The sequence below is a fragment of the Leptospira sanjuanensis genome (assembly GCF_022267375.1).
Classification (GTDB): Bacteria; Spirochaetota; Leptospiria; order Leptospirales; family Leptospiraceae; genus Leptospira; species Leptospira sanjuanensis.
In genome coordinates, this window is record NZ_JAIZBH010000001.1 from 3068187 (window position 1) to 3117500 (window position 49314).

Genomic DNA, 49314 nt, shown 5'->3' on the forward strand with positions numbered 1-49314 from the left:
AACCGGATTATTATAGGCTTTTGGATGTTTCTCGGAATTCCGACCTGAGAAAAATCGAGACCGCATACCGGGATTATTTGGAAAAACTGGAATCCGATCCATGGAATCCTTCCCGAGAATTGGACCGGGAAGAAGGAACACGGGCTTATCTCATACTCAGTTCCCCAAAATCCAGAGAAGAATACGATAAGACCCTGGACTATGAGTTCCTACTTTTGGACACGACCAAGATTCCGGAAGAATTCGAATCGTTTTATAACGTGCAAAAGTTATCCGAAGGGGAAGAAACCAGAGAATTCTACTCACGATTTTTAGAATTCAAAAAGGATTTGGAAAATACGTTGAAGAATCTTCGGATCACTGTGTTATTCTTTTTAAGCGCATTTTCGCTCTTAACGATTTTCGCCCTTTTAATGGCCTTGGCTCAGAAAAATGGTTTTCTCTCGCCCGGCGTCGAGTTGTTCTACAGAAAGTGGGGAATTCTTTGTTCTGCGGGAATTCTCTTTTCGGGATACGCGGTCTTTCGTAAGATCCTGTCGCCGAAGAAGAACAGAATCGAAAAACGTCGGGAACCTATCCATTGAAAACATCACCGAAAAAGAACGATCCGAAACATCTCGCCGAAGAGGAAATCTCCTACTACTATTCCCTTCTTCAAGAAGAATTAACGAACTTTGATTGCGGAGAATTGTGTAAGCCCGACAACGACGGAGTTCCGTTCTGCTGCATTGCTGATAACGCAGTTCCGACCTTGTATCGATCCGAATTCTCCATGTTGAAAAAAAGAACCGATCTCTGGAAAGTGTGGAAACCCGAAACGGAAGTCGACAAAAAAATGCTCGCGGAATACGATTCCAAAGAAACGCTCTTTTGCGAATGCAAAGGAATTCAATTTTGTGAAAGAGACAATCGTTCCATCAGCTGCAGAACCTTTCCGCTGGAACCTTACTTGGATACGAGAGGGGTTTTGATCGGTTTAGTTTTCATGAAAGAATTCACCGGCAAATGTCCGTTGACGTTGCGAGCGAAAGACATTCGTCAGGAATTCGTGGACTCCCATTTTATTTTTTGGGAAAAACTTCTGTTTCGCTTGGATTCCGAATACGAAACCTTTTGGAACTCATCCAAATCGTATCGCAGATCCCGTGCGAAAACCGGAAAAAAATTCCCGATCTTCTTTCCGAGTCATTTAAAAGGAAAGAACTATCTGCTGGAATACGTTTGAGTTTTCGAAAGAATCAATCCGACATTAGAATAAAAGAATATTCTTTATTATCCGAAGTAAACGGACGACTTTATCACAAAATTCGTTTCTACCTTTGTGCGGCCCGTTGACGGGGGATCGACAAAGTTCTGCTTTCTTTCAAGCAATTTTTAACAAGAAGTCGTTTGTCGGACCAAATACGAAGGACTGAAAAAGAATCGACCGAGAAGAATGTTTTTTACGGTGCGCGGATCACTTAGAAAAAACTTTCATAAGTGATCCATTGTATTCGAACTATTTAAACTTCGTCCGAAACCGACTTTTTGCCCTTAGAAGCGGGTGAAGGTGCCGCGGGCTTTATCTTTTTTGCAAGTTCCCAAGTTTGAACTTGATGGGTGTTGAACGAAAGACGTCCCGGTGTGGAAGTATTACCAGCCTGAGTTCCGGCATGATAATTGACCGAAGTTACGCTCCCGGATTCCGCGAGAATAATCACATCCGCTCCACTTTCTCTCGCCTTTCCCTTAACATATTCGATACAGTGATTCAACTGACCGCAACGAACTTCTACGATTCCGATTTGTTCTACTCTATAATCGGGAACCGCCCTCATTATTACGTCGATAGGATCCGTTTCGGCAAGAGGCGGGTAATTCTTTCCTGTAATCGTCACATTACCCAATGCAGTAACACAGTTTGTTACGTTAAACAGTGCGATCAAAATGAAAGCAAAAATCATTCCGTATTTACGAACGTTAGTCGTCATTAAAAACTAAATTCTCCTTTTGAAAAAATCGTTTTTTAAGGGAAGGCGCAGCGTCAATTCAAAAACTGGAAAGTTTGATTGTTTAACGAAAAGAAAGGCGGACTAGTTTCATACAGAACCTTAGAACCGCAAGGCTCGGCAATCTTAACCATAAAACAGTAATATATCTAAAGTCTCATTCAACCGTAAGATCCACTCTCTATTTCAAAAAGGCAATAAAGTAGACCGCCGATCCAACCTTACTCAAAAATAAACGCATGGATGGCAATAAGCTCACTCGAAATTCATCACTTGAGAATCCTTCCGATTTATAATTTCCAAGTTTCTTTTATTTATTGCGTCTTAGTTGTTTTTTTCATTCATTAAAATCATTTGCGATTTATAAATAAATTCTCGTTGCGCCCTTTCGAACGATGTTAGTTCAAAAATATAGAATATAATGACTGTTTAAACTAATTTTAAATAACACCCTTGATTCGATGAAAAATCAATTGAATCCGAATACAATTTCGTTTAACAAACCATCTTTAAACCAAAAAAATATTTTTTTTAAGTTTTTCTAGCGCCACAATAGCGTTCATTTTTTTCATAGTCGAACTGAACTTTTGTATTTTGAACGAATTGCGTCTATTTTGTTAAACGAAGATGTATAACGTGATAAGTTTGCATCCATTTAGATAACATGCGGATTTCATGATTTTAAAAACAAAAGCTAAAATGAAGAGGTGGGTCATGTTTCAGAGTAGTTGGATATTCAGTAAGATTCGGTTTTATGGAATTATATTTTTAGTTTTTCCATTATTATTTACTTGCGGCTGGTTCGGTAAAGATCAAGGAACCATGGATAACGTTGATCTCGCTGCCGCGACTTGGTTAGTAGCGGAACAAATGAAAACACAAGTGAACCAAGAAGGAGTTCCGGTAAAACCAGGTTCTTCCTCCTCTGCCCCAATCACGCCCGTGAGCGGACTCTTCAATCTTCCTCCGGGTAAACCTGTAGCGGCTACGGCGTTGATGGGAACGATCGATCCAACCGGAACAACGATCGTAAACGACTTTGATGGAGACGGGATTCTAAATCAGAATGAAACGTTGTCCAACGTTTGGGTCGCCGATTATCCGCAGATTGAAACGACGATCGCTCCGCCTGTTACGTTAAAGATCCAAATTCTTAAGAATTCCAGCAATCAAAGTGATCAGATCGTAAGTGAGATCAATTCGAATGATTTCGAGGCTTCTAAAAACGAAGGCTCGGAAAAAATTCATCAGAATGAGCTTAATGAAAGAACCGTTCAGTTCCAAGATTCTTTTAGTAATGAGACCGAATTGGGTCAATCAAATGAGACGAGCCAAAGTTTCGGAACAGACACAAGTGTTATGGGTATTGCTTCCGTTGGAATGAATTATAGTAGCTCCAATAAAAATAGCTGGAATATAAAAAACGCAGTTTCAGCGACCACTACAAAATGGGCAGATCGTCCTTTTAAAAATAATTTGGACCGGGATGCTTGGAATTTAAAATCGGATTCTTCCAGCAATAAAGCAAGGAAATATCGTTCCGATAAATCGGCAAAGATCAATGAAACTTCTACCGTAGAACCGAACGCGGGCGTGGTAAGAGCGGCGCTTTATATCAAAAATCTTTCCGTAAACATGCCTGTTAAAATTTCAAACATCCTTTGTTCTTTGATGTTTGAAACACCGGCAGGAGAACTCGTACCCATGTCTTCCTTTCGGTTGAGAAACGACGACTATAGTCTTTTTGAAGTGGAAGTTTATGGTGGCTCCGAATTCGGTCCCTATGTAGTAGAATTAACAAATCTGAATACCGTCGAAGTTGAGAAAGCCATCGCTGCAGGTTACACTCCAAAGATCATGATCGTAGATTATGCAATGACTCATGTTCCCGATTCTAATTATAAATCTAACTTACTTAATTTTTCTGGAAACAATCTAAAGATCATCGAAGAAAACGCAAAGGGTAGAACAGCATTAGTAAAAGTTTATGGTCCCGGTGTTCGGGAAATGTATAGGGTGACAGCATTCGACACCCCTAATGTAACCAATCCATGCAATACAACTAGTACGGATGTTTTTTCTCCGGGCATTAGTTTAAAAAAGGCATTAGAACGAATTTCCTGTTCTGGGAACAATATCACATTCAAAGATTACGTGATCGATCTTTCGGAAGCCGCTCCCACATTAGGTGAATCGAAAATCCATTTAAAAGGAATTCAATCTTTCGGAGGAATATCGACTAAGGTTCCATGTGTAGACGAAACCAGTACGGGGAGCGATGGTGTAACACGAACAGCGTGCGTACAAAAACCATACAGTCAATGGACAACCGAAGAAAAAAATAATTCCGGAGTTTGGGCGATTTATTCTCGGGGTAAATTTTACTCTCCAACGGAATATTGGACGGATGCGGGATCTGTAAGAAAATTTGACCCATGGAGAGGAGCCGTTGCCGCACCGATGCTAAAAGGTACCGATTCGATTATTTGGGCGGGTGATAATTACGATTTGGTCTATTTAAATTTCAAAGATTTCATCAAGGCTGAACAAAAATTCGGAACAAATCCATTAGAAACCGGAAATTCATATCAATTTAATACGAAGTGGGATCTGCAAACAGTCGGAACTCATACTTACTATCCTGATACAAATTCTCTTTTCTTAGGGGAAGTAGGTTTCGGAGAAAAAATTGATCTAAAGATTAAATTGGACAAAACAAAATTTCTCAACCCTAATTTTGGTCTCCCAACGGATACAGGATTGTTCCAATATTACTCGAATTTTAGTTACAATCTTCAAACTTCCACAGATCGATTTGGAATTTCTGACGCAGCCGACTTCGAATTGAGTATGGGATTCGGAGGAAACCGCACTGATTGGTTTCACATCATAAAGGATTTAAATAATAGTGATCCTTATAAGTTAAAAAATTGCGGCATTAGTTTAGACTTTATTAATCAAGTCTATAACCTTTGTGTACAATTACCCACATTACATCCGGTTGTCGATCCAGCGGTTAGTTTGGTTAAATTGTTTATCCGACCATCTCTTAACAACGCGTATCGCAGAACAATCTGGCCACTTCCTTATACGCAAGTTCGTAAAGTCCGAGGGGCGTTAGCTCTTCCGATTTCCGTTGGAAATTCCACGATTCGAATTTCCGATACAATTGGTCAAATCGAAGTCAACGACCTTTTGTATGTCGAAGGAGATTCCACATCCTATAAAGTATTACAAGTTTTTAATCCTTTGGCCGATGGATCCTTTGACGTTCTTTTAGAAACAGCGATCCAAACCGACGCTAAAAAGACGACTCCTATCTTTGTCCCAAGTAAATTGACAAGCCCGGATGTTCGTTTATCCATCGATTCCGGTTTTATTTCCGAATGGAACACATTAGTTCAATCCAGCTTCAATCCAACCGGTTTTAACCAATCACAATTCCGCCCGATGTTAACCGGCGGTTCCGTTAGTTGTTCGGCAAACCCATTTCATCCGGCCTCTTGTTTAGGGTTCAATCCGGACATCAATGCAATCAATTGGATGGGTGTATATAATGAAGGGGTTGCTCTTTGGAATTCTTGGACAGACGGGGGTAACTTCAAAAACTTTCTTGCCGGCGGCTTACTCAGATTAGGTGTAACATCCGGTAAATCCTATCGACTGGAAAGTTTTAATTCCGACTTTATCGCGAGCAGTCATAGCGGCACGAATGCGCTTTCCGCGACGGAGATGGTCAATTACGGAGATACTTCCTTCGTAGTCTGGAGACGTGATACCGTTTTATACGGAAGATTCTTTAGAATCAGTACCGGGTTACCTTTAGGAAATCAATTCACGATCAATACGGCTCCAGTCAATCGATACAACCGATTCGTCCTGAAAGCATATCAAAATAAAGCGGTTCTTGTTTGGGAAAATAATCTGGATCTATACATGACAATTCGAGATCTTAATTCGTTGGGAACAGTAGGTCCTGCAGAAGCAAAAGTAGTCAGCGTCGATAAGATTAGCGGTCATGCAAACTATTGGGATATTGCAGTCGGATTGGATAGAGCCGTAGTATTATACGACGCTTCCACTTTATCTACACAAACGGTTATGACGTCTCCGAATGGTTGTGGTTTCTGGGGCTGGGAAGCTTGTTATGGAACTCAATTTACCAACACGTACGGTCTTTGGGGAAGAATCTATCGCTTGGACACGGCCGCTTACGTCAGCACAACACAAATATATGGCAATCAGGAATATACGATGGAAGGTTACAATGCTACTTGGAATACCGTCCACGCTTCGGCTTCGAGCGATCGAGTCGCCATTACGATGGGTTATATAGCTTTTAGAATGGATGGTAGCACAGTTAACATTCCACATTTAGCGGTTATGAATTTAACGACCGGCGGACTTGTATCTTCTCTGAACGGGGCTACAATGACTGCAGACGTTTACAAGATGTGTGCAACAGAAGGACACGGCGCTACAGTTTATCGAGCTCCAGGTAGCGGTTCATACACGTTTCATATGACGGGTGTCAATCTCACTACGGGCGTTATCAGCAACGTCAATCGCGTAATCGATACGAATGTACTCGCAATGACGGTGACATGCTCTGGTGATAAACTCTTAGCGACTTATACCAAGAACAACGGAGTTTTCTTAAAAATTATCGACTTAAACGCGGAGACTACTGCCCATGCGAATCCGATTCCATTGAGTACCATGACCGCCGGAACACGGACTCCAGGCAGATCCCAATCAGTCGGTAACAAAATTTTAACGACATGGGACACACTTGATAACGGAAAACAAAGTATCCGCGGAAGAATTGTGAACGGTGACACATTTAAACCGATAGGGAGTGACGAATTCTTCATTAGCACGACAAACGAAGGACCACAAACGGCTCCAGTATCCAATCTTAACGGAGGAGAAGCGTTAGTGACTTGGCTTTCTCAAGATTTAGTTCAACCGAGAATTCGCGGATTCAAACTTAACCTCAACAATCCAGGATCTCTCCAATACGGGCTCAACAACTTCTTTGTGGCTCCTTTGATCGAAAGGGACTACTCGGTCCGAGCAAGAATCAAATACTGATTTTACAAAGCGAAACGAACTCGGATTTGAGAAAAGATAATATGAAAGGTAGAACCATCGCGGTCATACTCATGACCGCATTCTTTCTTACAACCTCATCCTCCTGTAAACTTTTCGGAGGAAAGGGTAGCAAACCGCCTTGGTGGTTGTTACTTTTAGGTTTACCAAGCGGAGCAGGATTACCCTCTTCCGGTTCCGGCATCGGGCCCGGTTCAGCTCCAGCGCCCGAAGGAAGCGACCTTTTTTCTATCTCTACGAATTACAGCAAAGCGATCGACGACCCCGATACGAAGGCAGATCCCTTATCAGGCGCGGCATTCGTCGCACCGCCGGAACCGAACCACTTCGGCGGTGTATCACTTTCATATCCGATCGAAACTCCGTCAGGACGAGCGGGCGTCGAACCTAAATTAGCAATTTCTTATTCTTCCACGGGAGGAGACGGATGGCTTGGGGTTGGCTGGAACCTCGGACTTGGTTCCATCACTCGAACGCCGGAATACGGAGCACTCTACTATGACAATCGGGATTCGTTCACTTGGAACGGAACGAGACTCGTAAAAGTTTCGGGAAGCACCACAAACGAAAATGGAACCTACAGACCCGAAATCACAGGCGAAGACTTAGTAGTATTAAGACTTACGAATATAGAAAGCGGCGGGGTTTGGGAAGTATTAGATTCTTCCGGAACGAAAAACACTTTCGGCGAAAGCAATGCGAGTAGAATTTACAATCCTGCAAATCCAAGCCAGACGTATAGCTGGTATCTTTCAAAAACGGAGGATAGAAACGGTAACTATCTCCAAGTTCAATACGACAATTCCGAATATTATAATAAACGAAATTTATATCTAAAAGAGATCCGTTATACGGGAAATTCCAGAACCGGAGCATCCGCACGTCAATATGTCCGTTTTTATACGAAACAGAGAGACGATTTTTACGTTTCCAACACTCCTGGATTTCTTATGAAAATGGATAAGATTCTCGAGCGCATCGAAGTCGGCTGGGACGGAAGCGGTAAACTCTGGGACTATGTTCCGATCTATGAAAATTCTCCCGATTCGGGAAGACCGATCCTCAAATCGATCCAATCCAGCAGACATACGACTGCGCCCGAATTTCAATATCAGACTTCGAGTAGACTTCTGACTTGGCAGAACGTCGTCAATCAAGCCTCCTCCGAATCGGAAGACAATCCCGAATCAACACAATACTTCGAAGGCGACTTCAACGGTGACGGGATTTCGGATCTTCTATTTTTTAATCCGAAGTCCGGGAACTGGAAAGCCGCGGAAGGAAGAAAAGAAGGCGGATACAATTTTAAAATCTATGCGAACCGTTATCAAGGGTACGATAACGCGGAAAAAATCCGATTTTTTAAGGGAAACGTCAGCGGCGATTACAACGGAGACGGACGTTCTGACATCGCATTTTATCTTCCCGAAACAAGAGACTTCGTCGTCGCAGAACACGACGGGAGAGTTTTTCAATTCAAGTCTTACGGAAGATTGATGGCCGGTATTCCCGACATCTTTCGTATGGAATGGTTTCCCGGCGACTATGACGGCAACGGTCTTTCCGATTCGGTTTTATTCGACGAGCCTACAGGCCAATGGACTCTCATGCTCAACAAGGGAGGAAGTTTCGAATTTCTCCGCTTTGCCAAAAAATTTCAAAACGTTTTCAGAGGAGATTATTCTCCCGATGGAAACTTAGACAGCGCGTCTACGAACGATTCTTCCAAACAAGGAAAGGACCGCGATAAGATCAACTTTTTAGTCGGCGATTACAACGGAGACGGAAGAACCGATATTTCCCTTTACGATTCGCGTTCGGGGAAATGGCTCGTTGGAGAGAATTATCGCAACGACAACAAAACCGACCCGATCTACTTCAAGATGCAATGGAAATTGTATAAGGTTTTTACCGCGCCCGAACAGGGAATTTTCTCACACGATCGTTTTTCGGGAGACTTCAACGGGGATGGATTTTCGGATTTTCTAATATTCGATCGCTCTTCGGGAGAATGGACGTTAGGCGAAACCGGTGACGGAACGATCAACTTTAGAATCTGGTCCAAAACGCCTCAGTTCAAACCGATCACTCGCTGGCTTCAAGGCGATTTTAACGGAGACGGAAGAAGCGACATCGGATTCTTTTCGGCGAACGACGGTAAGTTTTGGATCGGAGAAGCGACGCAGAGCGGATTCCGTTATAAAATTTACAGCGACATGAGCTACGGTCCCGATCAGGACAGAATCATGAAAACCCCTCTTCCCAAGGACGAGGTGAAACTCGAACAAGCGGTTGCCAACTTTCCGGCCGCATCGAACTCTAAGTCTCTCTTACTCAAATACAAATATGACGGAAATCTAAATTACGGAAAAGGAGAACTCGTCTTTGCGGGTTGTTTTACGGCGGACGATTGTTCGTCTTCTCCTGAACTCTTGATCTACGATCGTAAGGACAACGCGTTCGATCTCAAACAGGGAAATTCTTTTACCGCAAGGGTGAACACAAACCTGAATCCCGAGGCTTCCGGAATCGGTATTCTCTTCGGCGGAAAACCGGATCGATATACGAACGCGATTAAGGACGAGGTTCTTTTTCACAAAAAACAGGGAAACATAAATCAATTTTTCGTTCTCAAAAACACGAGCGGAACTACATTCGATCTTTCTAATTTAGCGACATTCACGGACACGGACGTTACGAAATTTGATCCGCAAAACAGCGGTTATGTGGTCGATCATTTCGAAACCAACAGTTCTCAATCAGCGTTGATCTTAGACGATCAAACTTCGTCCGGAAACGCGCGTTTTATTTTGAGCGGCTTGGGCGGAGTCAAGGTTTTAACCCCGAGCGGTGATCTTTCTGCAACGGATCTCAACGATCTTTTTCAAGCGGGCACGGGAGAAAATCGTCAACGCAGAAAAGAATTCAGCTTATTCTCCGGTAAGTTTACAACGACCCAAGCCCAGCTCGCTCTCGTAGACAGAAGAACCACGACTCACAAATGGTATTTGGGAACGATCAGCGGAACTCAGATCCAATTTAAACGATTAACGGGAGACATTCCCCTTCCGTTCACGACTTCCGAATATAACTCAGCAAGCAGCGCGGGAATTCAATACGCATTGACAAGCGACGGTTCGATCGTTTTCGGAAAAATTCTCGATAACGGAACTTCATTTTACAAAATTAAAATTAATGCGACTTCGGTTTCGAGAACGATTTACAACGCGGGAACGATCGGCTTTAGCGATCGTTTTGATTCGGGCGGGAACCCTCTTATCATTTCCGGCGGAGAAGACAAACTCTACGATCTTTCTCAAAGCAAAATCGTTTCTCTTCCTTCCAACGTCGTTGTAAGGATTTTGGACAGACCCGACCTGATTTCCAAAGTTTACGTTTTTCAATGGATTCAAGGCGATTACAACGGAGACGGACTCACCGACATCGGAATCTTTCATCTCAAAGAACCCACTTGGTATTTTGCTCTTTCCACAGGTTCGTTTCCCGATGTAATGGAAAGAATCAAGAACGGGATCGGCGGTTTTTACGAACTCACATACGAACATTCGACTAAGTTCGATAACACGGGAGGAGACGGTGTTCCCGATCTTCCCACGAGTTACAGAGTTTGCACATCGGTTACGCTCGATGACGGCTTTTCCAATCGAATCAGAAAAGATTACGAATATAAAAACGGATTCGCATTCTCCGCTTTTGTGAACGGCAAAAAAGAAACGGACTTTTTCGGATTTTCCGAATTTACGGTCAAGGACGCATACGGTGCGAGAACGGTTCACACATATCATACAACTCCTTACTCCGACTTTCTGCGCAACCGCGCGTTAGGCGGAGCCGAAAAAGAAACCCGCATCGTCGGAAACGATAACAACGAATACGGTGTGATTCAAAATTCGTATGAGATCCTACAAATTCAGTACGCTTCGGGCCCGGTCGGATATATGGCCCAAACCGCAAAGATTGAAAAATTCCTGAGCGGTTCCAGAACTACGACACAAAATCTGAATACGATTTTGGACGGGGCCAAAATCAGTCGGAAGACTTCTTCTACGATCGATCACTTCAGCGATGGCGCGCACGGAGTTACGACCACGACCGAAATCACGGATTTCGAAACGGACGATTCCACGAATCAGAGAAGGGTCACGAGAAATACGACTTTGGCGGGGAGTTCCCACGAAGTTACTTCCGTGTTGAGCTACGACTCCCTCGGAAATCTTACGAAGCGTGTGAGTTCCTACACCGGAACCGGACTTCCCAGCGCGACGGCCCAAACAATCGAATACGAATATGACACGTACGGGAATCAAACCGCCGAAAAGAACACAAGTGGAAATCCGACACGAGGGAGTTCCTACACTTTCGACGATGAACTGCATCAATTCGTCACTCAGAAGATTTCATTCGGAGGTTCAATTCAGCTTCCGACTCGATACAAGATCGATTATTCTACCGCGTTCGGTTCTCCGACCGAAGAAACCGATCCGAACGGAAACAAACACTATTTTGAATACGATTCGTACGGGAGAATCACCCGTGCAAGCGCAGACACCGATGACGGAACTCGGACGATTTCCACACATTCATATCATTCTTCTTTTCCTCTGAGCGCAAAGACGACTTTTCCTTCCGGAACGGGCGACCCGGATTTTGCTTCCAAGACATACTCGGACGGAACGGGACGGAACATCTACACGGTAAAAACCGGATCGAACGGCAATCCTGTTCTTACAGGAAGAATCGTTTACGATGGAAACGGAAAAGTAATCCGAAAAAGCCAATCGAATTGGGCGACGTCGGGAGAAATGGACACGTTCGTTCTCCATCTCGAAGAAAGAAATCCGACAACGTTCGAATACGATCCGATCGGAAGAATCAAAAAGACGATTCTTCCTTTAGCGCAGGGAGAAACTTCGCCGACAACGATTACAACGACCTACAACGATCCGTTTGAAAGCACGGAGAATCACTCAAGCGGCCAGAGCAAACGAATCGTTCGCGACGCGAGAGGACAGATTTTGTATGTGGAAGACTTCGCGTCCGACGGAATCGCAGCGAAGATCGGATTTTGTTACGATATTGCGGGTCAGAGAACGAAGAAGTCTGACTTAAATGACGGAACTCCGTTGTCTTGTCCGGGCGTTCTTGCCGGAGTTCCCGCAAAGGACGTTTCTGGAAGGAACCAAACGTATTGGAGTTATGACGCGTTTGGGAAACTTCGTGGAGAAAGCGATCCGGATTTGGGTGTGAGTTCCTACACCTACAATTCATTCGGCGATCTGACCTCGAACACGAACGCGAAAGGAGTTACGACTTCTCTTGATTACGATTCTTTAGGAAGAATTCTCACAAAACACATCCCCGAAAGAGACATCCAATACACTTACGATTCCGTTTCCGGAAGCGAAAATTCCCTCGGCAAACTCGTTCGCGTGGAAGACGGGATTCAAAACAAAACCTTCAGTTACGACAAACTCGGTCGTGTCAAAAAAGAAACTCGAATAATTCTCGCGACTTCGGCAGGGAACTCGCTCCCAAGCGAAACACAAGGACCGTATATTACGGAAACTAAATACGATTTGCTCGGCCGCGTCAGCCGTATCGATTACCCGGAACATCCGATTTCTCACGGAAGGATGAGAGCTTGCTACGAATACGGAAGCGCAGGATATATCGAAGGGATATCTGTTCAAGTGAATACGAACGGAATTCTACCGGGCTATTGTAACAAGGACATCGTAGAAAACATTTCCTACAACGAGTTTGGACAAACGGCAAATCTCACACTTGGGAACGGGATCGAAACGACATATACGTATGACGTAAAAGGGAGACTGGTGAGAATTCATTCTTCCGGGGATGTGGGCGGCACGGCGAAAGTTCTCCAAGACGCTGTCTATTCGTTCAATCCGAACAACAACATTACGAATGTTGCAAACAACACGACTGACTTCCATACACAATCTGACTACGGTTATGACGGCCTGGGTCGCCTAACGAGTGCTAACGGAAGCTATTTAGGGATTGCGGATGGGAATCTTTCGAGAAGGTTTCAGCAGTCTTTTGAATACGCAAAGAATGGGAATTTAACTTCTAAGAGAATCCACGATCCGACGAACGGCAACATCACGGACGAGTGGAGTTACCAATACACAAACCACCAAGTTACGAACATTGATTCGAGTAGGACGGGTTCGGATGCTCTTACAATGTCGTATGACGCAAACGGGAACCTAACTCGCCAGCGCGACAACACAAAAGATCTTACGAAACGGATTCAAGTAGATTCTCAAGACAGAATCGTTCAAATCCAAGACGCAAACAACGCGATCCTCGGTTCGTATTGGTATGACGAAGGCGGATTTCGTGTTCGAAGATCGGCTCTCGAACCAAAGAACAATCAGTTCACAAACGTAGAGATTCTTTATCCAAGCAAGTTTTACGGACTCGAGTTTATTGAATCTGAGAACGTAGTCACATCCGTAAACAACGTCTATCTCAACGGAGTTCGGATCGCGGCGTTGAACGAAGCCGGTGCGCTCGCCTACTTCCTCACGGACCAAGTCGATTCCGTTTCGCACGTATTAGACGACGAAGGAAACACTCTTTCCAGAATGCAGTATCTTCCTTACGGGGATACCTTTGTTCACAAGGGAGACACAAACTTCGCTCCGAAATACAATTCTCAGGAGTTGGATCGGGAGTCTGGGTTTTACTTTTACAATGCGAGGTATTACGATCCGGGGATTGCGAGATTTACCAGTGCGGATACGATCATCGACGGTGAATTTGATACGCAGGGTTGGAACCGATTCTCGTATGTGAAGGGGAATCCGATTGGGGCGAAGGATCCGACGGGGCATTGCACAAGTCCTATGTCAACTGTGCCTTGCAAAAGGCCGCTGGAAACTGGACCACCAGGCGGAGCGACAGGAGCCGGAAAATCTTCTTCCAATGGAGGATATTCAGGTGGGCTTGGAGCCGCTGCAACGGGCCTCTTGGCAAATTTATTAGGTTCAAATAAAGATAACCCGAGTCTTCCTGACAAACCGCGAAGCACATCTGTAACCCCTGATGATGCGAAACAGATGGAGAAGGCCGGTCTTGATCCGTTAAATGCAAAAAAAGGATCTCAAAAAAGTATTGGCGATGGCGGCAATGCGGGCGTTAGTAATAAAGGGAATAATACCGGGAATAAAAAGGCTGATTTTATTGTTTCTCCGGATGGTGCAGTAATGCATAATTCTCCAGGTAAGGTTAAAGATTCTTTAAGTAAGGCTGGATTTACTACAAAAGAAAGGGATCCAAACAAAAAAGAAAGTGGAACTATTTTTAATATTCCTGAGAAAAAAATGGATGTTCGAATTATGGATGGTGGACCAAATCATCCTCCAAGAGTCGTGACAACAAGATCGGGGCAAGAAAACATGTCTGTAAATCCTAATACTGGCAAAAACTTTGGAAATATGAAAGGCGATGAACAAAAATCAAGAAGCCACATGTATTTTCAATAATGAGTCAAAGCATGGGAATAGATAATCTTCAAATACTACTTTCTCAAATGTTATGTGGGGCACAACTTGAAGCTTTGCATATATATAGTCTCACACTTGAAATAGAGTTTAATCAAATTGGAAGACCACATTTACCATTAACCATATACTTAAATACAAATAATCCCATTTTAAAAATAACTGATTTAGATCAAAATTCTGAAAAAGATTTTTTCGAACAAAGGAAAATTATTATTTCTGAACTATATTCTTTAATCGGCAACGAAATTAATTCTGTTCAAGTATCGAAAAAAGGAGAATTAACAATTAGTATATCAGAAAAATCGTTTTTGTTATGTAGATCACCTGAAGAATTTGAAGAAATTTGGATAATAAAAAACCAAAAAGAGGGCGATTTAAATTCTGAGCCCCTTTGGTATATTTCCTGGTCAGATTGTGATGAAATCTACGTAAACGTTCCTGAGCCTCGCAAAAACTAAATAAAAACTGAAAATACCGCTCAAATAACGTCAAAACTTTTCTCTATGAGCGGCAGGGATGGAGGCGGAGTCAATAAATTGGGACTGAAGTTGATATTTTGGTTAACGTTTCTTTCTTTCAATTTATTGACTGGAGCCGAGAGCCCGGTTTCGGAGAAACAAAACGACACAAACAATGTACAATACAACGAAACCCTAAACTACGAAACGAGATTTCTCCGAAAGCCGCCCGGAAAAGAAACCAGAACGATCCTGGCAACGTCGGTCGGCAATCCTCTTCCAAGTGAAACTGGGGGACCGTATATTACGGAAACCAAATACGATCTACTGGGTCGTGTGACCCGAATCGATTATCCGGAACATCCGATTTCACACGGAAGGATGAGAGCTTGCTACGAATACGGAAGCGCAGGATATATCGAAGGGATATCTGTTCAAGTGAATACGAACGGAATTCTACCGGGCTATTGTAACAAGGACATCGTAGAAAACATTTCCTACAACGAGTTTGGACAAACGGCAAATCTCACACTTGGGAACGGGATCGAAACGACATATACGTATGACGTAAAAGGGAGACTGGTGAGAATTCATTCTTCCGGGGATGTGGGCGGAAACACAAAAGTTCTCCAAGACGCTGTCTATTCGTTCAATCCGAACAACAACATTACGAATGTTGCAAACAACACGACTGACTTCCATACACAATCTGACTACGGTTATGACGGCCTGGGTCGCCTAACGAGTGCTAACGGAAGCTACTTAGGGATTGCGGATGGGAATCTTTCGAGAAGGTTTCAGCAGTCTTTTGAATACGCAAAGAATGGGAATTTAACTTCTAAGAGAATCCACGATCCGACGAACGGCAACATCACGGACGAGTGGAGTTACCAATACACAAACCACCAAGTTACGAACATTGATTCGAGTAGGACGGGTTCGGATGCTCTTACGATGTCGTATGACGCAAACGGAAACCTAACTCGCCAGCGCGACAACACAAAAGATTTAACAAAAAGAATCAGCGTAGACTCTCAAGATCGTATTACGCAGATTCAAGACGGAAACAACGCGATCCTTGGCAGCTACTGGTATGACGAAGGTGGATTTCGAGTTCGCAGATCGGCACTCGAACAAAAGAACAATCAGTTCACAAACGTAGAGATCTTGTATCCGAGCAAGTTTTACGGACTCGAATACATCGAAAGCGAGAACGTACTCACAAGCGTGAACAACGTCTACTTGAACGGAGTTCGGATTGCTGCGTTGAACGAAGCGGGAGCACTCGCCTACTTCCTCACCGATCAAGTGGATTCCGTTTCCCACGTGTTAGACGACGAGGGGAATACGTTGTCTCTGATGCACTACCTTCCATATGGCGAGACGTTTGTGCACAAAGGCGACACGAACTTTTCTCCGAAATACAATTCGCAAGAGTTGGATCGGGAGTCCGGGTTTTACTTTTACAACGCGAGGTATTACGACCCGGGGATTGCGAGGTTTACCAGTGCGGATACGTTGATTGACGGTGAATTTGATACGCAGGGTTGGAACCGATTCTCGTATGTGAAGGGGAATCCGATTGGGGCGAAGGATCCGACGGGGCATGATGCTGTTGTAGATACTTTAGCTGGCGTAAACCACGTATTAAATAAGCTCGGAGATTCCTCTTACAAAGCTGGAACAGCTTCGAAAGACGGGTCTTTTTCCGGCAATTCTATCGGGTTACTTCATGATTCTGCTGGATTGATTTACAAAACTGCAGCAGCATTGGTACCCAAAAACCGGAAAGAATTAGAAGAGGCGGCAGTTACAGGGTATGGATCTCAACTTGCGAAAGCGACAGCAAAGGGGCTTGCGAAAGTTGGGATAGAAGGGGCCGAAAAAGTAATAAAAAGCGGAAAAGCAATTGTAATTGGTGAAGGAATGAGCGCAGTAAAAACTGCCGCTAAAAATTTACAAAATCAAGGTGTTGATGCGAAATGGTACCAGGCTTGGAGTAAAAATTTCCCTAAAGGAAGAGAGATGACACCAAAGGAAATGAGTAATGCTCTTGAACGTAATGAGAAGTGGTTGAACTCTAAGATGAAAGAAGGATACAAAATTTATGATATTGGGCCTGATCTTAACAGACTTAAGTCGAGTCCGTTTTACGGACGCGAAAAAAGTTTAATTCAGGAAAAAAATTATCCAATAACACAAATACCCAGGCCAAAATGAAAAAACCAAGTTTTGATATTTTGATTAGAAAGTGTTTTAAGTTTCTTGAATTAGACTACCAATTTCGCTTTGTCAAATCTAAAAAAGAAAACTGGGGTTATGAGATTTTATATCTGAACGAGACAACGGGAGTCAAAATTATTTACGAATATAGAGAGTCATACATTTTTATAATTTTGTATAGACTTATTGATGGAGAGCTAATAGAAAATCCTGGGGAAATTTTTCAAAATACTAAATTAAATTGTTTTGGCTTAGATGATATAATAAACTTAAGAAACCCTTCAGCTTTACTTAGTCCCACTTACGAATATCCGGAAAATTCACATTATTTTAATAAAAAAAATGGATGGGAACAATATGTTTCTGATTTCGCAGAAAATCTAAAAACTTATGCAAGCGACGTCTTGAGTGGAAATTTCGAAATTTTTCAAACAATCGACCCAATAGTTAAGGAACGTGCAAACCGTAGGTTTCAATAGAGGAGTTGAACCTACCATCCCGCTAACTCTCTTTCCCCGTGGCAGGGATCGAAGCGTGGTCAATAAATTGGTATTTGGAAGTATTGTTTTATTATTTTTCCTTTCTTTCAATTTATTGACCGGAGCTGAGAGCGCGTTCCTGCGGGAGCAGGAGCCACCCGAAACCAAATACGATTTACTGGGTCGTGTGACTCGAATCGATTATCCGGAACATCCGATTTCACACGGAAGGATGAGAGCTTGCTACGAATACGGAAGCGCAGGATATATCGAAGGGATGTAAGCGCCTAAACAACCGCACCTTTTTCTAATCGTATAAATGTTGTAAACTGTCTTTGATGAAAAAAACGAAAATAGATTGGCCCAAAGAGTTTGATGACTTTTCAAAGAGTGGACTTTCCCAGCCTCAGTATTGTAAAGAAAGACACCTCAAATACACGACGTTTCGATATCATTGGGAGAGACGTTCTAAGCATTCAGAGAAGAACGACTTTGTAGAAATTCCTCCTTCCTCGACAAATTCTCAGTCATTGGTAGAAGCCGAATTTTTGACCCTAAAGATAGATACGTCGGGGAAGGCATCGCTCCAAGTAAACGTTCAGTTTAGTTTAGGACGATGGAGTTAAATCCCGGAAACAGAAAAGTGTATCTTCGACCTGGGGCGACGGATTTAAGGAAATCGATCAATACGCTCTCTGTAATCGTAGAAGGAAAGATGAAAAAAGATCCGTATTCGGCGAGCGTCTTTCTCTTCTGCAATCGCAAGAAAGATAAACTGAAGATGCTCTACTGGGATAAGAGCGGGTTTTGCCTTTGGCAGAAGAGACTGGAAGAGAGTAAATTCCCGTGGCCGAACTCAGAGGAGGAAGTGCATAAAATACCCGTTGAAAGGTTTCATTGGCTATTGAATGGGATCGATTTTTTCAAAGAGCACAAGAAACTAAAATACAAGAATGTCAGTTGAAAATGTTTGACTCAAGAAAAGAAAGTATTAAGACTGAATCCGAATGTCTTTGGATCTAAACTCTCTTCCTGATGATGTAGAAGAACTAAAAAGAATCATTATATTAGAGAATAATAAATATCAGGAAGAATTACGACTCCAAAAACAGAAAGAATCCGAACATTTGGATCAGATCGAGAGATTGAAGATCCAGCTTTTCGGGAGAAAGACTGAGAAATGGAGTCAGATCGAAAAAGATCAAGGATTTCTTTTTAACGAAATAGAAAGCTCCTTGCAAGAAGATTCTCCTGAACCCGAAGAAGAAAGTCTTTTTAGTCCTGTTAAAAGCCATACAAGAAAGAAGACGGGAAGAAAACCTTTCCCGGACTACTTTCCAAGAATCGAAATCCTACATGATATTCCTGAAATTGATAAAACCTGTTCTTGTGGTCACGAGCTTACTCGTATCGGAGAAGACAAGTCCGAGAAGTTAGATATTATCCCGGCTAAAATACAAGTCGAAGTTCATATTCGCCCTAAGTATGCGTGTAAGCATTGTGAAGGAACTTCTGATGAAACTCTACCTGTCGTAAGAATCGCGCCGGTTCCCCATCAGATCGCTGAGAAGAGTATGCTTTCTTCCGGATTCTTAGCTCACACGCTTACTCAAAAGTTTGCGGATGCTCTTCCGTTTTACAGACAAGCCGGGATTCTCCAGAGATCGGGAGTGGATATTTCAAGGAGCACCCTTTCCAATACCGCAATTCAAGTTTTTGAAAAACTTTCTCCGATGATCGAGGATGTGAGAAGGGAACTTTTCAAATCGAAGTATTTGCAGATCGATGAGACGATTCTTCAAGTGTTAAACGAAGAAGGAAAGTTGAATACATCCAAATCGTATATGTGGGTGATCCGAGGGTTCATCAGAGAAAAGCCCGTTGTTCTCTATCATTATGAGCCGAGTCGGAGCGCTAAGTTTTTAGAAGAATGGATCCAGGGATTTGAAGGAATCATCCAAACGGACGGTTTTGAATCTTACGATTCTTTGTTGAAAGTTAAATCTAAGATTCTTCACGCGGGATGTTGGAATCATGCGAGGAGGAGATTTTTCGAAATTCTAAAAATCGATTCTAAGAATGTGCAAGCAGAATGGATCGTAAAGAAAATCGGTAAGCTTTATACAATCGAGTCAAAAGCTAAGGTAGAAAGTTTAAGTTCTGAAGAACATCTGAAACTCAGGCAATCCGAATCTAAGCCTATCGTTGATGAGATTCGTTCTTGGATGAACAAACGGATCGTCGAAGTTGCTCCCAAATCTTCTATGGGAAAAGCGCTCTCTTATCTTTCTGGCCAGTGGGAAAAACTGCTTCTCTTTTTGGATCATCCGGAATTGCAATTAGATACGAATCTCGTTGAGAACGACATTCGTCCTTTTGTGATCGGTAGAAAAAACTGGCTCTTCTCCGGTTGTCCACAAGGGGCAACTGCGAGCGCGGGATTCTATTCGTTAATTCAAAATGCAAAGATCTCAGGTATCGATCCTTACGCTTATTTACGAGATCTTTTTAAGTCTTGGGAAACGATACCGAGAAGTCTTTCTTGCGAGGATCTGCCAAAAAACGGTGGGCTTGTGGTTCGTTAGGCGGTTACGAAGGGATATCTGTTCAAGTGAATACGAACGGAATTCTACCGGGCTATTGTAACAAGGACATCGTAGAAAACATCACTTACAACGAGTTCGGACAAACCGCGGGATTTGCACTCGGCAATGGAATCGAGACGACTTATACGTATGACACAAAAGGGAGAATGGTGAGAATCCATTCTTCCGGAGACGTTGACGGCTCTGCGAAAGTTCTACAAGACGCGGTCTATTCGTTTAACAATAAGAACGATATCGTTGGAATCACAAACGCCACTGGCGAGTTCAACTCGCAATACGATTACGACTACGACGGAATCGGTCGCTTAACAAACGCAATCGGAAACTACGTCGAGACTTCGGACAACCTCAGCAAACGTTTCAGGCAAAGTTATTCCTATGCGAAGAATGGAAACCTAATCGCAAAACGGATTCACGATCCAACCAACGGCGCGATTCAGGACGAATGGACGTATCAATACACGAACCACCAAGTCACGAATATCGATTCTTCCAAAACCGGAACCGATACGTTTACTTTACAATACGACGCAAACGGAAACCTAACTCGTCAGCGCGACAACGCAAAAGATTTAACAAAAAGAATCAGCGTAGATTCTCAAGACAGAATCGTTCAAATCCAAGACGCAAACAATGCGATCCTCGGTTCGTATTGGTATGACGAAGGCGGATTTCGTGTTCGAAGATCCGCACTCGAACAAAAGAACAATCAATTTACAAACGTAGAAATTCTGTATCCGAGCAAGTTTTACGGACTCGAATACATCGAAAGCGAGAATTTAGTCACATCCGTAAACAACGTCTACTTGAACGGAGTTCGGATCGCCGCGTTGAACGAAGCGGGCGCACTCGCCTACTTCCTCACAGACCAAGTCGATTCCGTTTCACACGTGTTAGACGACGAAGGAAAGACTCTCTCCAGAATGCAGTATCTTCCTTACGGAGATACTTTTGTTCACAAGGGAGATACGAACTTCGCTCCGAAATACAATTCGCAAGAGTTGGATCGCGAGTCCGGGTTTTACTTTTACAACGCGCGTTACTACGATCCAGGGATTGCGAGATTTACAAGCGCCGATACGGTGATCGATGGGGAATACGATACGCAAGGTTGGAACCGATTCTCGTATGTGAAGGGGAATCCGATTGGGGCGAAGGATCCGACGGGGCATGAAGTTTGGACAATCAATTTAAAAGCTGAATGGGCGGTTGGTCCTGGTGCCTCTGGATACGGTGGGATTTTAGTCGAAAATTGGTTTGCAAGAAATAATGGTGACACTGCTGTTTGGGGAGGTCTTGGTTATAACTATTCAGCCGCAGCAAGAATGGATGCCGGACTTGATATAAGTTGGTATCCAAGTTCATCTAAACAAGAATGGGAAAAAGAGAAATGGAATGTTGCATCAATTAATATACCGGAAACAAACTTGGGAATTGGCGTTATTTTTAACAACGATATGAGTAAATTTGGATTAAATGTTGGTATAGGAAAAGGTGATGGCGGTGGTTATGGCTTACCTGATGGTGGTGGGGGCTACAATAAAGAATTTTTTCGAAAGCATAATTTAAAGTTAGTAGAAGAAAATAAATCGAGAGTTCCGCAAAATAAAAATATGACAGAAAAAAAATCTCTCTTTACTCCGAAAAGTGATATTTCGTTCAATAAGCAAAAACCAGAGAATCGCAAGATTCAGTCCAAAACTAGTATCCAAGAATTATTAAAAAGCAAAAATTCAAATTACAAAGGAAATAGTTCGCCACAAAATCATATTCAAAAAGGTTCACAATTTAGTAATTCTGGAAATACGCCTGTCACTACATTCTTAAAAAATGCGAGCAAACGATAAGAAAGATTCTTTCATTTATTTTAAAGATGAACGCGATCTCAAATGAAAAAAAAGATGAGTGAATTTTTCGAAGAAAACTTTATTTTTATAACTCTTTTTCTTATATTGGTTCAATTGGTAAACTTTTTTGCCAGAGCGTTAATTGAAAGGTTTTTAATCAATGACTTAGAAAATAATTATAGTGAAAATTTTTCCTTTTCACTATGGGAACATATTGAGAAAGAATTGTTAAAAGAGAAATATTCTGTTTCGATTTTTCATAAGCCTTATCGAATTATTATCTATTTTCAATATTTCATTCTCGCTTTATCTGTTTTATTTATCGTAATATTAAATATATTGAATCAATTCCAAAAAAAATAGATTATTGAAAAAGATATGAATTTTCTTTGCCCCTGCTGTGGCTATTTGACTTTAGGAGAAGAATCTGGCTCTTATGAAATATGTCCCGTTTGTTACTGGGAAAACGATAATGTACAAAATGATGATCCTTCATATTCTGGCGGGGCAAATAAAATTAGCCTGCAAACAGCTCGGGAAAATTTCATGAAATTCGGAGCGAAGGAAAAGGAATATATTACTTTAGTACGAAAACTAGAAGAAAGCGAACGCTATCGCTCGTAAAAACTAAAGAGCTTTCTTTAAAAACAATTTTCCTCGAATAAGAGAAATCTGAAAGAGGAGAAGAAATATCAAGACCTACTAAGCGTTAGGGATCGATGCGGGGTCAAGTTATTGCTGCCAAAGAAGAACACAACTCTTTCTAAAAATCACTCAATTTCTTAACCGAAGCAGAGAGCCCGGTCCGAGCGCAAGCGAAGGAAACGCCCCAATACGACGCAAACGGAAACCTAACTCGCCAGCGCGACAACGCAAAAGATTTAACAAAAAGAATCAGCGTAGATTCTCAAGACAGAATCGTTCAAATCCAAGACGCAAACAACGCGATCCTCGGTTCGTATTGGTATGACGAAGGCGGGTTTCGTGTTCGCAGATCCGCACTCGAACCGAAGAACAATCAATTTACAAACGTAGAGATTTTGTATCCAAGCAAGTTTTACGGACTCGAATACATCGAAAGCGAGAATGTAATCACATCCGTGAACAACGTCTACTTGAACGGAGTTCGAATCGCCGCGTTGAACGAAGCGGGAGCACTCGCTTACTTCTTAACGGATCAAGTCGATTCCGTTTCACACGTGTTAGACGACGAAGGAAATACTCTTTCCAGAATGCAGTATCTTCCTTACGGAGATACGTTTGTACACAAAGGCGACACGAACTTCGCACCGAAATACAATTCGCAAGAGTTGGATCGGGAATCAGGGTTTTACTTTTACAACGCGCGTTACTACGATCCGGGGATCGCGAGATTTACAAGCGCCGATACGGTGATCGATGGGGAATACGATACGCAGGGTTGGAACCGATTCTCGTATGTGAAGGGGAATCCGATTGGGGCGAAGGATCCGACGGGGCATATCTCTGACGCACTTTTAAAGCACCAAACTCAAACTGAGCTTATGACCGGAGGAGGTGGAGGCCCTATTCGAAGCGGAATGGGTAACAGTAATTATAGCCGTTCTGGTGGAAATTCAAGCTCAACTAGTAATCGTAGTGGAAAAGCAAACTCTAAAGAATCATCAAATACAGCAAATACTGGAAATTCGTTCTCTCAGCAAAAACAAGCTGGAAAAACAGGAAATACTTCACGAGTAGAAAATAAGGGAACGAGTAGGGCAGCGAGACGTGAAGTAATGCGGAATGAAGGTATCCCAACTAGCCAACAACCAAAATCCCAATCAAAAAATGCCTCAGGCCGCGAATATCGATATGAAGTTCCAAAGAATGGCGGTGGTAAGCAAACGAAATCTGTGCAGCAACAAACAATGGACAGAAGTCACCCTAACGAAAAACATTGGGAAGCAGGTAGAGTTAAGACTGATAAGAACACTGGAGAAATAAATTATAACAATTATGGTCGCCCAAAGTTAGTTAGTGATAAATCTAAAGTAAATTATGAATGAAGAAAATTTAAAAAAATTCAGATACAAATTATCAATGCCTAAATATATAGCCGAGATTTCTCAGCTAACCAACAAACCCTTTGATAAATCTAATCTGCTTACATTAGATGAAATGGAGAGCATACGACGTTCCCCTTCTAAAATAAAAGTAATGAAAAGATTTGAAATACCGTTTGAAGAAAAAAATAGTGAAAAATTTAGTCGATTTTTAAATACTCTTTATTCAAAAAATCAACTTCCTATTTATATTTGGACGGAATTCAGCAATGATTGTGGTGTTTATCGAATTTCTTCTATTTTGGATTTCAATTCTTATTTTACTTTTGAAGTCAATGCTGATGGGTTAATTCATTTGTTATCGGAGAATTTAGATGACGAATTAATTTTCGACTTCACGGAGGATAATAATGAACGTCTATTAGAGATAGAACTTTCTGGGGCAAATTGGATTCAAGTTGAATATTGAGACGGTGGAGTTACCCCCAAAAATCATACAGCCAATGTTAGCTCTTTTTCGATAAATTCTTTTGGCGACATCATTTTCAATCCTTTATGTGGTGCAAAGGAATTGTAGTCGTCAATCCAATTGTGTATTTTCAGCATAACTTCTTCAGCATGGTTTAGGCGATTCACATAAGCATAATCTCTTTTGAATGTTTTCACAAAGGCTTCGGCCATTCCGTTGCTCTCTGGAGAATAAGCAGGGGTATGACAGACTTCAAATCCCAAGGTTTCAATAAAAGCCATAGTGACAAAAGAAGTATATTGAGGACCGTTGTCGGATAGGAACTGCGTCGAAGAAACTTTGGAATCGCCGAATCGTTGCTCCTTTGCCTCAAGAAGCATATCTCGAATCATCTGACCGTCAATGCCAATCGTTGAGGAAATATAACTTATAATTTCTCTGTCATGGCAATCCATAACAAAGGCCAGCCAAATAAGCCTACCGTCCCAACAGCGTATTCCTAAAATATCGGAACACCATCTTACATTGCTTTTTAATGTGATGATTTTCCCTTCATGGGTCCGTTTTAACCTTGGAACATTCCTTTGTAAAAGTAGATTTTGTTCCTTCATGATTCGGTAAATCCGCTTGTGATTCACTCGTGGCAAATCCTTGTTTCTATTGATCCGATTGACGATCGCTGTAATTCTTGGATATCCGTAGGTAGGTCTATCATGGCAGACATCTTTAATCGTTTGCAAGATATGTTCTTTGAATTCGCTGATCGAATGTTTTTTCTCGCGCACGCGATTCTTGTAGTTAAAAATCGACCGAGAAACGCCTAATGCGGTAGCAATTCTACTCATTGGAAACCTTCGATTCCTTCCAATGGCTTTTGCGAGATCAGTTTTTTTTTACGAGCAAGAATGACAGCTTCTTTGAGAATCTCGTTCTCTTCGGTCTTTCTTCCGAGAAGGCGTTCCAAATTCTTAATTCTCTGTTCGAGCTTTTTATACTCTGATTCTGGGACCAAGTTCTCTTCATTCTCGATTCCTTTGCTTGCGCCGTTTTCCATAAACCGCCTCCACTGAAAAAGCTGACTGGCGGCTATATTATACTTTCTCGCCACTAAAGAAACTGAATTTCCTGGTTCAAAGGTCTCTTTTACTATCTGTTCTTTGTCCTTTGAAGACCATCTTCTTCTTCGTTGAACCGATGTGATTACAGTAACCGGGTCATTAATAATAGTATTATTCATAGCATTACTCCTATTATTTAGGAGCTAACTCAGCTGTACGGTTTTAAGTGGGGTAACTACACTAAACAACCAAACGTTCATTGAAAACGATTTTCTTTTAGTAAGAGAAATCTAAAAAAAGAAAAAATATTTAGATCCTCGGCATGCGTTAGGGATCGATGCGGGGTCAAGTTATTGCTGCCGAAGCAGAATAGAACTCTTTCCGAAAATCCCTCAATAACTTGACCGAATCATTATATTTCGACCCATAGGGAGAAATATTGAGTTTGAGCCCGATCCGAGCGCAAGCGTAGGAAACGCCAACAAACAACGCAGTCCTCGGTTCCTATTGGTATGACGAAGGCGGATTTCGTGTTCGCAGATCCGCTCTCGAACCGAAGAACAATTAATTCACAAACGTAGAAATTCTTTATCCAAGCAAGTTTTACGGACTCGAATACATCGAAAGCGAGAATTTAGTCACATCCGTAAACAACGTCTACTTGAACGGTGTTCGTATTGCTGCGTTGAACGAGGCGGGAGCGCTCGCCTACTTCCTCACAGACCAAGTCGATTCCGTTTCACACGTGTTAGACGACGAGGGGAATACTCTTTCCAGAATGCAGTATCTTCCGTATGGAGAGACCTTCGTTCACAAAGGCGACACGAACTTCGCTCCGAAATACAATTCGCAAGAGTTGGATCGTGAATCAGGGTTTTATTTTTACAACGCGAGGTATTACGATCCGGGGATTGCGAGATTTACAAGCGCCGATAGGATCATTGACGGTGAATTTGATACGCAGGGTTGGAACCGGTTCTCGTATGTGAAGGGGAATCCGATCGGGGCGAAGGATCCGACGGGGCATGATGCTAAAGACGTTGGGAAAGGTATAATGAATGGTTGGGCAAATGCAAATTCATTTGGCGCCTTTGAAAAAGAATTGCATGACAAACCCAAAAGTAATGCTTCGAATCCTGGTCACTTCGAAAAAGGATATGCTGTCGGTAGCGCTTTAGCTACTGTTCAAGGGGTTGCTGAAACCGCAATCGGAGCGGCCGAAATCGCAGTTGCAGCGACTGCCACAGTATTATCAAATGGGGCTTCACTACCTGCATCTGCTCCGGCTATAGCACACGGTACTGGAGTTACATCCCATGGTGTCGCCGTTACTGGATCAGGGGCTTATAACACCGCTAAATCTCTTAACAGAATGATGGATAACTCCGGAAAATCCGGAGGTGTTTCTAACAAAGGAAATAATCCAGGTAATAAAGGAAATGGTGGTACAAGCCAAAAAACAACGACAAATAATGAAAAACGTTTTAGTAAAGAAAAACAATCTCTTGTAGAAATGGCCAAAAAAGATAAGGAAAAAGGAATGACTAAAGGGGATATGGAGGCATATAAAAAGCTAAATAAAGAATTAAAAGATCCATTCCCGACCGATAAAGTCAGAGGACCAGAATCACATCCTAATCGGCAGCACGGAAAAAAACCACATGGACACGTTGGTCCTGTTAATCATATTCCAATTAAAGATTAAAAAATATGAAACTACTTCAATTTTGGCAATCAGCAGCAATTAAATTGAAACTTGAAATCGAAGTTCCTTCTTCATTTTCGTTACCAAGTGGGGATAAAATTGACGTTGCATTTATTGTAAAAAATTTTGGCGCTCCAAAGGGCATGCTGATTGTCACCGATTACGATTCTATCAGCGAATTCACAAAACAAATTTTAGAAGCGGGTTACGGCTTTTCCACTCTTGATGAGCCATCTGAAAACCAAGAATATTCAGATGATGGTTTGAAAGAATTATTAAATGATTGGGGATGGTCTGGTCCGGCCAACTTGAAGCCAAAATGGTTAAACTGAAGTGTTATTCTGCGTCTGAAATCTGTAAAAAAATGCAGATGATCATTTTAATATAGTGCTAAGCATTGCAAAAACTAAACTCGCCGAGGCTTTGATCAATAAAACGAAGGTTTCTTTTGTTTTTGGCCTATTTTTAAATTCAAATTATTATTTTTTGTCTTAGAAAATACATTCAATAAATTGAATTTAAAGTTTTTGAATCTATTTTTGGGAATAAAGGAAGAGCGAGGGTGTGAGTTTCTCGGTTAAGCCTTGTAAAAACTAAAATAACGTTCTTTGAAAACAATTTTCCTTGAGTAAGAGAAATCCTAAAGAAGAAAAGAAATGTTTCTGACTACAACGCGTTAGGGATCGATGCGGGGTCAAGTTATTGCTATCAAAGCATAACACGACTCTTTCCGAAAATCACTCAATAACTTGACCAAAGCGGAGAGCCCGGTCCGAGCGTACGCGAAGGAAACGCCCCAATATGACGCGAACGGAAACCTAACTCGTCAGCGCGACAACGCAAAAGATTTAACAAAAAGAATCAGCGTAGATTCTCAAGACAGAATCGTTCAAATCCAAGACGCAAACAATGCGATCCTCGGTTCGTATTGGTATGACGAAGGCGGATTTCGAGTCCGCAGATCCGCACTCGAACAAAAGAACAATCAATTTACAAACGTAGAAATTCTGTATCCAAGCAAATTCTACGGACTCGAATACATCGAAAGTGAGAACGTAATCACAAGCGTGAACAACGTATATCTGAACGGTGTTCGTATTGCAGCGTTGAACGAAGCGGGAGCGCTTGCGTATTTTCTCACCGATCAAGTGGATTCCGTTTCACACGTGTTAGACGACGAGGGGAATACTCTTTCCAGAATGCAGTATCTTCCTTACGGAGATACTTTTGTTCACAAGGGAGACACGAACTTCGCTCCGAAATACAATTCGCAAGAGTTGGATCGGGAATCAGGGTTCTACTTTTACAACGCTCGTTACTACGATCCAGGGATCGCGAGATTTACAAGCGCGGATACGATCATTGACGGTGAATTTGATACGCAAGGTTGGAACCGATTCTCGTATGTGAAGGGGAATCCGATTGGGGCGAAGGATCCGACGGGGCATGAAGCCAATGGTGGCATTGGAATCATGATGAACTCCCAGTGTAAAGGAAGTGCTAACTGCAATTCAGCCGGGCTCAGCGCAGTTTCAGAAGGCGCCAAAAAAGCAGTAGTGGGAACGGCCGTAGCAACCGGAGCAGCTGTTACAGGGTACGCCGCTGCCGCTGAATTAGGAGCCGCCGCTCTCCCATCCGCCATTTATTTAAGTAGTAGGTTTGGTAGCAACCCTGGCTTAACGAATTCTTTATTAAAAGTTCAAGATAAACTTCGTGGATCTTTGCCTAATGCTATAAATGCAACTAAAGAAGGCTTGAAAAATGCGAATGGTATTAGTAATAAAGGAAATAATACTGGAAATGGCTCCGGTAAGTCCGATGTTGGATCGACTCGTTCTTCTAACAAACTTGCTCCTTACAAAGACAATCCGAATGATAAAATCAAAGCGTCAGAGGTTGGGGATCATACGAGTTTCAAGAGAGATAAAGATGGAAATATTTACAAATATGAAACATATGAGAAAACGAAAACGGGACATTTTGATCCAAAAGTGAGAGGTGATGCAGGACAGTGGGACGGTAGCCCAGGCAAAGCACATACAAACTCGTCAACTGGTAAAAAAATTACTACTCCGCATATTCAGGGAAAAGAAATTCCAAATGGAGTCCGAAAGCCATTACCGGGAGAAACACCTAATAACTCGAGGTGGAAATAAATGGGATCAAAAGACATTTTTGACTGGCTCATTCGATGGTATTCTAATCAATGCAATGGAATATGGGAATTAGAAAACCAAATCAAAATAGACACGTTAGACAATCCCGGATGGACAATTGAAATTGGTTTAAAATCTACGCAACTTGAGCAATCTGAAATCAAATCCCGATCAATTCGAAATGAGGATGAAACAAATTGGTTCGTCTACCTTATTGAAAAAGCTACTTACGACGCAAGTGGAGATACTTTTAAACTTCCAACCTTAGTAGAAATATTTCGATCTATCTGGGAAAACAAAGAATCCATATATAACCCTATATCAGAAAGCATGTTTTCTTGGTTAATGGAGTGGTTCCAATCACAATGTGACGGAGATTGGGAACACGAGTACGGAATTGCAATCAATACGAACCTTGATAGAGGTTGGCAAGTAAAAATCGAAGTAAATTTCACTGAGTTAGACAGCGTTTCGATTGATCGCACTCTCATTCAGAATGGAGAAGATGATTGGTATTCTTTTTCATTAAAGGATGGAAAATTCTTAGCAGAGGGAGATCCAAAGAAATTACGAACTATCCTGGAAAAATTTAAAGAGATTTGGATTACACGTGCTAACTAACTTTCTTAAAACTAAGCAACAGAGTGTTCTTTGAAAACAATTTTCCTTGAGTAAGAGAAAACTAAAAGAAGAAAAGAAATATTTGAATCCTTGGCTTGCGTTAGGGATCGATGCGGGGTCAAGTTATTGCGACCAAAGCAGAACACAACTCTTTCCGAAAATCACCCAATAACTTGACCGAAGCGGAGAGCCCGGTCCGAGCGTACGCGAAGGAAACGCCCCAATATGACGCGAACGGAAACCTAACTCGCCAGCGCGACAACGCAAAAGATTTAACAAAAAGAATCAGCGTAGATTCTCAAGACAGAATCGTTCAAATCCAAGACGCAAACAACGCGATCCTCGGTTCGTATTGGTATGACGAAGGCGGATTTCGTGTTCGAAGATCAGCACTCGAACAAAAGAACAATCAATTTACAAACGTAGAAATTCTGTATCCGAGCAAGTTTTACGGACTCGAATACATCGAAAGCGAGAATTTAGTCACATCCGTAAACAACGTCTACTTGAACGGAGTTCGGATCGCCGCGTTGAACGAAGCGGGAGCGCTCGCCTACTTCCTCACAGACCAAGTCGATTCCGTTTCACACGTGTTAGACGACGAAGGAAAGACTCTTTCCAGAATGCAGTATCTTCCTTATGGAGATACCTTCGTTCACAAAGGCGACACAAACTTCGCTCCGAAATACAATTCGCAAGAGTTGGATTGGGAATCAGGGTTCTACTTTTACAACGCTCGTTACTACGATCCGGGGATCGCGAGATTTACCAGTGCGGATACGATCATCGACGGTGAGTCGGATACGCAGGGTTGGAACCGGTTCTCGTATGTGAAGGGGAATCCGATCGGGGCGAAGGATCCGACGGGGCATTGCACAAGTCCTATGTCAACTGTGCCTTGCAAAAGGCCGTTGGAAACAGGCCCACCCGCAGGTGCAGTTGGGGCAGGAAGATCCTCTTCAAATTCGAATGGTGGATATTCTGGGGGACTTGGAGCTGCGGCTACGGGGCTTTTAGCTAATTTATTAGGTTCAAATAAAGATAACCCAAGTCTTCCTGACAAACCGCGAAGTACATCTGTAACCCCTAATGATGCAAAGGAGATGGGGAAAGCTGGCCTTGATCCCCTTAATAAATCTGATATTAAGAATTTTCTTGGAAAAGGTAGCAAAAGTGGAGCGACACATGGAGGGAATTCTGGGATAAATAATAGAAAGGGCAATGTAGATATTGGTGAAAAAAGTTTCTTTGACGGTACGAAATATAGCAACAAAGTACTTGGACAGATGAAAAAAGGCGATAATCATGCCTTTCCTGAAAGTGTCAAAGCATTCGAAAAAGATGGGAAAATATCAAAAATTACAGGCGACGATGGCATTACGAGAGAGATGCTCAAAATACAAGGTGAATATGGTAGGAATAAAGGTAATTTTGAATTTATAAAAGAAAACGACGGAATAATCAACCATAGATTATTCCGTCCGAAATCTGGAGAATAATGTGGATGATGGTTGGCCTCGTAAAATATATGAAGTCTTGAATATTGGAGTTCATTTATCTGATGCAGGAGTAAATAATTGGGCTCTTACTAAAGATCAAGCTTTAATGGCATTGGAGAAATTTTTAAAATTAGATATTCCTATTTTAGGTGGCGATGTCTATGAATACAAAAATGGAATTATTGAATCTAATTACAATAATTGGTATTGCGATCCCGATGAAAAAGAAACTAATTCTGAATATGTAATAAGAAGTATAGAAAAAGCGATTAAGTATATTCAAGAATACAAAGTAAATGAAAATTATAAAATATATTTCGTTCTTATGCCTAACCCTCCAAAAAACTAAAATGGGATATCACTCAAACAGCGGCAAAATGTACAATGACAGTATTCCCCTTACACTTCTTCTGAAAGAAATTTCCTAATTTTCTAAAATTGTATCCTCGTCCTGCTTGAATTTGATTCCTTCGATGAAAACTTGAGATGGAGTTCTTCCGTTCATGTTTCTTCCCTGATGAGCTCGTTTGTAATTGTATTCCTCAAAGAAGATTTCCAAATCGATTTGCATTTCGTCAATGGACTCGTAGAATTTAGTTCTTCCTGCAATTCTAAAATGCTCATCGAGTAATGTTCTGTGAAGACGCTCGACGTATCCATTGCTTTGAGGTCTTCGGACCTTTGTAGTTCGATGTTCGATGTCTTCTAATTGAAGAAATAATTCGAAAGGATGTTGATCTTCTCTTCCACAATACTCACGACCATTATCGGTAAGAAGGGTTTGAACTTTAATATTATGTTTTTCAAAGAATGGAAGAACATCGTTATTGAGAGTTTGGACGGCAGTGACAGGAATCTTTGTGTTGAAAAGTCTTCCCCAAGCAAATCGACTGTGACAATCGATAACGGTTTGTAAATAGACTCTCCCAACACCTTTTAAGGAACCCACCATGAATGTATCCATGGAAACTAATTCTCCGGTAGAATCGGCTTGTATGTGCCTTTCTCTGTATTCTGGATCGAATCTTTCGAGGAGCTTGATCTGCTCCTCGCTGAGAGGTATGATTTGATCTTTATGATGTTCTTCGAGTCTCAGAAGTCTTTGATGTTTGGTTACGAGTTTATTTCTCGCCCAGACTCCTCTAACGCCTCCGGAGCTCACTTTGATTCCCTTGAGACTGAGTTGTTGTGCGACTTTTAAACACCCATGGGTAGGACGAAGTAGAGAATATTCTAAGACTTCTTTTTCGATTTCTTCACTGACTCGGTTAGGGTGAGGGCCAGTTGCTCCTGGGATTCTATCTAAGAGTCCTTCTGCTCCGTATGTTTGGAAGTTTCTTCTAATCTCATAGAACTGCTGACGGGAATATCCTATGATCTTACAAGCTTTGCTTACATTTTCTAATTCGTTAGCAAGCTCTAATAAATTTAGCTTCCTTCTTTTTGCTTTTTCTACTGCATTGGTGTTGGTGGTCATCGGTTTCTCCTGAGTTTAAATAATTTGTGGTAAAATCATTTTTTCTTTCAGAAGAAGCCGGGACCACTGATTTTTACCCGACTGTCAGGTGAATACTATCACTACACAGGCAAAACTTTTCTCTACGAAGCGGCAGGGATCGCAGCGGAAATACTGCAATGCAACATGCGCTTAAGAAGATCATAATATGTACGATATTACTCCATGTTGCTTTGCAGATTGAAGCGGAGAGCCCGGTTTCGGAGAAACGCGACAAAAAGAACGAAATAGTGTACAATCAAACCCTAAACGACAAAACGACATTTCTCCGAAAGCCGCCCCGAAACTAAATACGGTTCACTCGGACGCATAAGCTGCAATAGCCAATCCATCCGTCCAAATTCCTTGACTTCCCCACCCGTTTCCTTACAACCATCCTACCGTGAAAAAATATCTCCCCGCCCTCATCCTCACAATCGCGTTTTTCTTCATATTGAGAGAAGGCTCCAATCTCCTCTATAAATCCAAAGAAGAAGTTCGAGTCTATAACACGGGACTTTACTTTCTCACAAAGACGGACCTTTCCCCAAAACACCAATCGGATTCTTTTTTATTTCCTTACGTTTTATACAAACTCGATACCGACTTATCGCCCGAGAATTTTTCACGTCTTTGTTCAACCATCTGGATTCTTGCCGGTCTTTTGTTAGTTGCTTACTATACGGTTCGATTCGGACTTTGGGCGGGAACCTTTATCGGATTTTTTATTTTACTTTCTCCGATTGTGCTGATTCAAAAAACATGGATCGGGTTTCCGGATCATCTTACATTTTTCTTTTCTTCGGCAACGGTCATACTATTGGATTCGATTCTAAAAAAACGAATGTGGATTTTATCCCTCGTTCCCGTTTTGTTTTTAGGAGCTTGGAATCATTTTTATCAGTTCTCTGTGATCGTATTGTTATTGATTCTAGTTCAAACGATTCAGGAAAAGAAATTCGACGTTCCTCTGGTTGTTACGATCGGCGGGACTCTTTTGATTGCGCGAATTCTTTCGATTCTCCTTTTTCAATGGAAAGGAATCGTTCACGAAGATTCCCGTCTTACAACGATAACGGAAGTCCCGTTTTCCAAATGGATCGAGATCAATACGATCGTTCCTCATCTTGCGCTTTTTTCCTTTTTCAACGGGAACATTGTCCTATTAGCAGAAAGACTTTTTAAACGGAAATACTTGATTTTGATTCCGACAAGCGTAGCCGCGCTTGTAACATTTTTTACTTACGATACCACGCGGGTGTTCGTTCATCTTTTTTATCCTTCTTGGTTCTTTCTCTGGTTGTATTTTTTCCGAACGGAACCGGAAGAATTTAAGAATCGAAAGACGGCTTACTTCGTATTGCTTGCCCTTTCCTGTACAATTCTCGTCGCAATTCCGCGCTTCTTTATCGAGGCGGGAGGAATCAATTATCTGCTGCCTTGATTATTTTTTACGGAAAGAACATCGGGACCAATATGCCATTCGATTCTCTTTAAAACCCGCTGAAGCGGCAACATCCGCCGTACGTTTCAGGTTTCAACTCGAACCGTTCATTCCTTTTCGATTCTGCGTCATTCGCCATCTCGATTTCCAAATTTTTTCATTTATTTTTTAAATCTCATGACTTTTGTGTAAGCGGAGTCGGATATGACAAATTAACTAAATACCATAGCACTTTGGAGTTTTTCGATGCGTAGATTGATTTTTTTCATTTTTTGCATTCAATTGTTTGTTAGCTGTTCCAACGGTTTTCTTTCTCATTTTTCCGATAAAAATCAAAATACATTTCCGCTTCCGATTCTTGTCAGCGGAATTCCAAAGGTGATTCTCCCTCAGGAAATCCCTTCGGAATCGCTTCGAATTCAAGAAAATTCTTCCGTTCCGCAACTTTTGGGAAAATCCCAAGTCCCGATCGGTAAGATTTACGACATCCATCTCGAACTCACCGATAAAAAGGACGGTAAAAAACTATCGTATCAGAGTTTATATTTTTCCAAACCGGTTCGGCTCGAATTTCCGGTCGATTTGCAAGCATTAGAGGCTAAGGGTTTTACCAAAGAATTCTACGTTTGGTATAGGGATTTTACCGATCAGAAATGGAAAATTCTGCAAAAAGGAGCGTTAGACGAAATCTCATCTTCGGTTTCGGTTGAAACGAGACATTTCACACCCTTTCTTCTGACGGCTCTGCCCGTTCTACCCGATACGGGTATTGCCGGCGCCCCTGCTTGTTTTACGAACGAATCCGCTTCTTGGAATCCTCAAGGAATTTTGGACGACGCTTCGACATCGCGCGCAAAGTTCGGAACCATTGGAGAAGGGTATCAATACTTGCAGGATCGTCCCTATTTCGTTAAGGTCAATGAAGGCGCGTTTCGCGAATTGGGATTGGAACTGTCCCTTCTTTTTCCAACGTGTCAAGGCGGTGCGGGAACCTGCGGGAACTCTTTGCTTCACACTGACTCCAATACTTCGGAATATCTTTCATTCAACGCGGTGAAGGATATCGACGTATATGTAATGTATGATTCGAGAGGAGCCGCTCTTCCGGCGGATTCTTCGCAGGACGCGGATTGGCTGCAAAGTGATTTCACTCTTTTAAGCGGTAAATATATTTATACTACCGATCCGGGTTTGGATCCGTCGCAAACACCGGGAGCATCCGGTTATAAAATTTATAAGCGAAGTTACACGCAGGGATCGCGCGTAGTCTTGGGTGGAAACAAAAAAGGGACTTCGGCTTCCGGCATATCTTCGAATTATTGGGTTCTCGTAAAACCCGCAAACACCGAAGGAAGCGTATTGCCTTCGTCCACGTTATGTGCTTCCGGTCCGGATCCGAACTTTCCGCAACCGGTAGTCGGCTCCGTTTATCCGGGAGCGGACAAGGCGCTTTTGTATCTATTCTATCCGGATACGAATTCGCCAAAACAAATTGTGATTCGAAGAAGCGAGATCGCACCTCCGATGTCGCCTGCGTTGGGAGAACCGCCTTCCGGTACGGAGGTCACTCCTTATTCCTTCATCGACACGGGATTAGTTCAGGGTCATACATACTATTATTCCGTTTTTGCGCTTAACAAAGACGGGTATTACAACTCAATAACGATCGGTATGGTTACCACGGGGCAAGACTCGGACGGCGACGGTCTTACCGACGATTTTGAAATCAACTTTAACGTAGGAAATCTTTTCGAAAATCCTGCGGCGTTTTATCGAACCGACGAAATGAACCCGGATACGGACGGAGACGGAACCGCCGACATGCAAGAACTTGCAAATGGAACCGACCCGACAAAACCGGATACGATTCCTCCTACTTTTCAATTCAGACCTCTTGCCAACAACGCAAGTTCGGGTTATTTAGATTATCAAGTTCAAGTGGATGATGCTTCCGGTTCCGAAAGATATTGCTTTTTACGGCAATTCAACCCCGGAATGACTGAAGAAGAGTTTCTAAAAAAACCTTTCGGCGTCTTTCATTCTTTGAATCGTCCTTTGATGAGCGACGGCTGGAGAGCATGTTTTCCAAATTATGGAACTTTCGAATTGGGAAAATCCGGTTCCAACCTTCCGGATAGATTTGCGGTTTGGGGAAGAGATGACGCGGGAAATATAACGGGACCTTCCGTTTTTGAATTCAAAATGTGGGAATCGAAAAAAACAAAGACGATTTCCGGCAATGCTTTCTCATATGCTTCCAATAATCCGGTTCATCAGATGAAAGCGATTCGATCGATCAAAACGAATCCGGATTGGAACAACGGAAAATTGACTAGTAACTATTACCCCATCTTTCCGGGAAGCGATGTGGATTTAAGCGGATCTACCCACATTCTTCTAACGGAACAAGGAGAATTGGAATCAAGCATAACTCGAATTCCGAGCTTTCTCAGCCTCTCCAAAAACAAAGCGACATTCTATTCCCAACAAGGATCTACCCTCGGCGTTACAAAGGTCAACGAAGTGGGGATCGAATATTCTCCTTCGCCCAGCGGGCCAAAACCGGTAGTGTTCCCGATCAAAATTGGAACGGATCAAGCGATGGGAGCGGTTTCCTTTAACGGAAGCAAAACTCAAAGTAACGTTTTTAAAACTTCTACGGGGGTTTTAACAAAAGACACCGCGACATTTGATTCTTTAGCTACGGGTGTCTTTCCTTCCGCGATTCTCCCCTTTGATTACGGGCAAAGTTTAGGAATCGTGGTCGGAACCGCATTGGAAACCTTTCTGTTGGATAGTTATTCGAACGCATTGTATAAACATGTGACCAGCGCTACGACGAATTCGGATTTAAGCGGCGCGATTGCAAGTTCCTTCTTAAGCCGGTATAACCCGCAGGGAGAAGCAGAGGTTTTTGCAACGCTTTCCGTTTCCACTTCCACTTCCGTAAGAATTTTCTATCGAAAATCGGGAAGAAAAGAACTCAATTCGTTTTTATTGACGGGGATTCCGGCCACGTTCGTCGGAAAGGATCTTAAATTTTATTCGTACTTAAATTGGTCGGGTCAGCCGGAGTATCGTCTTTCAATTTTCGGGAGAAACAATCCGACAAGCCCTTTGACCAGGCTGCTTAATTTTAAGATCGACATGACGTCCGGAATTCCCGTCGCAACATTCAACAATGCATCCGATTTAACTTACGGAGAATATCAATCGATCGAGATCGATTCTTCAGGACGTTATCTTTTTGGAAAGATGAACGGAAATTCGAGTGTGAATCTTTTTATTAACGGCGACGACGGTCCTATTTACTTAGGAAACGCATTCAATTCGAGCCCATCATTCGATTTACAACTTTCGATCGCAAAATCGGAGGAAAAAGGAATCGGAAATGTGGGCGGCTATTCCAAAATCCGCGTTTTGGATAGTTTAGGATATATTGATTATCTAAAATACGGATTTTTCCCCGCAAACTCGGACTTGATTTTCCGACACAATTACTACGACTCGGACGGGAACGATTGTGTTGCCGGTTCTCCAATTGCCGGAATCTCGAACGTAACCGCTGCTGCGACCGGGAATTACGGAATTCCCCCTCAACCTTTGGCGATCACTTCCGATACGACGATTACGAACGCTCAAAAACTCAAGGCGCCGAGTAGCGCGGCGACTCTGATTCTCGAATCGAGTTTCACGCAAGGTTCGGCTCCCTGTAGAGGGACTTTGATCGCTCGTGATTCTGTGGAAATTCCGGTAAGAAAAAAAGAAACGATGCAGATCTCCTTTACTTACAACGACACAACGTTAAACCCGAATAACGTTCCGAATAACTTAAAGCCGACGCCGGAACCTGCTGCGGTCAAAAACGCCGAATTTAAGGTGTGGGAGCAGATTCTCAAGAAAGGACCGACACAGTTAGGAACTTACATTCAAAAAAGGATCTTTATATTTGGCGCAGCGGTGGTCATCGTGGACGAGGCAAACCCTTGTATCATTCACGGAGTAACGATAGAAACGGGAAGATCCTATTGTAATAATTACTTTGGCGGTTACCCGCTCTTTGTGGAGAATTTCTACCGAAGCGTCGATCAGTATTTGATTTCGGGAAAATATATCTATTCCGGCGATAAATTGATCCCCGCTCCGTAAGAGAGATCCGAAAATCTCAGGCTAAATACGAATCGGATTTGCCTGAGATTTGATCCCGCATCGCATCATTGCAGTTAGTTTCGAGAATGTGATTTCTTTTCTTAGAATCCAAAAACAAAAGCGATTCTCCGCCCCAGCATCTCTTGGTTTATATAATTGTAAGTAGGCAATTCCTCAATTATAAATCATGGAGAATAATCCTTCCGATTTGCGTATCTTCTTTTAACGATTTGTTTCTTTGAAAGGAAATTCGAATCTTGAACCTTGCGGCTCAAGAGAATTCAAGAAAAACCTATCGTAAATTTGTAGGAGGATCAATGAAAAAGCGGTTGATTGTTAAATTCTATTCTCCATTGATCCTACTGCTTACGTTCGTTACCGGTTGTTTAACCGGAGATCGTGGTAGTTCCTACGTTCTTCCTTTGTTGAATACTAATCTTTCCGTTGGAACGCCAAACCCATCAAATGGAACCGGGCCGGCATTTCAATATTCTTCCCCTTCGTTTCGGTTTGTTAAGAATGAAGCGATCACGAGTTTTACGCCGACCACGTCGGATCTCATCGATCATTATTCAATTTCTCCGGCTCTGCCGAACGGAATGAGTTTCAATCCGTTGAACGGTGAAATCGCGGGAACTCCCTCCTCCTCCGTAGCTCCGACCTCGTATCAAATCACGGCCTATAACTCTCAGGGAAATTCTTCTTCAATTTCTCTCGCTCTGGAAGTTCAGGCTTTGAATTGGGAGAATCAGTATTTTCTGAAAGGTTCCAATCTTCTTCTCAATCACTCGCTCGGCGTAAGCGTAGGAATCTCCAACGATACCATCGTTGCGGGTGCATACGGAGACACGGCGTTTTCTGGCGCCGCATACGTTTTTCGAAAAGTCGGAACTACATGGTCACAAGAAGCGTATCTAACCGCCCCGTTGCGTACGAATAGCGACGTATTCGGAATTAGCGTCGCTATTTCCGGAGATACAATCGTAATCGGCGCGCCTCTTGAAGACAGTAATCAGAATTTCATTTCTACGACAGCCTCCTCCAACGAATCCCTGGTTTCCTCCGGAGCAGCCTACGTTTTTCGCAGATCGGGAGCGACTTGGAATTTTGAAGCGTTTCTCAAACCTTCCAACGCGGACGCAAACGATTCCTTCGGTCGTTTTGTCGCGATTGACGGAGACACAATCGTAGTCGGATCTCCGCGCGAAGCAAGTTTGGATCCGACAATTCAAAGCGGTTCGAACGCGAGTTCCGATAACAGCGGAACAAACGTCGGAGCGGCTTACGTTTTCAGAAGAGTCGGAACTACATGGTCCCAGGAAGCGTATCTCAAAGCACAAAATCCCGCCGCAAACGATCGATTCGGATCTGAAATCGGAATCTCCGGCGATACGATCATCGTAGGAATCAGTCAAGACGATGCGGGATTTGCGAATTCAGGAGCCGCCCAAATTTTCACACGAGTCGGAACTACATGGACCCGCGAAGCCTTTCTCAAGGCGTCGAACGCGAACGCGAGCGATCAGTTTGGTGTTTCCGTCGGAATTTCAGGAAACACGGTGATTGTCGGAGCGTTCGGGCAATCCGCTAACGAAGGCGCCGCTTATATATTTGAACGAACGGGTAACAACTGGTCGGAAATCGCAATCTTAAAGGCGCCTAACGCGGAAGCGAACGATCAGTTCGGAAAAGCCGTCGCCATTTACGGCGATACCGTGGCAATCGCCTCTCCTCGCGAATCGAACTCCGGCCAAACGATCCTAAACAAGGGCGTTCTTCCCGATCCGCTCGACAACGGTTCCTTGAATTCGGGAGCGGTTTACGTCTTTCAAAAAGATACGAATTGGATGTATCGCTCTTTTATCAAAACTTCCAATGCGGATCCAAGTGATCAAGTTTCCAACGCCACTGGCGGGCCAAGTACTCCCATCGGAGAATACGGAAGCCTAGCGATGTACGGAGATCTCATCGCGCTCGGCGCGGCGGAAGAAAAAGGCTCACAAACGGTTTCCTCCCCGCTTGCACCGACCGGAGACAATGCGAAAACGAAAGCCGGAGCCGTATACGTCTTTAATCGCTAAGTCTTTCCGTAAGTTCATAAGAAATATCTAATTCAGTTTTATAAATTTGTTTTTTTAAATCACGCGGAGGAACGCCGGCAAACTTGACCGAAGCCCGATGAAAAGAAGAAGGGGAATTAAACCCGCAGGCTAACGCGATTTCCAGAAGATTCAAATTCGATTCCTTAAGAATCATATTCTTCGCTTCTTCAAACCGATGATAGTTGATGAATTCCGGAAAATTCGACTTCTTATACTGATTCATAAAGTAAGAAGTCTGATGCACCGTAAGACCCAGATACGCCGCAAAATCCGGCAAACGAATTTCATCATCCAGAAAAACTTTTTCCTGTAGAAATCTTTCTACGCGATTTTCGATCATTTGCAAATTCACGCCTTCGAGCAGATTTTTTTTCTGTAAACTCTTGGCTTCAAGATGATCGTCGTAGCTCTCTTCGGTTAAAATAATCGAATCAAATTTTGCTTCTCCATTGTGAAATGAAGAACTCTTCCAACTAAATCCCGGAAAATAAAACTGCAAAAAAAACAAGTATATTAAAGCGTAAACACACGCCATATAAGCGAATACTAAAATATCACTGGAAAAAACCTGGATTCCGTAAATTCGAGAACCGTACGCGCCTATTAGAACCGAACAAAAAAGGACGTAATTCAGATTGATTTTAGAAACCTTTTTTAAATAAACGGTTCGAACCACGAAATAGGACATTACCCCGAGAGCGACAATGATCAAAACATTCGTAAAACAGATAGGGAAGACAAGATTTTTCGAGAAATAAGTTACGGAAAATAAAACGGGAAACACTATTAAAAGAAGGTTCGAATATTTTTCCGGTTTTTCGAACATATCCGCCACATGCAAATAATAGAATAAACTAGAGATGATGTTATATAATGAAATACTTAAGTATATTCCGAAAAAAATCCGATGTCCCAAACTCGGCTCGTAAAGAGCCGGGGAAATTATAAAATAAGTCGCTACATTATAACAAACCAAAGTCGCAAACACGCTCAAAGAAGTGGCGGCTCGCGCCAGATTCATGCGAACCTTTCTATGTCTGTATAAATCGGAGAAACCCGAAAAAAGCGTCAAAATCAATGCGGCCGCCTGCATGGAAGCTGAGAAAGGGGATACATTCGCATCTAAAAATATGATGCGTTCAAACGTATCCCATAACGGTAAAATCACTTGCATCTGAATTCTCCCTGATTTTTCTTAAAGATCATCCGGAAACGGTTTCCAATCGATTTTTGACTTTCTTTCCCGGTTCTTTCGGAGTAATTCCGGCAAACTTCAACGAAGCTCGATGAAAGGAAGCGGTGGAATTAAAACCGCACATCAAAACGATTTCCAACAAACTTAAATCACCGTCTCCCCTAACATTCGTTTCGCTACTTCGAAACGATAAAATCGGAGATCCCTCCGAAAAAACTCATAACGATCGCGTCGCGTGAACGCGGATCAAATAAGTCGGCGCCGCTTCGTGCAATCATACGAAGCCTTTTAGAAATTCTAACACAGTCATAGCTTCCCCGATCCCAATCTATTTTAACCGGTGTTTTCCTGAAGTTCGAACGCGACTTCCATCAAAGCCTTTCTTTGAATTTCCTTTTTTAAATCCCGCGGAGGAATTCCCGTAAACTTAATCGAAGCACGGTGAAACGAAGAAGGAGAATTAAATCCGCAGGCCAACGCGATCTCCAAAAGATTCAAATGAGTCTGATCGAGAATCATCTTCTTCGCCTCCTCCATACGGTGATAATTGATAAATTCGGGAAAATTGAGTTTCCTGTATTGATTCAGATAGAAGGAGGTCTGATGGACAGTCAGACCCAGATATGCCGCGAAATCGGGTAGACGTAGATCCTCGTCCGTATATTCCCTTTCTTTAATAAACTTTTCGATCCGGTTTTCGATCACTTGTAGATTCACGCCTTCCATCAGATTCCTTCTTTGAATCTTTTCTTCGATAATCTCTTCGCTCGGATCGTTTGAAAACGACTTAAGACCGAAACTACGGAGTTGATCTTGTTCTCTCCAGGTAAATCCGGGGAAATTATATTCCAAAACGAAGAAGTAAACCACGATATGCCCTGGAATCATACAAGCGATCAGCATCAGATCCGCCGAACGTATGGAAACGCCGTAATAGTGGAGCAGGAAGGTGACACACATCATCGCGTTCATAGCCGGGTAATTGAAATAAATTTTTGATTTTTTTAAACGGAAGATCGCATAAAGACCCCAAACACCGGTGGTTCCTTGAATCGCGAAACCGAGGATGTCGCCAAAACGTGTATAGGAATCCATATCGGGAAAAACGAAAGCGAGAATCAAAACGATCGGCAAACTGATCGTAGCACGGATACAATATACTTCCGGTTTTTTCAAAAGCCCCAAAAGATAGATCGTATAAAACATACCCCAAAGACAAGGAAGCACGTTGATTCCGTAATAAAAACCGAAATAAATACGATGATAAAAGGCGGGATTTACTAAAGCGGGAGAGACAAGAAAGTTGATAGCGGCCGTGTTTAAAATGAGACAACCGCAAACACTCAGCGCGACAAGGCCGCGAGTCAGATTCATTTCACTCTTTTTGAATCTATAAATCTCGGAGACACCGGTGATAAAACTCAGAGCGATCGAACCCGCGTGAATACAAATTAAATACGGAGAAGCCTGATCGCTGAATAAAACGAAATCCCTAAATAGGTCAAACAACATCATAAACACATCCATCTGCACAAACTCTAAAATCCAAACTTTCTATAGTTTTATTTTTACTTGGAAACACACAGTGTTCCGACATTTCACTTCGATCGTCGAAAGGATTCTTTTCACATGAAGAGATACGATTTGCGCCCAATATCTTTGTTTACATGTTCCAACTTTTCCGAGAATTCGGCTTTTTAGCGGGAACTCATTTCCCGGGAGATTTTTTTCGTATAGGAAACCGCCGTTTGTATTTTGAACGAACGTTTATTTTTATAGATACGCTCGTTTCTTGATTCTACGGTCATCTTTTTAAGGATCGCTTCTCCCGAAATAATTTTTTGCTAAAATTGTTAACCGAATTCAGTATTCGATCTATAATCATAAAGATCTTGCGTGACTTCTTTACGGAATCGATCAGCGACTTCGTTAAAAAAAGAATACCAGAATATATGTTGAACATCCCTTCAGTCTATAGATTGCGAGATATTCACGAGGTTGTTTCCAGGCTTTGGCTGAAAAACACATTCAGCTTTTTGAAAGTGGCATCTGCTTCCGATGACGGAGGAAACATGTCATCGGATCATTTCTTTTTATTGTCAAATTGAAACAAAATCCTCGAAACCAGGCAAAGATTGCCGCAGAATGGACCCGTCAATTTGACCGGATTTTCCATTTTCTTTTTTTATAACTTCGAATATATTAAATATAGATATTAAAGTTTTTTTAAAATAAGAATTCGATAAAAATAGAATTCGAGTTACGGTTTCACACAACGCGACTTTTTCTTCTTTATTAAAGATTAGAACGATTATAGATCGGACTGAAACAAGACTTTTTGAAAGCGGAGCCATTTCGTTTAACAAAATTTGACATAAAAAATTCATGATTTATTTCGTTCTTTAAAATAACATTTTATACGATATACATTCCGATTTTTCTATTTAATTCAACTTATATCATGAAAAGACTTTTGCTTTATAACGAAGTAACTTCTTATCAACAACTTATTCCTTTGTCGTTCAAATCTTGCGAATCCAAATCGGCAAAATTCAGGCACATACGGAATCCGTTGCGTCGCTTCTAAATGAAGAAATAAATTTTTAAGCGTATCACATTAGAAATAGCTTTCTAAACGTCCAAATAAATCTGGGTATTAGGAAGAGGATGAGCAGGAGTGAGGGATGATTTTTTTCGCAGATTCGAATCTTTTAGTCTATATTACTTTGTTAAAGGACGGTTTTAACCGCTATTTAGAATATCTGTATTCAGCCAGTATCGTAATCAGCTTTTTAACCGGACTTTCCGGCTTTTACAAGGGTATTTACAAAGCCCAGAAGGATCGTTTAAACCTCGTGCGCGGGATCTTTTTGACCTGTGTTTGTTTTTTGATCCTAGGTCACGGCAAAGCGATTACGCTGATGACTACCTTCATCAACAGTCCGCTCAACCTCGAATATCGGATATTTTTCTCCTATTATTACGGATTTGCGGTAACTGCTTCGATCGTTTCCACATTGTATGTGATGCATCTTTTCGGAGTTCTCCGGAATCCTCTCCGTTATTGCCTCTTTACATTCGCGTCTTTTCCGATCGTCTTTCTTACTTCGTTTATGATGGGAGATATACTTTCGATCGTCTATTTCGGAAAAACCGTTCTTTTTCTTCTTCAGATGTCCGCGGGAATTTTGACTTTGAGCTTTATCATCAAAAACAAGATGAAACGGATTTATCTCAATTATCCGATTCAGAACTTTATATTATGCACCGCGCTTCTCATTCACACATACGGAATGGCGATTCAATCTCCTTTGGTGATGATGACCGCGCTTTCATTTACGGGATTCTTCGTGGTTTATTTCTTTATTCTGGAATACAATCATCCTGATTTCTGGAAGGTGGGCTTTTCCAGCGAGTTGATGGAAGCTAAATCCGAGGATTCAAAGGCACAAACTCTGCAAACGCCCGGTTCTAAGAATTTAGTGGAACGTCTCGACATCGATCGAATCGAAACTAGAATTCAAAAATTCGTGGAAGACCGCGAATATTTAGACGAAGAAATTCGTTTGTCCGATTTTTCCGCGTATATCGGAGTTTCTCTTCATCAAGCTTCCTATTATCTGAACAATTATAAGGATCTCAGCTTTACGGACTTCTTGAGTTTTCATCGTTTGGAAGAAGCCGGAAAAATGATCCAGCAACGGCCTGAAATCAATCTTTTGGAAGTAGCTCTCGCAAGCGGTTTCAATTCGCCTTCCTCTTTTCGAAGAGCTTGTTTGAAATTTGCGGGAAAACCTCCAAAAGAATTCAGAAATCATATTCTTCAAAAGGCTGCTCTCACAGGAGCCGCAGATTCACAATCGATGGCATTGGAATTTCAAAACCAACTCGGATAACATCTCGACGTTTTCTCCTCTTTGCCGAGCCTAAGGTTCAACAAACTCGGCAGAGGAGAGAAATATACGCCACTTCACCGTCAAAATCTGCGAACTGCGGAAAAAGCAGACCTAACCGTATTTCGGACTCAGAACTTTATAAAAACTGAATATTTTCTATCTATTGCAATTCATCTTATTGCGGATGATGGAACATTCCTTTTTCTTTTTACCGATCGTTAAAAAACCTTCGGCGCTTTCTCCGTCGTCGAAAAACCTTCCGCTAAAAACGGCGCCGTTTGCGAATCGATACGTTCCGGTCCCTACCTTCTTGTCATTTTGAAAATAACCGGAATATTTGTCGCCGTCGCGGTAGTGTATATTCCCGAAACCATGTCGCTTATCATTTTTGAAACTTCCGGAATACGCTTCGCCCGAATCGTAGACGTAAATCCCGCTTCCGTCCTTACAATTGCCGCTTTTGCATCCGGGGGAGGAACCTACATATGCGGATAATGATTTCGTTTCCTTTTTGGGAGATGAGGGGTGATTTTCGTCCGAGTGCGATTCTTCGGACTCGACGTATTTTTTCGGCTGCCCCTGTGCGTCTTCTTGAAAGAACTTTCTTTCCTTCAATTCCGGTTCCAAGTCCAGATCTTCTTTCTTTTTGGAACCGATCGTTTTGGAAGTTTCCTTTTTAGGAGCGTTCTTATTCTTCTTTCCGCAGGCAACGGACGTGAAGACGAAAAGGAGAACGATTCCTAACGTTAGAATTCTTTGTTGTCCGGTTCGCCCCGAAACCATCATCGCCCTCCATTCTAAGCTCTTGTTTAGAATATCGGATGAAGACGCCTTCCGGAAAAGTTTCCGAATCGGATTCCTTCCCGGCGTTTCGTTTTTTTTCGATCTTACTACGAGTGGAAAAAGTATCGGTTACGCATTCTTCTTCAAATGAATTACGCTGATTTCGGATGGTGCGCCGAGTCGAATCGGCGGTCCCCAATATCCGGTGCCTCGGCTCACGTAAATCCAAGTGTCCTTGTGCTTATGCAAACCGGCGACGAACTTCTGCGCGAGATAGATCAGAAGATTTCCCGGAAAATATTGTCCGCCGTGCGTATGACCGGAAAGCTGAAGATTGAATCCGGCGGCCGCTCCTTCAAAGACGCTGTTCGGCTGGTGTGCAAGAAGAATCTTATAGTCCGATCGTTCTCCGCCCCTCATCGCTTGATGCGGATCGGTTTTATGTTCTGCGATGATCGTTCCCGCTTTGAGATCGGTCACACCCGCGAGAGTCACGTTCGCCTTTCCATGTTCGAGAATTTGATTTTCGTTTAACAAAACTTGAATGCCGTGTTTCTGCAATTCTCGGATCCAGGAAAGAGCGCCCGAATAGTATTCGTGATTTCCGGTTACGAAGAAGGTTCCGTGTTTGGATTTCAGATCCGCGAGCGGAGTGATATGATGTCCGAGTTTGCTCACAGGTCCGTCGACCAAGTCCCCCGTAATCGCGACAAGATCCGGTTCGAGTTCGTTGACCCTTCTTACCACCGATTCGAGAAATCCCTTTTTGATCGTAGGTCCGATATGAATGTCCGAGATTTGGACGATCCGAAAACCGTCCAAGGAAGAATGCAGATTCTCCTCTAGGACGTCGACGGAAATCACCTTCAGTTTGCGATGCGCCTGATAAAATCCGATCCCCGTCAATCCGCCCGCAAGCCCGATCACGGAAAAACTGAGAAGTCGGTTTAAAAATTCTTTCCTTTCGATTAGGTCGACCCCGGTCGCTTCCGTTCCGGATTCGGACATAGGAAGGAATGTCGTGATCCCTCCGATCGATGCTGCGGTTATATCCTTCAACAAAACGAGACTGAATAAGATCGTAAAAAAACCTAACCCCGTAAAGGCGAGATAGGAAAACGCGGTTTGAACCGATTCCTGACGCGAAGTCAAGCTGATGTAATAACTGACCGGAATGCTCAAGGTGAATAATAAGATCAAACCCCAGGCGAGCCAAGAAATCCAAGCTTGAGTCCCTAAAGCCGGAATCAAACGAAAACCCGTATACGTGTAACCCAACGCGATGATGAGGGTAAATACGGAAAGAAAGATAAGAAAACGAGACAACTGATTTTCCATTACTTAAATAAGACCGGAAAAAACGCGGGAAGTTTCTTTTCAGATTCAATTCCTGTCGATGTCAAGTTATACTTTGCCATTTTCAGATCCTAGAATATTCCCAAACCCTTGACGAACCTCGTAATTCCTGTAGTATTGACAGAATATCTATGCCTCACGCTGATTTAGAATTTCAGAAACTCAAGAGTATTCTCAACACGAGTACGATCTTAAATGCGAATTTGGATCTCTATCAGCTATTGCCTTTGATCATGCTTTACTCCAAGGATCTTCTCGAAGCGGAAGCGAGTTCCTTGTTTCTTCTGGACGAGACGGGAGAATTCTTATACTGCGAAGTGGCGCTCGGCGAAAAGGGTGAAATCATTCAAAAATACGGCCGGCTCGACGTGGGACAAGGGATCGCGGGTTGGGTCGCCAAAGAAAAGAAACCGATCATTCTCGAAGACGCGTATTCCGATCCGAGATTCAACCAGGCCTGGGATCAAAAAACCGGTTATAGAACGCGTTCCTTGGTTTGTGTTCCTTTGTTTGTGGAAGACAAGATCATCGGAACGCTCGAAATTCTCAACAAAACGAAAGAGCGTTCTTTCGATTCTTCCGATCTGAATTATCTTACCTCCTTATCCGAAGTCGCGGCGATCGCGATTCAAAACGCAAAAATTCACGATAATCTTAAGAAGCGAATTCTGGAACTTTCGCTTTTGTATGAATTCGAAAAACTCATCGTTTCGGAAAAAAGCATTCACGAACTCGGCAACTGGGTTTTGGAAAGAATCCTCGAATTTCTGGAAGCAAGAACCGGCACGATTTATCTCGCAGATCACACGAATCGAACGCTGCGGATTCTCGCGGCAAAAGGAATTCCCAAGGAAGCCGTTCACACGATCGTCGTTCCGTTCGGGGAAGGAATCGCGGGCTGGGTCGCCCAGGAAAAAAGGAATCTTCTCATTCAGAATCTGGAAGAAGACAAGCGCTACAATCAAAACGCGAAGTATAAGTTCGAAGCGAATTCGCTCATCTCTTCTCCTTTGATTTATCGGGACGAATTGCTCGGAGTCATCAGCGTCAACAGCAAGAACTCGGGTTTCGCGTTTCACCAAAACGATCTGGAGAT

The 49314-nt window shown here is 42.5% G+C and carries 30 protein-coding genes and 4 pseudogenes (2 of these 34 running past the window's edge); 26 read left to right on the plus strand and 8 right to left on the minus strand.

Annotation, left to right across the window (positions count from 1 at the left end; translation table 11 throughout):
* Positions 1 to 584 carry the 3' portion of a J domain-containing protein gene (locus tag LFX17_RS13755; RefSeq protein ID WP_238730758.1) on the plus strand. It extends 16 nt beyond the left edge of the window, so only the last 584 of its 600 coding nucleotides appear in the window; its start codon lies beyond the left edge, outside the window; the stop codon is at positions 582 to 584.
* Complete coding sequence (locus LFX17_RS13760) at positions 581 to 1225, plus strand: hypothetical protein (RefSeq protein ID WP_238730759.1); 645 nt, start codon at positions 581 to 583, stop codon at positions 1223 to 1225. The genes LFX17_RS13755 and LFX17_RS13760 overlap by 4 nt, the downstream gene beginning before the upstream one ends.
* 277 nt (positions 1226 to 1502) lie before the next feature.
* On the opposite strand, the gene LFX17_RS13765 is transcribed toward LFX17_RS13760, so the two are convergent.
* Complete coding sequence (locus tag LFX17_RS13765; RefSeq protein ID WP_406600680.1) at positions 1503 to 1970, minus strand: LA_1841 family salt-regulated protein; 468 nt, start codon at positions 1968 to 1970, stop codon at positions 1503 to 1505.
* 732 nt (positions 1971 to 2702) lie between these two features.
* Between LFX17_RS13765 and LFX17_RS13770 the strand changes: the two genes are divergently transcribed.
* From LFX17_RS13770 to LFX17_RS13830, 13 genes and pseudogenes are all read left to right on the plus strand, one after another.
* Positions 2703 to 7082 (plus strand): LIC12048 family lipoprotein, encoded by a 4380-nt coding sequence (locus LFX17_RS13770; RefSeq protein ID WP_238747795.1) that lies wholly within the window; start codon positions 2703 to 2705, stop codon positions 7080 to 7082.
* A gap of 41 nt (positions 7083 to 7123) precedes the next feature.
* Positions 7124 to 14632 carry a SpvB/TcaC N-terminal domain-containing protein gene (locus LFX17_RS13775; protein WP_238747116.1) on the plus strand — a complete coding sequence of 2503 codons (7509 nt, stop codon included), beginning with the start codon at positions 7124 to 7126 and terminating at the stop codon, positions 14630 to 14632.
* 11 nt (positions 14633 to 14643) lie between these two features.
* Positions 14644 to 15111, plus strand: coding sequence for a hypothetical protein (locus LFX17_RS13780; protein ID WP_238747117.1), 468 nt, complete (start codon positions 14644 to 14646; stop codon positions 15109 to 15111).
* Positions 15112 to 15345: 234 nt separating this feature from the next.
* Positions 15346 to 16725 (plus strand): annotated as a pseudogene (locus tag LFX17_RS13785) (RHS repeat-associated core domain-containing protein); the annotation flags it as partial.
* A 602-nt stretch (positions 16726 to 17327) separates the two neighbouring features.
* A complete protein-coding gene (locus LFX17_RS13790) occupies positions 17328 to 17813 on the plus strand; it encodes a hypothetical protein (protein ID WP_135589976.1) in 486 nt (161 codons plus the stop codon).
* Between the two features lie 55 nt (positions 17814 to 17868).
* Positions 17869 to 18096 carry a hypothetical protein gene (locus LFX17_RS13795; protein ID WP_238747118.1) on the plus strand — a complete coding sequence of 76 codons (228 nt, stop codon included), beginning with the start codon at positions 17869 to 17871 and terminating at the stop codon, positions 18094 to 18096.
* A 55-nt stretch (positions 18097 to 18151) separates the two neighbouring features.
* Positions 18152 to 18439, plus strand: a complete 288-nt coding sequence (gene tnpA, locus LFX17_RS13800) for an IS66 family insertion sequence element accessory protein TnpA (protein ID WP_118966454.1) — start codon at positions 18152 to 18154, stop codon at positions 18437 to 18439.
* Complete coding sequence (tnpB, locus tag LFX17_RS13805; RefSeq protein WP_118966397.1) at positions 18430 to 18777, plus strand: IS66 family insertion sequence element accessory protein TnpB; 348 nt, start codon at positions 18430 to 18432, stop codon at positions 18775 to 18777. The genes tnpA and tnpB overlap by 10 nt, the downstream gene beginning before the upstream one ends.
* Positions 18778 to 18820: 43 nt before the next feature.
* The gene (gene tnpC, locus LFX17_RS13810; protein ID WP_118966396.1) at positions 18821 to 20398 is read left to right on the plus strand and encodes an IS66 family transposase; all 1578 of its coding nucleotides are present in this window, start codon (positions 18821 to 18823) and stop codon (positions 20396 to 20398) included.
* A gap of 5 nt (positions 20399 to 20403) precedes the next feature.
* Positions 20404 to 21594 (plus strand): annotated as a pseudogene (locus LFX17_RS20880) (RHS repeat-associated core domain-containing protein); the annotation flags it as partial.
* A 1050-nt stretch (positions 21595 to 22644) separates the two neighbouring features.
* On the plus strand, positions 22645 to 22890 hold the full coding sequence (locus LFX17_RS13820) for a CPCC family cysteine-rich protein (RefSeq protein ID WP_238747119.1): 246 nt from the start codon (positions 22645 to 22647) through the stop codon (positions 22888 to 22890).
* A 200-nt stretch (positions 22891 to 23090) separates the two neighbouring features.
* Positions 23091 to 24293 (plus strand): annotated as a pseudogene (locus tag LFX17_RS13825) (RHS repeat-associated core domain-containing protein); the annotation flags it as partial.
* 151 nt (positions 24294 to 24444) lie between these two features.
* The gene (locus LFX17_RS13830) at positions 24445 to 24759 is read left to right on the plus strand and encodes a hypothetical protein (RefSeq protein ID WP_319941273.1); all 315 of its coding nucleotides are present in this window, start codon (positions 24445 to 24447) and stop codon (positions 24757 to 24759) included.
* A 23-nt stretch (positions 24760 to 24782) separates the two neighbouring features.
* Here the strand turns inward: LFX17_RS13830 and LFX17_RS13835 are convergent.
* Positions 24783 to 25996, minus strand: a protein-coding gene (locus LFX17_RS13835; RefSeq protein ID WP_238747121.1) for an IS3 family transposase whose coding sequence is annotated in 2 segments (ribosomal slippage) — positions 24783 to 25654 and positions 25654 to 25996 — 1215 coding nt in all. Because the reading frame shifts where the segments join, the coding sequence is not laid out codon by codon here.
* A gap of 305 nt (positions 25997 to 26301) precedes the next feature.
* Between LFX17_RS13835 and LFX17_RS21035 the strand changes: the two are divergent.
* The 6 genes and pseudogenes from LFX17_RS21035 to imm40 form a co-directional block, all read left to right on the plus strand.
* A pseudogene (locus LFX17_RS21035) lies at positions 26302 to 26844 on the plus strand (RHS repeat-associated core domain-containing protein); the annotation flags it as partial.
* Positions 26845 to 27527: 683 nt separating this feature from the next.
* Positions 27528 to 27854, plus strand: a complete 327-nt coding sequence (locus LFX17_RS13845) for a hypothetical protein (RefSeq protein WP_238747122.1) — start codon at positions 27528 to 27530, stop codon at positions 27852 to 27854.
* A 417-nt stretch (positions 27855 to 28271) separates the two neighbouring features.
* Positions 28272 to 29678 carry an RHS repeat-associated core domain-containing protein gene (locus LFX17_RS13850; protein WP_238747123.1) on the plus strand — a complete coding sequence of 469 codons (1407 nt, stop codon included), beginning with the start codon at positions 28272 to 28274 and terminating at the stop codon, positions 29676 to 29678.
* The gene (locus tag LFX17_RS13855; RefSeq protein WP_238747124.1) at positions 29679 to 30299 is read left to right on the plus strand and encodes an Imm53 family immunity protein; all 621 of its coding nucleotides are present in this window, start codon (positions 29679 to 29681) and stop codon (positions 30297 to 30299) included.
* Between the two features lie 173 nt (positions 30300 to 30472).
* Complete coding sequence (locus tag LFX17_RS13860) at positions 30473 to 31798, plus strand: RHS repeat domain-containing protein (RefSeq protein ID WP_238747125.1); 1326 nt, start codon at positions 30473 to 30475, stop codon at positions 31796 to 31798.
* Position 31799: 1 nt separating this feature from the next.
* Entirely contained in the window at positions 31800 to 32147 is a 348-nt protein-coding gene (gene imm40 / locus LFX17_RS13865) for an Imm40 family immunity protein (protein ID WP_238747127.1), read from the plus strand.
* Between the two features lie 75 nt (positions 32148 to 32222).
* On the opposite strand, the gene LFX17_RS13870 is transcribed toward imm40, so the two are convergent.
* Entirely contained in the window at positions 32223 to 33275 is a 1053-nt protein-coding gene (locus LFX17_RS13870) for an IS481 family transposase (protein ID WP_238747128.1), read from the minus strand.
* Between the two features lie 421 nt (positions 33276 to 33696).
* Here LFX17_RS13870 and LFX17_RS13880 point away from each other — a divergent pair, with 421 nt between their 5' ends.
* The 3 genes from LFX17_RS13880 (at position 33697) to LFX17_RS13890 (ending at position 40967) form a co-directional block, all read left to right on the plus strand.
* Positions 33697 to 34737 (plus strand): hypothetical protein, encoded by a 1041-nt coding sequence (locus LFX17_RS13880; protein WP_238747129.1) that lies wholly within the window; start codon positions 33697 to 33699, stop codon positions 34735 to 34737.
* Positions 34738 to 34983: 246 nt separating this feature from the next.
* Complete coding sequence (locus tag LFX17_RS13885; RefSeq protein WP_238747130.1) at positions 34984 to 38886, plus strand: thrombospondin type 3 repeat-containing protein; 3903 nt, start codon at positions 34984 to 34986, stop codon at positions 38884 to 38886.
* A gap of 317 nt (positions 38887 to 39203) precedes the next feature.
* Positions 39204 to 40967, plus strand: a complete 1764-nt coding sequence (locus LFX17_RS13890) for a putative Ig domain-containing protein (protein ID WP_238730766.1) — start codon at positions 39204 to 39206, stop codon at positions 40965 to 40967.
* Here the strand turns inward: LFX17_RS13890 and LFX17_RS13895 are convergent.
* The 3 genes from LFX17_RS13895 to LFX17_RS13905 all read right to left on the minus strand — a co-directional run bounded on the left by LFX17_RS13895 (position 40957) and on the right by LFX17_RS13905 (position 43698).
* Positions 40957 to 42162, minus strand: a complete 1206-nt coding sequence (locus LFX17_RS13895; protein WP_238730767.1) for a helix-turn-helix domain-containing protein — start codon at positions 42160 to 42162, stop codon at positions 40957 to 40959. The two genes, LFX17_RS13890 and LFX17_RS13895, sit on opposite strands and share 11 nt — an antisense overlap.
* A gap of 28 nt (positions 42163 to 42190) precedes the next feature.
* The gene (locus LFX17_RS13900; protein ID WP_238730768.1) at positions 42191 to 42325 is read right to left on the minus strand and encodes a helix-turn-helix domain-containing protein; all 135 of its coding nucleotides are present in this window, start codon (positions 42323 to 42325) and stop codon (positions 42191 to 42193) included.
* A gap of 191 nt (positions 42326 to 42516) precedes the next feature.
* Positions 42517 to 43698: an AraC family transcriptional regulator gene (locus tag LFX17_RS13905; RefSeq protein ID WP_238747131.1), complete on the minus strand. Its 1182-nt coding sequence runs from the start codon at positions 43696 to 43698 to the stop codon at positions 42517 to 42519.
* Positions 43699 to 44867: 1169 nt separating this feature from the next.
* On the opposite strand from LFX17_RS13905, the gene LFX17_RS13910 reads away from it, so the two are divergent.
* Positions 44868 to 46079, plus strand: coding sequence for an AraC family transcriptional regulator (locus LFX17_RS13910; protein ID WP_238747132.1), 1212 nt, complete (start codon positions 44868 to 44870; stop codon positions 46077 to 46079).
* Between the two features lie 156 nt (positions 46080 to 46235).
* Here LFX17_RS13910 and LFX17_RS13915 read toward each other — a convergent pair whose 3' ends face one another.
* Positions 46236 to 46862, minus strand: coding sequence for an MORN repeat-containing protein (locus LFX17_RS13915; protein ID WP_238731607.1), 627 nt, complete (start codon positions 46860 to 46862; stop codon positions 46236 to 46238).
* Positions 46863 to 46991: 129 nt separating this feature from the next.
* Positions 46992 to 48200: a metallophosphoesterase gene (locus tag LFX17_RS13920; protein ID WP_238747133.1), complete on the minus strand. Its 1209-nt coding sequence runs from the start codon at positions 48198 to 48200 to the stop codon at positions 46992 to 46994.
* A 149-nt stretch (positions 48201 to 48349) separates the two neighbouring features.
* Here LFX17_RS13920 and LFX17_RS13925 point away from each other — a divergent pair, with 149 nt between their 5' ends.
* Positions 48350 to 49314, plus strand: partial view of a GAF domain-containing SpoIIE family protein phosphatase gene (locus LFX17_RS13925; protein ID WP_238747134.1) — the 5' portion only. 799 nt of this gene lie beyond the right edge of the window; only the first 965 of its 1764 coding nucleotides appear in the window; its start codon is at positions 48350 to 48352; its stop codon lies beyond the right edge, outside the window.

Coding starts and splice junctions, on each gene's coding strand:
- LFX17_RS13765 (WP_406600680.1), bottom strand. CDS start 1,970: ATGACGACTAACGTTCGTAAATACGGAATGATTTTTGCTTTCATTTTG.
- LFX17_RS13770 (WP_238747795.1), top strand. CDS start 2,703: ATGTTTCAGAGTAGTTGGATATTCAGTAAGATTCGGTTTTATGGAATT.
- LFX17_RS13775 (WP_238747116.1), top strand. CDS start 7,124: ATGAAAGGTAGAACCATCGCGGTCATACTCATGACCGCATTCTTTCTT.
- LFX17_RS13780 (WP_238747117.1), top strand. CDS start 14,644: ATGGGAATAGATAATCTTCAAATACTACTTTCTCAAATGTTATGTGGG.
- LFX17_RS13790 (WP_135589976.1), top strand. CDS start 17,328: ATGAAAAAACCAAGTTTTGATATTTTGATTAGAAAGTGTTTTAAGTTT.
- tnpA (WP_118966454.1), top strand. CDS start 18,152: ATGAAAAAAACGAAAATAGATTGGCCCAAAGAGTTTGATGACTTTTCA.
- tnpB (WP_118966397.1), top strand. CDS start 18,430: ATGGAGTTAAATCCCGGAAACAGAAAAGTGTATCTTCGACCTGGGGCG.
- tnpC (WP_118966396.1), top strand. CDS start 18,821: ATGTCTTTGGATCTAAACTCTCTTCCTGATGATGTAGAAGAACTAAAA.
- LFX17_RS13820 (WP_238747119.1), top strand. CDS start 22,645: ATGAATTTTCTTTGCCCCTGCTGTGGCTATTTGACTTTAGGAGAAGAA.
- LFX17_RS13830 (WP_319941273.1), top strand. CDS start 24,445: ATGAAAAGATTTGAAATACCGTTTGAAGAAAAAAATAGTGAAAAATTT.
- LFX17_RS13845 (WP_238747122.1), top strand. CDS start 27,528: ATGAAACTACTTCAATTTTGGCAATCAGCAGCAATTAAATTGAAACTT.
- LFX17_RS13855 (WP_238747124.1), top strand. CDS start 29,679: ATGGGATCAAAAGACATTTTTGACTGGCTCATTCGATGGTATTCTAAT.
- LFX17_RS13870 (WP_238747128.1), bottom strand. CDS start 33,275: ATGACCACCAACACCAATGCAGTAGAAAAAGCAAAAAGAAGGAAGCTA.
- LFX17_RS13885 (WP_238747130.1), top strand. CDS start 34,984: ATGCGTAGATTGATTTTTTTCATTTTTTGCATTCAATTGTTTGTTAGC.
- LFX17_RS13890 (WP_238730766.1), top strand. CDS start 39,204: ATGAAAAAGCGGTTGATTGTTAAATTCTATTCTCCATTGATCCTACTG.
- LFX17_RS13895 (WP_238730767.1), bottom strand. CDS start 42,162: ATGCAAGTGATTTTACCGTTATGGGATACGTTTGAACGCATCATATTT.
- LFX17_RS13905 (WP_238747131.1), bottom strand. CDS start 43,698: ATGATGTTGTTTGACCTATTTAGGGATTTCGTTTTATTCAGCGATCAG.
- LFX17_RS13910 (WP_238747132.1), top strand. CDS start 44,868: ATGATTTTTTTCGCAGATTCGAATCTTTTAGTCTATATTACTTTGTTA.
- LFX17_RS13915 (WP_238731607.1), bottom strand. CDS start 46,862: ATGGTTTCGGGGCGAACCGGACAACAAAGAATTCTAACGTTAGGAATC.
- LFX17_RS13920 (WP_238747133.1), bottom strand. CDS start 48,200: ATGGAAAATCAGTTGTCTCGTTTTCTTATCTTTCTTTCCGTATTTACC.